59 protein-coding genes and 2 pseudogenes (2 of these 61 running past the window's edge) are annotated in these 55,177 nt (G+C 65.5%); 33 read left to right on the top strand and 28 right to left on the bottom strand.

Translation table 11 applies throughout. The features are described from left to right. The 3 genes from merA to NG696_RS09310 all read left to right on the top strand — a co-directional run. Positions 1-1,223, top strand: the 3' portion of a protein-coding gene (gene merA / locus NG696_RS09320) for a mercury(II) reductase (RefSeq protein WP_252575255.1). It extends 220 nt beyond the left edge of the window; only the last 1,223 of its 1,443 coding nucleotides appear in the window; its start codon lies beyond the left edge, outside the window; the stop codon is at positions 1,221-1,223. A 187-nt stretch (positions 1,224-1,410) separates the two neighbouring features. Next, positions 1,411-2,109, top strand: a complete 699-nt coding sequence (locus NG696_RS09315; protein WP_308291958.1) for a helix-turn-helix transcriptional regulator — start codon at positions 1,411-1,413, stop codon at positions 2,107-2,109. Between the two features lie 308 nt (positions 2,110-2,417). Continuing rightward, a complete protein-coding gene (locus tag NG696_RS09310) occupies positions 2,418-2,978 on the top strand; it encodes a Pr6Pr family membrane protein (protein WP_252575254.1) in 561 nt (186 codons plus the stop codon). 29 nt (positions 2,979-3,007) lie between these two features. On the opposite strand, the gene nboR is transcribed toward NG696_RS09310, so the two are convergent. From nboR to NG696_RS09260, 10 genes are all read right to left on the bottom strand, one after another. Next, a complete protein-coding gene (gene nboR / locus NG696_RS09305) occupies positions 3,008-3,616 on the bottom strand; it encodes a nicotine blue oxidoreductase (protein WP_252575253.1) in 609 nt (202 codons plus the stop codon). A gap of 83 nt (positions 3,617-3,699) precedes the next feature. Continuing rightward, the gene (gene aceE, locus NG696_RS09300; RefSeq protein ID WP_252575279.1) at positions 3,700-6,465 is read right to left on the bottom strand and encodes a pyruvate dehydrogenase (acetyl-transferring), homodimeric type; all 2,766 of its coding nucleotides are present in this window, start codon (positions 6,463-6,465) and stop codon (positions 3,700-3,702) included. 211 nt (positions 6,466-6,676) lie between these two features. Further along, a complete protein-coding gene (locus NG696_RS09295) occupies positions 6,677-7,408 on the bottom strand; it encodes a maleate cis-trans isomerase family protein (protein ID WP_252575252.1) in 732 nt (243 codons plus the stop codon). 7 nt (positions 7,409-7,415) lie between these two features. Next, the gene (locus NG696_RS09290; RefSeq protein ID WP_252575251.1) at positions 7,416-8,858 is read right to left on the bottom strand and encodes an amidohydrolase family protein; all 1,443 of its coding nucleotides are present in this window, start codon (positions 8,856-8,858) and stop codon (positions 7,416-7,418) included. 10 nt (positions 8,859-8,868) lie between these two features. Then, positions 8,869-9,675 (bottom strand): aspartate/glutamate racemase family protein, encoded by an 807-nt coding sequence (locus tag NG696_RS09285; RefSeq protein ID WP_252570525.1) that lies wholly within the window; start codon positions 9,673-9,675, stop codon positions 8,869-8,871. Beyond that, the gene (locus tag NG696_RS09280) at positions 9,672-10,355 is read right to left on the bottom strand and encodes a GntR family transcriptional regulator (protein ID WP_104060664.1); all 684 of its coding nucleotides are present in this window, start codon (positions 10,353-10,355) and stop codon (positions 9,672-9,674) included. The genes NG696_RS09285 and NG696_RS09280 overlap by 4 nt, the downstream gene beginning before the upstream one ends. Before the next feature lie 103 nt (positions 10,356-10,458). Continuing rightward, the gene (locus tag NG696_RS09275; RefSeq protein WP_252575250.1) at positions 10,459-11,799 is read right to left on the bottom strand and encodes an MFS transporter; all 1,341 of its coding nucleotides are present in this window, start codon (positions 11,797-11,799) and stop codon (positions 10,459-10,461) included. 394 nt (positions 11,800-12,193) lie between these two features. Continuing rightward, entirely contained in the window at positions 12,194-12,535 is a 342-nt protein-coding gene (uraH, locus tag NG696_RS09270; protein WP_252575249.1) for a hydroxyisourate hydrolase, read from the bottom strand. After that, entirely contained in the window at positions 12,532-13,029 is a 498-nt protein-coding gene (uraD, locus tag NG696_RS09265) for a 2-oxo-4-hydroxy-4-carboxy-5-ureidoimidazoline decarboxylase (protein ID WP_252575248.1), read from the bottom strand. Before uraD ends, uraH begins: the two co-directional genes overlap by 4 nt. A 379-nt stretch (positions 13,030-13,408) precedes the next feature. Then, positions 13,409-13,693, bottom strand: a complete 285-nt coding sequence (locus NG696_RS09260; protein ID WP_252570517.1) for a DUF427 domain-containing protein — start codon at positions 13,691-13,693, stop codon at positions 13,409-13,411. 142 nt (positions 13,694-13,835) lie between these two features. Here NG696_RS09260 and NG696_RS09255 point away from each other — a divergent pair, with 142 nt between their 5' ends. From NG696_RS09255 to NG696_RS09215, 9 genes and pseudogenes are all read left to right on the top strand, one after another. Next, the gene (locus tag NG696_RS09255) at positions 13,836-14,609 is read left to right on the top strand and encodes an oxygenase MpaB family protein (RefSeq protein ID WP_252570516.1); all 774 of its coding nucleotides are present in this window, start codon (positions 13,836-13,838) and stop codon (positions 14,607-14,609) included. Between the two features lie 159 nt (positions 14,610-14,768). Next, complete coding sequence (locus NG696_RS09250; protein WP_252575247.1) at positions 14,769-15,299, top strand: FtsX-like permease family protein; 531 nt, start codon at positions 14,769-14,771, stop codon at positions 15,297-15,299. Further along, entirely contained in the window at positions 15,241-16,356 is a 1,116-nt protein-coding gene (locus NG696_RS20955; protein WP_252575246.1) for an ABC transporter permease, read from the top strand. Before NG696_RS09250 ends, NG696_RS20955 begins: the two co-directional genes overlap by 59 nt. 193 nt (positions 16,357-16,549) lie before the next feature. Beyond that, positions 16,550-17,596: a metallophosphoesterase family protein gene (locus NG696_RS09240; RefSeq protein ID WP_252570510.1), complete on the top strand. Its 1,047-nt coding sequence runs from the start codon at positions 16,550-16,552 to the stop codon at positions 17,594-17,596. A gap of 153 nt (positions 17,597-17,749) precedes the next feature. After that, positions 17,750-18,118, top strand: coding sequence for an LLM class flavin-dependent oxidoreductase (locus NG696_RS09235; protein ID WP_308291959.1), 369 nt, complete (start codon positions 17,750-17,752; stop codon positions 18,116-18,118). 138 nt (positions 18,119-18,256) lie between these two features. Beyond that, on the top strand, positions 18,257-18,523 hold the full coding sequence (locus NG696_RS09230; RefSeq protein ID WP_252570508.1) for a hypothetical protein: 267 nt from the start codon (positions 18,257-18,259) through the stop codon (positions 18,521-18,523). Positions 18,524-18,726: 203 nt separating this feature from the next. Next, positions 18,727-18,906 (top strand): hypothetical protein, encoded by a 180-nt coding sequence (locus NG696_RS09225; protein ID WP_252570505.1) that lies wholly within the window; start codon positions 18,727-18,729, stop codon positions 18,904-18,906. A 64-nt stretch (positions 18,907-18,970) separates the two neighbouring features. After that, complete coding sequence (locus NG696_RS09220; protein ID WP_252575245.1) at positions 18,971-19,360, top strand: hypothetical protein; 390 nt, start codon at positions 18,971-18,973, stop codon at positions 19,358-19,360. A 71-nt stretch (positions 19,361-19,431) separates the two neighbouring features. Further along, positions 19,432-20,113 (top strand): annotated as a pseudogene (locus tag NG696_RS09215) (DNA alkylation repair protein). 84 nt (positions 20,114-20,197) lie between these two features. On the opposite strand, the gene NG696_RS09210 reads toward NG696_RS09215, so the two are convergent. Continuing rightward, entirely contained in the window at positions 20,198-20,395 is a 198-nt protein-coding gene (locus tag NG696_RS09210) for a hypothetical protein (protein ID WP_141141656.1), read from the bottom strand. A gap of 185 nt (positions 20,396-20,580) precedes the next feature. Next, complete coding sequence (locus NG696_RS09205) at positions 20,581-21,123, bottom strand: TspO/MBR family protein (protein ID WP_252570499.1); 543 nt, start codon at positions 21,121-21,123, stop codon at positions 20,581-20,583. A gap of 183 nt (positions 21,124-21,306) precedes the next feature. Between NG696_RS09205 and NG696_RS09200 the strand changes: the two genes are divergently transcribed. From NG696_RS09200 to NG696_RS09190, 3 genes are read left to right on the top strand one after another with little or no spacing between them, the layout of a single operon-like run. Further along, entirely contained in the window at positions 21,307-21,639 is a 333-nt protein-coding gene (locus NG696_RS09200) for an ArsR/SmtB family transcription factor (protein ID WP_252575244.1), read from the top strand. Positions 21,640-21,651: 12 nt separating this feature from the next. Further along, positions 21,652-22,149: an SRPBCC family protein gene (locus tag NG696_RS09195; RefSeq protein WP_252570495.1), complete on the top strand. Its 498-nt coding sequence runs from the start codon at positions 21,652-21,654 to the stop codon at positions 22,147-22,149. A 15-nt stretch (positions 22,150-22,164) separates the two neighbouring features. Continuing rightward, a complete protein-coding gene (locus NG696_RS09190) occupies positions 22,165-22,353 on the top strand; it encodes a hypothetical protein (RefSeq protein ID WP_252575243.1) in 189 nt (62 codons plus the stop codon). A gap of 103 nt (positions 22,354-22,456) precedes the next feature. Here NG696_RS09190 and NG696_RS09185 read toward each other — a convergent pair whose 3' ends face one another. Both NG696_RS09185 and NG696_RS09180 read right to left on the bottom strand, forming a co-directional pair. Beyond that, positions 22,457-23,749: an MFS transporter gene (locus tag NG696_RS09185; protein ID WP_252570491.1), complete on the bottom strand. Its 1,293-nt coding sequence runs from the start codon at positions 23,747-23,749 to the stop codon at positions 22,457-22,459. 24 nt (positions 23,750-23,773) lie between these two features. Next, the gene (locus NG696_RS09180) at positions 23,774-24,994 is read right to left on the bottom strand and encodes a M20 metallopeptidase family protein (RefSeq protein WP_252575242.1); all 1,221 of its coding nucleotides are present in this window, start codon (positions 24,992-24,994) and stop codon (positions 23,774-23,776) included. A 145-nt stretch (positions 24,995-25,139) separates the two neighbouring features. On the opposite strand from NG696_RS09180, the gene NG696_RS09175 reads away from it, so the two are divergent. After that, positions 25,140-26,177 carry an Lrp/AsnC family transcriptional regulator gene (locus tag NG696_RS09175; protein ID WP_252570487.1) on the top strand — a complete coding sequence of 346 codons (1,038 nt, stop codon included), beginning with the start codon at positions 25,140-25,142 and terminating at the stop codon, positions 26,175-26,177. A gap of 97 nt (positions 26,178-26,274) precedes the next feature. Beyond that, positions 26,275-26,868, top strand: coding sequence for a DnaJ family domain-containing protein (locus NG696_RS09170; protein WP_104060595.1), 594 nt, complete (start codon positions 26,275-26,277; stop codon positions 26,866-26,868). A gap of 69 nt (positions 26,869-26,937) precedes the next feature. On the opposite strand, the gene NG696_RS09165 is transcribed toward NG696_RS09170, so the two are convergent. Continuing rightward, the gene (locus tag NG696_RS09165) at positions 26,938-29,271 is read right to left on the bottom strand and encodes a transglycosylase domain-containing protein (RefSeq protein ID WP_252575241.1); all 2,334 of its coding nucleotides are present in this window, start codon (positions 29,269-29,271) and stop codon (positions 26,938-26,940) included. Between the two features lie 232 nt (positions 29,272-29,503). Here NG696_RS09165 and NG696_RS09160 point away from each other — a divergent pair, with 232 nt between their 5' ends. Then, the gene (locus tag NG696_RS09160; protein WP_252570478.1) at positions 29,504-30,145 is read left to right on the top strand and encodes a PadR family transcriptional regulator; all 642 of its coding nucleotides are present in this window, start codon (positions 29,504-29,506) and stop codon (positions 30,143-30,145) included. Between the two features lie 11 nt (positions 30,146-30,156). Here NG696_RS09160 and NG696_RS09155 read toward each other — a convergent pair whose 3' ends face one another. Both NG696_RS09155 and NG696_RS09150 read right to left on the bottom strand, forming a co-directional pair. Next, positions 30,157-31,458 (bottom strand): ammonium transporter, encoded by a 1,302-nt coding sequence (locus tag NG696_RS09155; protein ID WP_252570476.1) that lies wholly within the window; start codon positions 31,456-31,458, stop codon positions 30,157-30,159. A 359-nt stretch (positions 31,459-31,817) separates the two neighbouring features. After that, positions 31,818-32,612, bottom strand: a complete 795-nt coding sequence (locus NG696_RS09150; protein WP_252570475.1) for a carbon-nitrogen hydrolase family protein — start codon at positions 32,610-32,612, stop codon at positions 31,818-31,820. A 32-nt stretch (positions 32,613-32,644) separates the two neighbouring features. Between NG696_RS09150 and NG696_RS09145 the strand changes: the two genes are divergently transcribed. Beyond that, positions 32,645-33,301 (top strand): GntR family transcriptional regulator, encoded by a 657-nt coding sequence (locus NG696_RS09145; RefSeq protein ID WP_252570473.1) that lies wholly within the window; start codon positions 32,645-32,647, stop codon positions 33,299-33,301. Positions 33,302-33,351: 50 nt separating this feature from the next. On the opposite strand, the gene NG696_RS09140 is transcribed toward NG696_RS09145, so the two are convergent. Beyond that, positions 33,352-34,743 carry an MFS transporter gene (locus NG696_RS09140; RefSeq protein ID WP_252570471.1) on the bottom strand — a complete coding sequence of 464 codons (1,392 nt, stop codon included), beginning with the start codon at positions 34,741-34,743 and terminating at the stop codon, positions 33,352-33,354. Between the two features lie 150 nt (positions 34,744-34,893). On the opposite strand from NG696_RS09140, the gene NG696_RS09135 reads away from it, so the two are divergent. Continuing rightward, positions 34,894-35,580 (top strand): DUF2848 domain-containing protein, encoded by a 687-nt coding sequence (locus NG696_RS09135; RefSeq protein WP_252570469.1) that lies wholly within the window; start codon positions 34,894-34,896, stop codon positions 35,578-35,580. Between the two features lie 54 nt (positions 35,581-35,634). After that, entirely contained in the window at positions 35,635-36,033 is a 399-nt protein-coding gene (locus NG696_RS09130; RefSeq protein ID WP_252570467.1) for a DUF3592 domain-containing protein, read from the top strand. Positions 36,034-36,095: 62 nt separating this feature from the next. Here the strand turns inward: NG696_RS09130 and NG696_RS09125 are convergent, their stop codons facing one another. Beyond that, positions 36,096-36,434 (bottom strand): YnfA family protein, encoded by a 339-nt coding sequence (locus NG696_RS09125; RefSeq protein WP_252570602.1) that lies wholly within the window; start codon positions 36,432-36,434, stop codon positions 36,096-36,098. Between the two features lie 75 nt (positions 36,435-36,509). Here NG696_RS09125 and NG696_RS09120 point away from each other — a divergent pair, with 75 nt between their 5' ends. The 4 genes from NG696_RS09120 (at position 36,510) to NG696_RS09105 (ending at position 40,359) form a co-directional block, all read left to right on the top strand. Then, positions 36,510-37,544, top strand: a complete 1,035-nt coding sequence (locus NG696_RS09120) for an LLM class flavin-dependent oxidoreductase (protein ID WP_252575240.1) — start codon at positions 36,510-36,512, stop codon at positions 37,542-37,544. Between the two features lie 102 nt (positions 37,545-37,646). Next, positions 37,647-37,850 carry a hypothetical protein gene (locus NG696_RS09115; protein WP_252575239.1) on the top strand — a complete coding sequence of 68 codons (204 nt, stop codon included), beginning with the start codon at positions 37,647-37,649 and terminating at the stop codon, positions 37,848-37,850. Positions 37,851-38,060: 210 nt separating this feature from the next. Then, positions 38,061-39,158 carry a ferredoxin reductase gene (locus tag NG696_RS09110; protein ID WP_252570462.1) on the top strand — a complete coding sequence of 366 codons (1,098 nt, stop codon included), beginning with the start codon at positions 38,061-38,063 and terminating at the stop codon, positions 39,156-39,158. Between the two features lie 13 nt (positions 39,159-39,171). Beyond that, the gene (locus NG696_RS09105) at positions 39,172-40,359 is read left to right on the top strand and encodes a fatty acid desaturase family protein (RefSeq protein ID WP_252570460.1); all 1,188 of its coding nucleotides are present in this window, start codon (positions 39,172-39,174) and stop codon (positions 40,357-40,359) included. Between the two features lie 62 nt (positions 40,360-40,421). Here the strand turns inward: NG696_RS09105 and NG696_RS09100 are convergent, their stop codons facing one another. The 4 genes and pseudogenes from NG696_RS09100 to NG696_RS09085 all read right to left on the bottom strand — a co-directional run. Beyond that, positions 40,422-41,267 (bottom strand): alpha/beta fold hydrolase, encoded by an 846-nt coding sequence (locus NG696_RS09100; RefSeq protein WP_252570458.1) that lies wholly within the window; start codon positions 41,265-41,267, stop codon positions 40,422-40,424. Positions 41,268-41,373: 106 nt separating this feature from the next. Then, positions 41,374-41,571: a hypothetical protein gene (locus NG696_RS09095; protein WP_252570456.1), complete on the bottom strand. Its 198-nt coding sequence runs from the start codon at positions 41,569-41,571 to the stop codon at positions 41,374-41,376. Positions 41,572-41,781: 210 nt separating this feature from the next. Further along, a complete protein-coding gene (locus tag NG696_RS09090; protein WP_252575237.1) occupies positions 41,782-42,813 on the bottom strand; it encodes a carbohydrate-binding domain-containing protein in 1,032 nt (343 codons plus the stop codon). 34 nt (positions 42,814-42,847) lie between these two features. Continuing rightward, positions 42,848-42,967, bottom strand: a pseudogene (locus NG696_RS09085) (molecular chaperone); the annotation flags it as partial. Between the two features lie 72 nt (positions 42,968-43,039). On the opposite strand from NG696_RS09085, the gene NG696_RS09080 reads away from it, so the two are divergent. Beyond that, entirely contained in the window at positions 43,040-43,792 is a 753-nt protein-coding gene (locus NG696_RS09080; RefSeq protein WP_252570452.1) for a lytic transglycosylase domain-containing protein, read from the top strand. An 8-nt stretch (positions 43,793-43,800) separates the two neighbouring features. Here the strand turns inward: NG696_RS09080 and NG696_RS09075 are convergent, their stop codons facing one another. The 3 genes from NG696_RS09075 to NG696_RS09065 all read right to left on the bottom strand — a co-directional run bounded on the left by NG696_RS09075 (position 43,801) and on the right by NG696_RS09065 (position 46,406). Then, positions 43,801-44,904: a bifunctional glycosyltransferase family 2/GtrA family protein gene (locus tag NG696_RS09075; protein ID WP_252575236.1), complete on the bottom strand. Its 1,104-nt coding sequence runs from the start codon at positions 44,902-44,904 to the stop codon at positions 43,801-43,803. A gap of 217 nt (positions 44,905-45,121) precedes the next feature. Continuing rightward, positions 45,122-45,529, bottom strand: coding sequence for a response regulator transcription factor (locus NG696_RS09070; protein WP_252570446.1), 408 nt, complete (start codon positions 45,527-45,529; stop codon positions 45,122-45,124). 133 nt (positions 45,530-45,662) lie between these two features. Further along, positions 45,663-46,406, bottom strand: coding sequence for an ANTAR domain-containing protein (locus NG696_RS09065; protein WP_252575278.1), 744 nt, complete (start codon positions 46,404-46,406; stop codon positions 45,663-45,665). A gap of 539 nt (positions 46,407-46,945) precedes the next feature. Here NG696_RS09065 and NG696_RS09060 point away from each other — a divergent pair. The 7 genes from NG696_RS09060 (at position 46,946) to NG696_RS09030 (ending at position 53,758) form a co-directional block, all read left to right on the top strand. Continuing rightward, positions 46,946-47,404, top strand: a complete 459-nt coding sequence (locus NG696_RS09060; protein WP_252575234.1) for a hypothetical protein — start codon at positions 46,946-46,948, stop codon at positions 47,402-47,404. Positions 47,405-47,492: 88 nt separating this feature from the next. Then, positions 47,493-48,335, top strand: coding sequence for a hypothetical protein (locus tag NG696_RS09055; protein ID WP_252575232.1), 843 nt, complete (start codon positions 47,493-47,495; stop codon positions 48,333-48,335). 1 nt (position 48,336) lies between these two features. Further along, positions 48,337-48,843 carry a hypothetical protein gene (locus NG696_RS09050; RefSeq protein WP_252575230.1) on the top strand — a complete coding sequence of 169 codons (507 nt, stop codon included), beginning with the start codon at positions 48,337-48,339 and terminating at the stop codon, positions 48,841-48,843. After that, the gene (locus NG696_RS09045) at positions 48,840-50,120 is read left to right on the top strand and encodes an Ig-like domain-containing protein (RefSeq protein WP_252575228.1); all 1,281 of its coding nucleotides are present in this window, start codon (positions 48,840-48,842) and stop codon (positions 50,118-50,120) included. The genes NG696_RS09050 and NG696_RS09045 overlap by 4 nt, the downstream gene beginning before the upstream one ends. Before the next feature lie 143 nt (positions 50,121-50,263). Beyond that, positions 50,264-50,854: an adenylate kinase gene (locus NG696_RS09040; RefSeq protein ID WP_252575223.1), complete on the top strand. Its 591-nt coding sequence runs from the start codon at positions 50,264-50,266 to the stop codon at positions 50,852-50,854. Further along, positions 50,851-51,723, top strand: a complete 873-nt coding sequence (locus NG696_RS09035; protein WP_252570435.1) for an NAD-dependent epimerase/dehydratase family protein — start codon at positions 50,851-50,853, stop codon at positions 51,721-51,723. The genes NG696_RS09040 and NG696_RS09035 overlap by 4 nt, the downstream gene beginning before the upstream one ends. A 190-nt stretch (positions 51,724-51,913) precedes the next feature. Then, a complete protein-coding gene (locus NG696_RS09030; RefSeq protein ID WP_252570433.1) occupies positions 51,914-53,758 on the top strand; it encodes a S8 family serine peptidase in 1,845 nt (614 codons plus the stop codon). On the opposite strand, the gene NG696_RS09025 is transcribed toward NG696_RS09030, so the two are convergent. After that, positions 53,755-54,318: a FadR/GntR family transcriptional regulator gene (locus tag NG696_RS09025; protein ID WP_252575221.1), complete on the bottom strand. Its 564-nt coding sequence runs from the start codon at positions 54,316-54,318 to the stop codon at positions 53,755-53,757. The genes NG696_RS09030 and NG696_RS09025 overlap by 4 nt on opposite strands. After that, positions 54,315-55,177 carry the 3' portion of an alcohol dehydrogenase catalytic domain-containing protein gene (locus NG696_RS09020; protein ID WP_252575218.1) on the bottom strand. The gene runs 100 nt beyond the window's last position, so the window shows 863 of its 963 coding nt (coding positions 101-963); its start codon lies beyond the right edge, outside the window; the stop codon is at positions 54,315-54,317. Before NG696_RS09020 ends, NG696_RS09025 begins: the two co-directional genes overlap by 4 nt.

The following is a 55,177-nucleotide window of genomic DNA, read 5'->3' as shown; positions in this document are numbered from 1 at the left end:
CCGGCATCAGCACCTCCGTCGCCCCGGTCGACATGGCCGGGCTGATCGGCGGGAAGCGTTCCCTGGTGGAGACGATGCGTTCGGATAAGTACGTGGACCTGATCGCTGAGTACGGCTGGGAGCTGCGCCAGGGCGATGCCGTGTTCGCCGGCACCCAGAACGATCCGGTCCTGGAAATCACCGGACAGGACGGCGCTCCGGAATCGGTCCGGGCCGCGCACTATCTGGTGGCCACCGGCTCCGCCCCGTGGGCGCCACCGATCGAGGGTCTGGCGGACACGGAATACCTGACCTCAACCACGGCGATGGAACTCGAGGAGGTCCCTGACTCCCTGCTGGTCATCGGCGGCGGCTACGTGGCCCTGGAACAGGCCCAGCTCTTCGCCCGGCTCGGGTCCAAGGTCACCATGCTGGTCCGCTCCCGCCTGGCCTCCGCGGAGGAACCCGAGGCCTCCCACGCCCTGATGGGCGTCTTCGCCGACGAGGGTATCCGCGTGGTCCGCCGGACGGCCGTGTCTTCCGTGCGCACGGACCCGGCCACCGGCGGGATCATCGCGACGGCGGCCGTCTCCGGAGGGCAGGAGGAATTCCGGGCCACCAGGGTGCTGGTCGCCACCGGACGCCGGCCGGTCACCGAGGGCTTGAACCTGGGTGCGGTCGGCGTCAAGACCGGGGACGGCGGCGAGATCCTGGTCAACGGCCAGCTTGCCAGCTCCAACGACCGGATCTGGGCCGCCGGGGACGTGACCGGGCACCGCGAATTCGTCTACGTCGCAGCCGCCCACGGCTCCCTGATGGTGGAGAACGCGTTCAACAACGCCGGCCGCGAGGTGGACTACCGGCACCTGCCCCGGGTCACCTTCACCAGCCCGGCCCTGGCCGCGGTCGGGATGACGGACAAGGAAGCCAACGAGGCCGGCATCCGGTGCGAATGCAGGGTCCTGCCCCTGGAGTACGTGCCCCGGGCCCTGGTGAACCGGGACACCCGTGGCTTCATCAAGATGGTCGCCGACGCCGACACCGGACGGATCGTGGGAATCACCGCCGTCGCCAAGGACGGCGGAGACCTCGCGGCGGCCGGTGTTTATATCCTGGAAGCCGGGATGACAGTGGACCAGGTCGCGAACCTGTGGAGCCCCTACCTGACGATGGCCGAAGGGATCAAGATCGCCGCCCAGTCCTACACCACGGATGTCTCCAAACTCTCCTGCTGCGCCTCCTGACCGCCCTGCCCCTCCACGCGGATGAAGACCTCGGAGCACGACTTCATCGACCGTCAGACCTCACAGGAAACCGGCATCGTCCCCGCACCCTCGCTGCCCCTGCCTGGACGAGCAGTGCAGACGACTTCTGACATTCCGTGCAGACGTCTTCTGAAACTGACATCATGAATTTGCCTGGGTCTGAGCAGTGAAGCGAGCAGAACGGCTCCATGCTCTATCAGAGATGTTGCGCCGCAGCGGCGCGCGGGGGGTCTCCGCCGAACGGTTGGCGAGAGAGTTCGAGGTGTCCGTGCGCACAATCAAGAGAGACCTCGATGCGCTGGAGAACAGCGGTGCGCCTCTATGGTCGCGCCCAGGTCCGGGCGGTGGCTACGGATTGGCTATCGGCGCGTCCCTGCCACCCGTCAGCCTGTTTCCGGCGCAGGCTGTGGCGCTCATGGCGGCTGTGTCCGCTGCGTCTGATGCCCCCTACGCTGATCTGGCAGCAGCCGGTATCCAGAAGATCCTGGACGTCCTCGATCCCAGAACCCGAGCAAGAGCTGACGAGCTGGCCCGCCGTGTGTGGGTCAACGCGCTTCCCTCGTCCTCGCGCGCGATTAAGTCGGCACTGGAGGAGGCGATGGCCGAGCAGCGAGTAATCCGTATTCGCTACACATCGAGAGACGGGACCACGACCACCCGTGACGTCGAGCCCGTGCTGTTCGCCTCCACGAACGGCCAGTGGTACTTAATTGGATGGTGCCGAATGCGCGACGCAATGCGATGGTTTATCGTGTCGCGCATCGAGCAGGCCACCGTAACTAAGGCGGCCTGCAGCGGCCACACCATCCACGAGGTCGGAGAACCCCCAGCGAACGCCAGACCGGTACACGGTCGTGGCGAGTGAGCCACTCAATCAACGTCAGTCAGTACAGCTAGAGAACACCAACGTGGGCCATCTGTTCCCACCGGCTCGCTTTACCCACACCATACTGCCGGCCTTTCCAGCCAACAGGGACCCTGTTACGGAAGGATTCTCAGTACGCGAAGTAGGCCACGTGGCCGAGGCGCTCGAGCTGCCGATCACGTAGCGCCCATTCAACTGCGGAGTGTCGAACCGCGTCTGAGCTGGGGATTCGGCAAGGATTGGGGCTATGACCAAGAGAACTGTGCTTATCGGGGGACGCTTTTTTTGGCCTTTTGACGCTGGTGGCGGTGGGAACACAGCTGACAGTTCATTTGGGCATGGGCTACGACGTCTGGAACTTCTTCAGCTACTTCACTAATCTGTCCAACATCTTCGCTGCGTTGGTGCTTCTCATCAGCGGCTACAGGGTGCTGATCCGCAAACGCCCCAGCGAAATCGACGACGTCACGCGCGGCACGGCAACCATCGCCATGGCCGTGGTGGGACTCGTGTTCGGTGCACTGCTCGCCGGGGAAGATCTCGGCTCGCTGCTGCCGTGGGTCAACTTCGTGGTGCATTACCTGATCCCGGTGGTCATGGTGGTGGACTGGCTCTTCCAACCGCCGCGGGCCACGCTCACGGTCAAGCACATCTGGTACTGGCTGCTCTACCCCGTCGGCTACCTGGTCTACAGCCTGGTCCGCGGGGCCTTAGTGAAGTGGTACGCGTACTGGTTCGTCGACCCCGCACGGGCAGGTGGCTGGGGCGGGGTGGCGGTGTTTGCCCTCGCCATTTCCGTCGGCTTCCTAGTAGTGAGCCTGGCGATGCTGTGGCTCGGCAACAAGCTCAAGCGGCAGGTGGATTACTGAGCCCTGATCCACAGATCCGTGGTTGGTCCTCAATCGAGGAGGTGCAGCTGTTCGGGGGTGTCGAGGTCTTCGCCGCCGGAGAGGTCACTGCAATCGATGAGGTCTATCAGTTCGGGATGGGCCTGGAGGAAATAGCGGGCCCCGGCGTCGCCCGTTGCCGTTTCCGCGGCCTCAGCGCGGAGGGTGGAATCCAGAAGCAGCGGATGTCCCCGCCGGAGTTTTCCTTCGGGGCCACGGTAGGCGGCGGCCGTCACCCGGCCTGGTCGGTGGGATGCCAGCAACCGGGCGACGGTCTCGGTGGTCAGGCCGGGCTGGTCCACCAGCGCAATGAGCACATGGTCCTCCGGGGCTGCTGCGGCGACTCCCGCCCGGAACGAACTGCCCATTCCACTGGCCCAGTCCGGGTTGTCGATGACCCGGTGCCGGCTGAGATCGGTGGCGGCGCGGACCGTTCCCGCGTCCGCGCCGAGCACCGTCACCACCTCCCGGCAGCCGCCGTCGAGCAGCACGTCGGCCAGGACTTCAACGAGCGTACGGCCCTGGAACCGGAGCAATGCCTTGGGACCGAGCCCCAGCCGCGTCCCGGCACCGGCGGCAAGCAGCACCGCCGTCGTGCGTTGTTCGTCCAGGTCAGCCATCGCCCCAGCCTATCCAGCCACGTGACAGTTGACGGCAATGTTCCAGGGGAACACTGCCGTCAACTGTTGTATGGATGAGCGGGTCAGGCGTCGCCTCCGGTGCCGCCGGTGGTCCCAGCGTTGACGTCCAGCAGCTTGTAGCGGTCCAGCGCGTAGGCGGGCACGCCGCCGTCCACCTCGCCGCGTGAGGCCAGCAGCTGCAGGGTCTTCACCACAATCGAGTGGGTGTCGTTCTTGAAGAAGCGGCGGGCTGCTGCGCGGGTGTCGGAGAAGCCGAAGCCGTCTGCTCCGAGCGAGGCGAACTGGTGCGGGAGGAACTGGCGGATCTGGTCCGGGACGGCCTTCATGTAGTCGGTCACCGCAACCACGGGCCCCTGCGCATCGGCGAGCTGCTGCGTGACGAACGGTACGCGGGCGGGCTGGCCCGGGTTCAGGAAGGCCTCTTCCTCGGCGGCGAGCCCGTCGCGGCGCAGTTCGTTCCAGGACGTGACGGACCAGACGTCGGCGGAGACGCCCCAGTCCTCGGCGAGGATCCGCTGGGCATCCAAAGCCCACGGGACGGAGACGCCAGAGGCCAGGATCTGGCTCTTGGGCCCTTCCATGCCCGACGCCGACACCCGGTAGATGCCTTTCAGCACACCGTTGACGTCGAGGTTCTCAGGTTCGGCCGGCTGGGAGATCGGCTCGTTGTACACCGTGATGTAGTACATCAGGTTTTTATCGGATGCAGGTCCGGTTCCTTCGCCGCTTGCGGCCGGACCGTACATGCGCTCGATGCCGTCCCGGATGATGTGGCCCATCTCGTACCCGTACGCGGGGTCGTAAGTGAGGACGGCCGGGTTGGTCGAGGCCAGGATCGGGGAGTGGCCGTCGGCGTGCTGGAGGCCTTCGCCGGTCAGGGTGGTGCGCCCGGCGGTGGCGCCGATGATGAAGCCGCGGGTCATCTGGTCCGCGGCGGCCCAGAAGGCGTCGCCGGTGCGCTGGAAGCCGAACATGGAGTAGAACACGTAGACCGGGATCAGCGGTACGCCGTGGGTGGTGTAGGCGGTGCCGGCGGCGGTGAACGCCGCGACCGCGCCTGCTTCGTTGATGCCGGGGTGGATCAGCTGGCCCTGGGCCGATTCCTTGTAGGCCAGGACCAGGTCCCGGTCCACGGAGAGATAGGCCTGGCCGTCCGGGTTGTAGATCTTGGCCGTGGGGAAGAACGCATCCATGCCGAAGGTTCGGGACTCATCCGGAACGATGGGGACAATGCGGTGCCCGAACTTCTTATCCCTGAGCAGGTCCTTGAGCAGGCGCACGAAGGTCATGGTGGTGGCCGCCTGCTGCTTCCCGGAACCGCGCTTGGCAACCTCGTAGGTCTTGGCGTCCGGCAGCTCCACCGGCGAGTGGTCCGGCCGGCGTTCGGGGACGAAACCGCCCAGGGCGCGGCGGCGTTCCATAAGGTACTGGATCTCGGGGGAGTCCATGCCGGGGTGGTAGTACGGGGGCCGGTAGAGGTCCGCGTCGAGCTGTTCGTCCGTGATGGGGATCCGGAGGTGGTCGCGGAACTTCTTCAGGTTATCGAGGGTGAGCTTTTTCATCTGGTGGGTCGCGTTGCGGCCCTCGAAATGGGGTCCGAGTCCGTAGCCCTTGACCGTTTTGGCCAGGATCACGGTGGGCTTGCCCTTGAACTCGGTGGCAGCCTTATAGGCGGCGTAGACCTTGTGGTAGTCGTGGCCGCCGCGCTTGAGGTTCCAGATCTCGTCATCGGAGAGGTCCGCGACCATGTCCTTGGTCTGCGGGGTCTTACCGAAGAAGTGCTCGCGGACGAACCCGCCGGACTCTGCCTTGTAGGTCTGGTAGTCACCGTCCGGGGTCTCGTTCATGATCTTCACGAGCGAGCCGTCGGCGTCCTTGGTGAGCAGGTCATCCCACTCCCGGCCCCAGACGACCTTGATGACGTTCCAGCCCGCGCCGCGGAAGAACGCTTCGAGTTCCTGCATGATCTTGCCGTTGCCGCGGACGGGACCGTCCAGGCGCTGGAGATTGCAATTGATGACGAAGTTCAGGTTGTCGAGCTTGTCGTTCGCGGCGAGCTGGAGCAGGCCGCGGGACTCGGGCTCGTCCATTTCGCCGTCGCCCAGGAATGCCCAGACCTGCTGGTCCGAGGTGTCCTTGAGGCCGCGGTTGTGCAGGTACCGGTTGGACTGGGCCTGGTAGATCGCGTTCATCGGACCGATGCCCATCGAGACCGTGGGGAACTCCCAGAACTTCGGCATCAGGCGCGGGTGGGGGTAGGAGGAGAGGGCGTGGCCTTCCTTGGACTTTTCCTGCCGGAATCCGTCCAGGTCCTCCTCGGCGAGCCGGCCTTCCATGAACGCGCGGGCGTACATGCCGGGGGAGGCATGGCCCTGGAAGAAGACCTGGTCACCGCCGCCGGGGTGGTCCTTGCCGCGGAAGAAGTGGTTGAAGCCCACCTCGTACAGGGTGGCGGCACCGGCGTAGGTGGAGATGTGCCCGCCTACGCCAATATCGGCGCGCTGCGCCCGGTGGACCATGATGGCGGCGTTCCAGCGCATGTACGCCCGGTACTTTTGTTCGATCTCTTCGTCCCCCGGGAACGCCGTTTCCTGGTCCACCGGGATGGTGTTCACGTAGTCCGTGGTGGTCACCATCGGCACGCCCACGCTCTGCGCGCCGGCGCGCTGGAGCAGGCTCCGCATGATGTATTGGGCACGCTCGGTGCCCTGTTCCTGAATCAGGGCATCCAGGGACTCCAGCCATTCGGCGGTCTCTTCCGGATCACGATCAGGCAGCTGGTTTGTCAACCCGCTGAGGATATGGGAGGTCTCTTCTCCTGCAGCCACGTCCAGCCTCTTTTCATCGTTGAATAGTTGGCTCAAGTTTTCATTGTGTGAGAAAACTTTATTGCATCTCGAGATTATCTAGGCGACCATCCGCGCGTCAAGGCGAGCGGACGGTCACATTTGGCTGCTAACGGAGCCACCAGCAACGCGGGGTCAGATACGGCCCATTAAGACGCCTAGAATCGGCTGTATCTGACCCCGCGTTGCTTTTTCAGGAAGAGGTAAGGAGCCTGCCCCAGCGCGGGTCCAGCAGCGGTGCGCCCGCCATCTTGAGGCAATGCCACAGCGTGACGGCCACGGAGTCCAGGACCGGTACACCGGTTCGCTCCTCCACTTCGGCCGTGATGTTGGCACCGTACAGGTTGGTGCACAGGTAGATCAGAGCATCCGGATTCGAGGCTGCGAGTTCCAGCGAGCCCGGCAGCATCTCGGCATCGGTCACCGAGGCGAAGGACTCGTTGTCGCTCAGGTCCAGGTGCCGGTGGTCGATGGTCTTGACGCCAGCCTGCGCGTAGGACTCGATCACGGCCTCGTTGACGTCCCCGGTGTATGGAGTGAACAGCCCGATGCGTTCGGTGCCGAAGGACTTGAACGCCTCCATGTACGCCAGGGTGGACGTGGTGGCCGGGATGCCCGTGGCGTCCGTGATTCCCTGCACGAGCCGGCGGTCATGGTCGGCGCCGAGCCAGGATCCGGAGGTTCCGTTCCAGGCGATGACGTCCACGTCCGACGTTGCGAGCAGTTCCGCGGCGGCGTGCATCCCGGCGGCGTCGAACTGCTTGTCCGAGGAATCATCCAGCGCGATGCGGGTGACATTGATGCGGGTGAAGTGCAGCGTGACGTCGCGGCGGTCACCCAGGATGCGGTAGCTCTGCGGCTCCAGGCACGTGTTGGAGGAGGGCACGATCATGCCGATGCGGATGGGGCGGTTGGCGGAAGGCATGGGGCTCCTAGGCAGAAATCGTGACGGTGGCGGGCGCTGCAGGGGTCAGCGGGGACAGGGCATCGCGGTGTTCGGTGAAGCCGTTGCGGGCCACGAAGCGGCCCACGGGGCCGGGATCCTGGAACCCGGCGTCGTCCACCACCACGCGTCCGGCGGAGACGACGACGGCCGGCCAGCCGTGCAGGGTCTTCCCCTCGAAGGGCGAGAAGTCAGTGCCCATGTGCAGTGCACCGCCGTTGACGACGCGCTCCGTAGCGGGATCGAAGACGATCAGATCGGCGTCGAACCCTTCCACGATGGCGCCCTTGCGCGGCAGGGCATTGATCCGGGCAGGACCCGCGGAGAAGACCTCCACGAAGTCCTCCACAGAGCCGCCGGCCGAGGAAAGCGCCGTGAAGGTCACCGGCATGCGGGTCTCGACGCCGGGCAGGCCGTGCGGCATGAAGCGGACGTCGTCCGTGCGCTCGCGTTTCTGCGAGAGGTCGTAGCAGGAGTGGTCCGAGGCTACGGTGTGGATGGCCCCGGCTGCGAGGCGTTCCTTGAGGGCGGCCACGGTTTCGGCGATGCGCATGGGCGGGCAGCAGGCGTACCACTCAGGGAACGTGCTGCTGTAGACGGTGTCATCCAGGCTCAGGTAGTGCGGGCATGTTTCGGAGTAGGCTTCCTGGCCGCGGCTGCGGGCATCGGAGACCAGGTCCACGGCTCCGGGAGTCGACTGGTGCACGAAGTAGACCGGCGCCCCGGTGTATTCGGCCATGGCGAGGGTTTCCTTGACGGAGATTTCCTCGGCCAGCTCGGGGCGGGTCCGGTGCAGGTGCTCGATGGCGATGCGTCCGTCCGCGGCGTGCTGCTCAGTGCAGTCGGCAATGATGGGGTCGTGCTCGGCATGAATGTATGTGAGGCCGTCCAGGCGGACCATTTCGCGCATAACCTTGAGGATGGTGTCGCCGTCGGCCATGGTGGAGCCGCGGTTGGTGGTGTACATCTTCACGGAGCGCACACCCTCCGCGGCGAGCTGCTCCAGCTGCCACGGCACGGTCTCGTCCCAGCTGACCACGGAGCCGTGCAGTGCCACGTCGCAGCGCGATTCGGCGGCCAGGCGCTTCTTGTTCAGGACGGCGTCCAAGGGGGTTTCCTGGGCGTCGCGCGGTATGCCGAAATCGATGATGGTGGTGGTGCCGCCCCACAGCGCTGCCGTGGAAGTGGTGCGGTAGTCGTCCAGGGTGCGGAAGCGGCCGGTCACCTGGGCCACGTGGCAGTGGCCATCCACGCCGCCGGGAATCACCAGCTGGCCGCTTGCGTCCACGGTGCGTGTTGCTGCGGGCACGGGTTCGGAGGCGTCGAGCAGCTGCACGATGCGGCCGTCCCGGACCACAATATGGGCCTGTTGGCGGCCAAAGCTGTTGACCACGGTGCCGTGGGCGACGACGAGATCTGGGGTGTGGGACATCGTTGTCCTCCTACTTCTGGGTGGCGGGCCGGGCGGCCGAGATAACGGCGGCGTTCGACTGGGCGGCGGCGTTCTGCGCGTCGGATAGGGCGGCGTCGAGGTTTTCGGACAGTCCGCTGCGGCGCTTGACGGGCGGCGGAGCAAAGGCGCCCTGCCGGTGGAAGCCGGACTGCAGGGCAACCACGGCTTCGGTCATCCGGATGCCGGCGGAGATGCCGTCCACCACGGGAACGGGGATCTGTCCCTCAAGTTCGCGGGCGAGCCCGGCGAGCGGGGCACCTGCCAGGATCACGACGTCGGCCCCGTCCTCCGCGACAGCCTGCCGGCTGAGTGCCAGGAGCGTGTCCTTGAAGTCGGCCTGGACGGAGCCGATCGAGTTGAGGCTCTGGTTGATGGAACGAATCGAGGCCAGGCGGCCGCCGAGCCCGAAGTGCTCCACGCAGTCCCGGTACCAGGCGGTGATGCGGTCCGAGATGGCGATGATGGAGAAGCGCTGGCCCTGGAGGGCGGCTGCGCAGAGGGCGGCCTCGGTGATGCCGATGACCGGCACATCCACCAGTTCCTTGAGGGCCGGCATGCCGGGATCGCCGAACGCCGCCACCACGACGCCATCCACCTGGCCGTGATACTCGGCGATGATTTCGGCGACGGCGCCGGCGGCGATGAGGGATTCGAAGCGGGTTTCGATGTACTCGACGCCGTGCCCGGCAGTCCGCACGAGCAGCTCGGTGTCCGGCCCGGCCGAACGCACGGCCTCGGCTTCGATCAGCGCCGTGACGTCGGCACTGGTGTTGGGGTTGATGACCAGGAGTTTCATGGTTTTTTCCGATGCAGCTTGGGCTCGGCGGCGGTGGAGTCTTCGGGGAACTGCTCGCGGTACTTGCCGATGTGCGACGCCGATTGGGCGGCGGCGCGTTCCGGGTCGCCGCTGGCGATGGCGGCGTACAGGTCACGGTGTTCCTGGATCAGTTCCGGGAGGTCGCTGACGTGGCGGAAGAGCCAGTGCATGCGGCCCTGAAGGGGTTCCAGCGCTGAGCGGAGAAAGTCGTTGTTGGCGATGCGGGTGATGGCGTCGTGGAATTCGCTGTTGGCGCGGTGGGCTTCCAGGATGGATCCCTTGGCGAGGCAGCGGTCGGCCTCGTCCAGCAGGCCCTGGAGTTGTTCGAGGTCCTGGGCCGTGGCGCGGGCCGCGGCCAGCCGGCAGGCGAGGACCTCAAGGGACTGGCGGACGTCAAAGAGGTCTTCCACATCCTTGGCGCTCAGTCCGCTGACCTCCATGCCGCGGGAAGCACGGTCCCGGATCAGGCCTTCCTGGCGGAGCATCCGGAGGGCCTCGCGGACGGGAAGGCGCGAGACGTTGAATTCGGCGGCGAGGTCCCGCTCCACCAGCCGGGTGCCGGGCGCATAGTGGCCTTCGAAAATCCTCGTACGGAGCGTGTCACGCACGGTCTCCCGGAGGGGGCGGTCCGTGTTGTTCGTGTCTTCTGCGATAAGCAATTCTGGCTCCATTCGTGGTTCTTTCAGGCAGTGCGCCCGGCGTTCCCGGCCGGTGTCCGACCTTTCGGCGGTACAGGCCGTCGGGCCGGCCCGGTCAGGCGAGTTAGACCGGGAGGCGCTTGTTGTAGTTCAGTGTCAGCACGGAGACGCCCATGATGACCGCGGATCCTACAAAGTACAGCAGTGCCCAGGTGTAGGAGCCCGTGGCCCCGACAATCAGGCCTACCACAATCGGGGTGACGAAGCCCGCGATGTTGCCGCTGAAGTTCATGGCGCCGCCCAGGACGCCGGCATTGGTCCGGCCGCCCAGGATGGAGGGGATGCTCCAGAAGAGGCCCACCCAGCGGAGGAAGAACATGACCACGGACAGCAGGACTACCGCCGTCGTCGGATCCGCCACGATGGTGACGCCTACCAGGCCGCCGATGACCACAATGCTGGAGATGCCCAGCAGGGTACGCATGACCAAGTTGGCCGAGGCGCCGGAGTTGCGCCACTTGTCGGCGATGTGGCCGCCCAGGATTTCACCGACGAAGCCGGCTCCGAAGATCACGAAGGTGGACCAGCCGATGGTCTTCAGGTCGAAGCCCTTGGCCTGGGCGAGGTAGAGCGGGCCCCAGGTGAGCAGGCCGTAGAACACACCGTTGAAGCCCAGCCAGCCGAAGCACATGGCCCAGAAGGAACGGAACTTCAGGTACGGGAGCAGGGCGCGCTTGCCCGAGGCGCCTTCCTTCGCGGCTTCGGCATCTTCGGCGGCGTGCGAGGCCTCAATGTATTCGGCCTCGGCGGCGTTGACGCCGCGGTGCTGGCGCGGGTTGTCCCGGACGTACCACCAGACGGCCAGACCCATGAGGACCGTTGCGGCGCCGGCGATGATGAACGCCGTGCGCCAGCTGCCGGTTGACGCGATGAGCCCGGCGATCAGGATGCCGCCCAGACCGGCCCCGAGGGGGGCGCCGGCGTCCAGGATCGTGGCGCCGCGGCCGCGTTCCGACTTGTGCATCCAGATGGCGTTGAGCTTGCCGCCGGCCGGCATCACGCCGGCTTCGGTGACGCCGATGCCGAGCCGGGCGATGAACATGCTCAGGAAGCCGCCGGCCAGGCCGGATGCGGCGGTTGCCGCACCCCAGCCCACGCAGGAAGCCGTCATGACCTTGCGCGGACCGAACTTGTCGATCAGCCAGCCGACCGGGATCTGCATGAGCGCGTAGGTCCAGAAGAAGGCCGAGAGCAGGAGGCCCACGAGCTCGGGGGCGAGATTGAATTCCTTCTGGATGATGGGGAGGGCCACCGAGATGGAGCCCCTGTCGATGTAGTTGACGGCGACGAGGACCAGCAGGAGCAGGAACATTTTCCAGCGGACGTTGGTGCGACGTTGCACGCCGCCCTTGCCGGTTTTGTCGTCGGGGAGCGGTACAGCGGTTTCAGTATTTTGAAGAGACACAACTTCTCCTTTGCAGAGAGGAAGATTGCAGACGGGAAGAAAGGCTGGGTGTTCGCGGGGCAGGAGGCCGGCTGGTGGGGCGTCCTGGAGCCTAAATCCGGAGAAGCCGGGCTATGAACTGTGGCCTGGGATCCGGATCGCGATCTTTTGGGATCCCAATTTGGGATCCCAAAATTCAGAATAGAAGTGACCTGTACCACTGTCAAGGAATTTGTTCCGTTATGGCCCACCCGGGCCAAATCACCGATTGTGACCGCTGCCGGCGTTCCGGCTGGCGGCGTGGTTGCGGCCGACGTGGAGACGTTGAGGAGCCGGGCAATGGGCGCGCGAAAAGGCCCGCGGCGTCGCCGCGGACCCTTTCTGTCATGGCAGTTTCCGGCAGGGGCCGGGGGGCTCAGCTGCCCCGGTACGTGGAGTAGGCGAACGGGCTCAGCAGGAGCGGCACGTGGTAGTGGGCCTCCGATTCCACCACGCCAAACGTGAGGGTCACCTCGGGGAAGAACGTTTCGGTGCCGGTGGCGGCGAAGTATTTGCCCGTGTCGAAGGCCAGGCGGTAGGTCCCCGAAGGCAGCCGTTCCGGTCCCAGCTGTTTGATGCGTCCGTCCGCATCGGTGGCGCCCCCGGCGATCCGAACCCACCGCTCGCCGTCGAGCACGTGGAGGGTTACCGGGACCTCGGCCGCGGGTTTTCCGGAGCCTGTATCGAGTACATGGGTGGTGACGTGGGAGGTGCTCATCTGCCCATCAGTCCTTCGAGTCGGAGCACTGCGATTTCCCGCAACTGCTGGCCAATGATTGATTGTTCTGCTTCGGGGGTGTGGGCGAGCCTGGTGTTGAGGGCGGCCAGGATCTCCTCGCGGCTGCGGCCGGCGGCGCGGATCAGGAACACCTGCCCGAACTTCTCCTCGTAGGCCCGGTTGCCTTCCGCCAGGGCCTCGGCCACGGCAGCGTCGGCCACGCCCAGTCCGGCCTGTTCCGACTGGGACAGCTTCGCTTCCGCGCTGTCTCCGTGCGCCCGCTCGCCGATCCGCGGATGGTGGGCGAGGGCCGCTTCGATCTCCGCCGGAGTGAAGGGGTTGGCTGCGCTGCGGCCCGCCGCCAGGAGCGCGTCGAGGCTGGAATACGGCCGCGCGTCGGCGAGTTCGTCGATCCAGCGTTGGATGTCCAGGCAGGGGCGCAGGAAATCGGCAGCCTCCGGGCGGCCGGCCGTGTTGAACTGTTCAAGGTGCATAAAACAGATCCTCGTGTTTTGATGCTGGCATCCACGGTGTAGGGCTATGCGGATACTTTATTCCGCATCATGGAACTGTTATTTCAGCATATGCAAAAGTCAACCGCACCCACCGGCGGGTGTCAACTGTCGGGACGCTGCCTGGGTCACGCCCAAACAGAAGCGGACGACGGCGGGCGCTGGCGGCTTGCCCAGTGCCTCATCGATTGCCCACTGCGGAATGCGCCCGCTGGACGAACGGCGGATGCGGGGAAACTCCCTGTCGCCAGAATCTGATTCCAACAGTCCCCCTCGTGCTGCCATGCCACCTCCTTTGATGGTCTGCCCAGCATAGTGGCGGTCCCGTTGATCCGTACGAAATTACTCGTGAAGTTCGGGGCTACTCCTCGATAGTCACGCCGCGCCAGAAGGCGATCCGGTTCTCGATGGGCTTCGCCCGAGTCTTGGGTTCGCGGTAGAACCAGGCGGCATCGACGTTCAGCTTCCCGTCCACTTCCAGGGTGTGGTAGCCGGCCTGGCCCTTCCACGGGCAGACGGAGTACATGTCGCTGTCCTTGAGGTAGCCCGCATTGACGGCGTCGCGGGGGAAGTAGTGGTTGCCTTCCACTACCACCGTGTCCGCGGACTCGGCAATGACTTTTCCGTTCCAGATAGCCCTGACCATGTGGTTCCGTTCTCTAGGGGCCGCCTGCTGTGCGGACGGCGGGTCGCAGGTATGTCAACGGCCCGTGCGGTGTGCTTTGTTCCCGAGCACCTTCGGGAATGCTGCCTCCGGGCGCGGTGGTCTTCTCCGGTATCGTGGGTCCATGGTGCGGAACCTGGCCGACATCGGCGCTGAAGGTGTATTGCTCGCAGGGGCGGGCCGCGCCATCCTGCTGCAGATCGCGAACCCCGCGGTGGGCCATGGCGTCGCCGAGCACAGTGACTTTATTGCCCGTCCCCTGGACCGCTTCCGGGCTACCGTCACCTACGTCTACGCGGTCGTTTACGGAACAGAGGCCCAGGTCGCGGCCGTTCGCCGCAGCGTCAACCGGGCCCACTCCACGGTCCGCCGCAAGCCCGAATCCGGCTCCCACGGGTACAGCGCGTTCGATGCCCAGGCGCAATTATGGGTGGTGGCCACCCTGTACGACACAGCCATCACCGTCTACGAGAAAATCTACGGCCCGCTGGACGACGAGGCAGCCGACCTAATGTACAGCGACTACGCAAGAATCGGCACCGTCCTGCAACTGCCGGCGAACCTGTGGCCGGCCGACCGCGCAGCCTTCAGGACGTACTGGGACACGTCCCTTCTGACACTGGAGCTGGACGCCGTCACCGCCGGCGTCGGCCGCGACCTCCTGTACCCGCCGGCCGGGCCGCTCTGGCTGCGGATGAGCATGCCCCTGATCCGGTTCATCACCGCCGGGCTGCTGCCGGACCACTTGCGCGCCGGCTTCGGGCTGCCGTGGAGCGACCGCCACAGCCGCCTGTTCGACCGCACCACCCGGTGGTCCGCCCTGGTGTATCCACGGCTGCCGCGGCCGGTCCGGCACTGCGTCAAGAACTACTGCCTCGGCCGGCTCCGCACGGCTTAACGCAACCGGACGACGGCGGGAGGTCCTTGCCGTCGTCCGTCACGTAACCCGCTTGTATCCGGGGATGTCTCCGACAACGGGGTCGCGGCGGCTAAGGAAAGGATCGGGGCGGCCCTGGCTCCAGGGGCCCAGTCAACTGAGCCCCTGAGCTGGCAGGACATGCGCAGCGGTTCCAACTGGTCTGTCGCGGCGTTCGGAGGTATCGTCTACGGCTTCGCGATCGTAATCCTGATCGCCGTCGCCCTGACCATTGCCAGCGTGATCACGGGCACCGTACTCGCGGGCTACCGCGACTTCGGCGTGGCGAAGGCCCTGGGCTGCACACCCTGGCAGGTCATGGGTCTCCTTGTGGCCCAGGTTGGCGTGCCGGCAGGAATCGGGGCCCTGCTCGGGCTGCCGTTGGGAATCCTGGGCGGTGCATACTTCCTGGGCGAATCGGCGATTCAGCTGGGCCTGCCGGCGCCTTCGGCGCTCAACCCGCCGACTGATCCTGCTCGTGGCTGCCGGATTCATGCTGCTGGTGGTGGCTGCCGCGGCCATGCCCGGCCTGCGGGCGGCTCGATTGAGTGCGGCGACCGCCATCAGCCGTGGCCGCTCGCCGGGCCTTGGGAAACTGTCCCGGCGGAGCTCAGTGATCGTCCGGATGGGCCTGCCCAGGCACTTCGGGCTCGGCGCCGCTGCCGTGGTTGACCGTCCGGTGCGGGCACTGCTCACGGTCGGTGCGGTCGCAGCGTGCATGGCTGCACTGACGTTCGCGGCCACGTTTGGCCCCACCATGGATGGATTCATCAAGGACCGGGGCACCTGGGGCGGGGCGCAGGACGTCACCGTGTTCAAAGCACCCGGCGGCTCACCTGATCAAGTGCAGTCACTTCTTTCCCAACGTCCGGAGATCGCCTTCTCTGTAAAGACCTCCGGAGCCCGTTACGTCATGCCTGGCCAAGCCAAGGCACTCGCTGTCATGGGCGTGCATGGTGACGCCGAGGCCATGGGATTCCGTGCCGCCAAGGGCCGCTGGTTCGCCGCACCGGGGGAGGCCGTCATGAACGCCTTCACCGCCAAGGAGCTCGGTATAAAGCTGGGCGACACCGTGAGGGGAACTGTCAGCGGCACGGAGATGAGGCTTACGGTGGTGGGCCTGATGAACGATATCGACGTCCGCGGGTTCCGCGTCGACTGGAGTACCCTGGCCGCCGCGACACCCCACATGCAGCCTGATACGCATCTCCTCCGGCTGAAGGAAAGCGTGAGCCATCAGGAGTTCGTGGATTCACTCAACGCCCGGGCAGGCGATTTGATGCTGGCGACCTTCCTCGGTTACGAAGCAGACATGACTCCGATCGACCGCACCATTGGCGGTTTGTCGGCGGTGATCGTCCTGTTGGCCGTAGTGGGAACGTTCAACACGACGCTGCTGGCCATGCGGGAACGGCTGCGCGATACCGCTATCCTCAAGACGCTTGGCATGACCGGGGCACAGATCACCGGCATGGTCTTCACCTTCGCAGGAATACTGACCGTTGCGGCCACAGCCGTGGGGATACCACTGGGCCTGTGGATGCAGGAGAAAGTCATCAACGACGGCATCGGAGTAGTCTCCGGGTTCGTCGTGGACGTCGGGATTCTCGACGTCAGGAGCGTTGTCCTGATCGTGGCCGGAGCTCTCGCCGTGACGTTTCTCGGCGCGCTCGTCCCGGCCCGCAGGGCGCGCCGCTTGCCGGTGGCAGCGGTGCTGCGCTCCGAGTAGCGAATCGGAAGGTTAGCGGACGACGGCGGGACCTCCCGCCGTCGTCCGTTTTGCTTGGCCGGCCACTCGCTGTTCATTGCGCCGAAACCGCAGGGCTGCTGCACGTTATTCCGCGCCGGGAAGTCTTTTCACGCACCCGCCTGCGCGCTTCGCGGGCGGAATCAACGCAGAAACCCCGAGTTAGGACTTCCCCATGCGCCTGAACAGTTTCACCACCGCCGCCGCGGTGGCCCTCATCGCAGCCAGTGTTGGCACCGGGATCCAGCCCGCTACTGCCGCCGACGACGCGGCCGCCAGCCAGCAGGCGTTCAGCTTCGGTGTCATTGGCGACATCCCCTACGGTGCTGCCGAAATCGCGAAGTTTCCGGCGCGCATCCAGGACATCAATGCCGACAGCGCGCTGAAGTTTGTCACCCACGTCGGTGACATCAAGAACGGCTCTTCAGTCTGTTCGGACGAGTATTTCCAGGAGATCCGCGCCGAGTTCGACACCTTCGAGCACCCGCTGATTTTCACGCCGGGCGACAACGAATGGGTGGACTGCCACCGGACCAACAATGGCGCCTACAACCCGCTGGAGCGCCTGGACAAGCTGCGTGAGATCTTCTTCAACGAACCCGGCAAGACCCTGGGTGCCACGATGCCCGTCAAGACCCAGGAGAAGCTGGGCCTGCCCGAAGACGTCCGCTTCACCCAGAACCGCGTGGCCTTCTCCGTGGTCAACGTCCAGGGCAGCAACAACTCGCTCCAGCCGTGGACCGGCCTCGGCGAAACTACTGCCACCCCAGAGCAGCTGGCTGAAGTGGAGCACCGGACGCAGGCCGTCCTGGCCCAGCTGCGCGAGACCTTCAGCGACGCCACCCGCCGCAACGACCGGGCGGTGGTCCTCATGACCCAGGCTGACATGTTCGATCCCGCCCTGCTCGCGGCCGCCCGGGCCAACCCGGAAGCAGTGTCCGGCTTCCGGGAAATCGTCGCGACCATCGTCGAGGAAACCAACCGCTTTGACGGGCCGGTCTATCTCCTCAACGGTGACAGCCACGTCTACGCCGAGAACCAGCCCCTGGCTGAGGGCTCACCATGGCTGGCGGTTTACGGCCAGGCTCCCGCCGACGACCTGCAGCGCATCACCGTCGACGGCTCCAACAACGCCACCAACTATGTCAGGTTCACCGTGGCCGGAAACGGCGCCAAGGGCGCTGACATCCTGTCCTGGGAAAAGGTCTCCTTCAGCGGCTAGCAGCAAAGGTGGGCGGACGGCGGCGGCACGTTCCGCCGTCGTCCTCCCACCGCCGGAATGAATCCAGAAGGTTGAATGTTCAACCAAGCCTGGACTTTGGCATCGTCACCTTCGGAGAGCTTTCCCGCAACATCAGCACTGTGAGCCGCTGTCATCTCAGCAGCGGCCCAAGGAGATCATCGAGCCCGCCAGCCGGCCGACCAGGCGGGCCTGAAATTCCTGGGGCTGGGTGAGCACCACCGGCGCGACTTCGCACTGTCCGCCCCCGAAATCGTGATGGCGGCCATCGCCCGGGAAGCCACCAACTTCAGGCTCAGCACTGCCAGCACGGTACTGTCAACGCAGGACCCCGTGAGGCTCTTCGAGCAGATCGCCACGCTTGGCCTGATCAGCGACGGCCGCGCCGAAATCATTGCCGGCCGCGGGGCGTTCATCGAGTCCTACCCGCTGTTCGGCCACAACACGGACGACTACGCCATGCCGGCCGTCAATCGTGAGATCGGCACCGCTGCCCCCGCGTAGAATTCGGGTCTGGCCTGACTTCGCCGCCGGCCCTACAATCGGGAAATGGACGCAGCCGGCCCAGTCACCACCGGATACGCCCTCGGGGGGGGGAAACCATAACTATGTCCCCAATGGTGCCGGCAAAGGATGCGCACAATGACAGATATCCAAGGGCTCATTAATTCCCTCGCGCCGGAAGTCCTGGCAGCACTTCGCGAGCGCGGCCCGGACCAACACCTGGACCGGGACACACTCGATGCTTTTGACCGGGCCGCCGGCGGCCCTGGGGAAGGCCGCGGCTACTACATTGTCCGGGGCAGCCTGACGCCCTTGGAACGCCGCCACTATTTCCTCCGCGACGACGTCGCCGCGGCCATCTTTGCGCCCTCGTCACTGGAGGCAGCGAAAGGCGCGGACGCCTGACCGCCCGGGGGCTCCTGAGCGCATTAACCACAAAACAAAAGCGGCCGACGACGGGAACTTCCCGTCGTCGGCCTTCCTCTCCTGCGGCGCCCGGTAGAGCCGCGTTGAAGTTGTTCGGTAGCTTGCCGGCGTGCCCTCAAGGCGGTCATCGATCGCACGTGAGGGCGCACCATCTTTCGGCAGCCCGGTAACGAATCCCTGTCATGAACTATTACAGCCAAGCGGCGCAGGAACGGGTTCGGGACGCCGCATACGACGCAGTCGAGAAAGTCCTCAACAGCATGTTCGAACCGTTGAACCGGCAGGCCCTCACGGCGCGCTGGAACCAAGCCTGCGAAGCCATGGCGAAGCACCTGGAAGCGCGGGACGCCGGCGAGGAGTAGGACCCACACCTTCGGTCTCAAATAAGATTGACGGACGATCGAGATCGAAGGGTTTGAGCTGTCCATGAAGGTCACCACCACAACGCTCCAGATGCTCCAGCCGCCCGCCTGGGCGGCGCGCCCGTTGCCCGATGAGGCATCTCTGGACCGGGCCGTGGGGGTCACTCCCGAGTTCGCCCGCTTCCTCTATGGCCTGGTCGGCGGGCCGTGGCACTGGACGGATCGGCTCGAGTGGACACGGCAGCAGTGGGCCGAGGAACTTGCGGTACCGGGGACGGAATTCTGGGTCCACACTTGCACGCTGGACGGTCCCGCGGCCCTGGCAAACTACCAGTCCCGTGGCTTTGAGCCCTGCGGGACCGAGGACGCGGACACGGAAGTGGCGGAAGAGCCGCTCGGTTCCTGGGTGGCCACGGCGGTCGATAATGGCCGCATAACTGACGCGGACCACTGACGGTCGCATCTGCTGCAAACCCGCCGGCAGCCGTAGGCTGGAACCGACAAGAGGGTGACCGAAAGGGTGACATGTCGGAAACGATAACGGCCGGGCTGCTGGGCGAAGTGATGGCCGAGCTGGCCGTGCTTGAGGACCCGAAGATGCGCGAGGCGAACGAGAAGCGCGGCGACGACCACGGCGTGAACCTGTCCAAGCTGCGCGCGGTCGCGAAGCGGCTGAAGACGCAGCAGGAACTCGCGCGCGAGCTCTGGTCCACGAACGACACTCCGGCCAGGTTGGTTGCGCTGCTGATCTGCCGGCCGAAGGCCTTCGAACGCGACGAACTGGACTCCATGCTCCGCGAGGCGCGCGCCCCCAAAGTGCACGACTGGCTCGTGAATTACGTCGTGAAGAAGAGCCCGCACGCGGAGGACCTGCGCGTGGCCTGGATGGCTGACCCGGATCCGGTGGTCGCCAGCGCCGGTTGGGCCCTGACCAGCGAACGGGTGGCGAAAAAGCCCGCAGGGTTCGACCTCCCGGGGCTGCTGGACTATCGAGGCCCAGATGAAGGACGCCCCGGACCGGCTGCAGTGGGCGATGAACCACACGCTGGCCTTCATCGGGATCGAGCACGCCGAGCACCGGGCCCGGACGCTCGATATCGGCGAACGGCTCGAGGTCCTCAAGGACTACCCGACGCCCCCGAACTGCACGTCACCGTTCGCGCCGATCTGGATCAACGAGATGGTGAGCCGCCAAGCCACGGCGTAAGGCTGTCGGCCCGGAACCAAAACGAAAGCGGACGACGCCGGGAACCTCCCGCCGTCGTCCGCTTCAGTTTTAGCCGTGAACCGATCAGACGGTGGCGAGCTGGCGTTCCTGGCCACGGACGCTGACCGTGAATGTGTTGGGGCCGCTGCACTGGACCGCAATGCGGCATTTGGTGGTGTTCGCCTTGACCGAGAGGTCGTGCACAACGCTCTCCAGGGTGTGCTCAATCGCAGACCGGTCCCAGATTTTCAGCGTGATGGAGTCAGTGTTTTCAAACGTCATTGTCAGTACTTTCGCTCATGCAGTTAACGGCTCCACGTCGTCCTTGAGGGGGCCGCATCCTCGTCGGTGAGGATTGCTGATCTTGGTAGTGCGGGAACGGGGTCCCGATCTCATGGTTCATGCTTGCCGCCGAGATTTGCAACAGAAATGGCCAAAGTGTGAGCGATTACACGCTCACAGTGGCCTTAGTTACTGACGGCGGCGTAAAGGTTCAGGGACGCCGAAAACACCAGCCACGAGACGTTCGGCAGCATCAGCAGGCCGGCCGTTGGGCTGATGGGTCCGAAGCGCAGAACTGTCAGGGCTGCTGTGAGGATGAGGGCGGCGAGGACGGCCAGAGCCAGCCAGAGCGCCGCGGTCCCCAGCGCGGGATACAGCCCGAAGAACGTTATGGGCCAGAGCAGGTTCAAGGCCAGTTGTAGCCAGTAGAGCCTGAGTGCGCGGCGGCGCGGGTAGCGCCGCTGCCGCCACACCAGCCAGGCCGCCACGGCCATTGCCGCGTAGAGGACCAGCCAGACTGACGTGAACATCAGCCCGGGAGGCGTCCAGGGGGCCTTGTCCGCCAGGGCGTACCAGCCGCCGGCAGCCGTTCGGATCGGGAGGGAACCCACGAACGACACGGCCCAGGAAAGCGCGAGGAAGCCGATCAGGGCGGCAACCTGCCGCCGTCGGGACGGCCCGTCCGGGACTGCCGGACCTTGCGTTTCGGTGGGGACGGTGTCAGGCACTGACCCACTGTGGACAATGGCGGGTATCCGCGTCAAACCGGGAGGCGGCGGAGGTCTCCGTCAGGGCCCCTTCGAGATGGCATTTCGCGGCAATGTTGACCGGCGGAACTGCCGTGAAATGCCATCTCGCGGACCGCATTCAAGCCTTGACACCCTGCCGCCCCGAGAGTATCGTACAACCAAATGGTTGTAGATCAGCTCAGAGACGCGGACATGGACCGCCTGTTCCAGGCGCTCTCGGACGCCACCCGGCGGGACATTGTCCGGCGGGTGACGGCGGGCGAGTATTCCGTCTCCGGCCTCGCCGCCCTCTACGCCATGAGCTTCGCCGCCGTCCAGAAGCATGTGGCGGTGTTGGAGCGGGCTTCCCTGGTAACAAAGGAGAAACGCGGTAGGGAGCAGATCGTGCGGGGTAACCACGAAGGACTGCAGAAGGCCCGCCGGCTGCTCGATGAGTATGAGAGGATCTGGCGGCAGCGTGCCGGGCGGATCGCAGACATTCTGGCTGAAGGATAGGAAGGTTTTGCAATGCCTGTTATCAGTTCCACCAAGAATCTCGAAGCGCTCAGCTTCACCCTAGTGGCCGAGTTCGATGCCGGCGTCGAGCAGGTCTGGCAGATCTGGGAAGACCCCCGGCAGCTCGAGCGCTGGTGGGGTCCGCCCACCTGGCCGGCCACGTTTGAGGCGTTCGACTTCCAGCCCGGCGGGAAGGCCGGCTACTACATGACGGGCCCCGAGGGGGAGAAGGCCAGCGGCTGGTGGCGCTTCACCGCCATCGAGGCTCCGCGCAAGCTCGAGTTCGACGACGGCTTCGCCGATGACGACGGCGCCCCGAAGGAGGCCATGGGAATCACGCATGCCGCCGTTGACCTCGAAGACCTCGGCGGCCGCACCCGGATGACCGTTCTATCCACCTTCGAGTCCGAAGAGCAGATGGAACAGATGGTCCAGATGGGTATGGAAGAGGGCATGCGGGAGGCTGCTGGCCAGATCGACGCACTGCTCGCGGAACACGCCCGCGCCTGAGTGACGCTGTTCGGTGTGGACAAGGACGACGCCGGCGTTGCCGGTGGCAGCCAGATGGCCGCGCTGTCCGCCGGCTACTCGGCGGTCTTCCTGTGGGCCGCCGGCGTAGCCATCCTGATCGCGCCGCTGGCACTTCTCCATATCACCATCACCAAGGAGACGTTCAGCGGCGGCGACGAGAACCAGCCCATCCACCTGGGCTGACCCACTCGTTTAGCGCGAAGGGACACTTGGGGCCCCAGGATCCGGGCCTCAAGTGTCCTTTCGCGCGTGGTGGTGGCCGCTCCTACGTAGGCGGCGTTGCAGGTTAGTGCGTCAGGTCCTTGCCCTTCGTTTCCGGGATGGTGAACACAACCGCGATGCTGACGGCCAGCAGAAGTACCGCATAGACGTTGAAGAGGTTGGCTTGCCCAATCGAGCCGAGCCAGGCCTGCAGGTACGGTGCCGTTCCACCGAAGGCTGCAACCGCGATGGAATAGGGGACGCCCACACCAACGGTGCGGATTTTGGTGGGGAACAGCTCGGCGTACACGGCCGGTACGATCGCGGCCGCTCCTGCGATGAAGAACAGCATGACGGACATGGTGACCGTGAGCTGCCACGGGGAGTCCTTCAGCAGCCAGGTCATGGGGAAATGGAACAGCGCGGCGCCGGCGGCGCTCATGATCATGACGGGCTTGCGTCCAATGCGGTCCGACAGCTTGCCCCAGAACGGAAGTGCGGCGATGAACAGTACATTGGCTATAACGCTGGCCCAAAGGGTCTCTCCGCGGTCCATCTTCAGCACAGACGCGGCGTAGCTGGGCGTCACGATACCCCAGATGTAGTAAGCCACGGTCAGGCCGACGGTCAGTCCGATAACCTGCAGGGCCTGCTTGCGGTGCCGGTAGATCTGCGGCCACATCGGCTCGTGCTTTTCCTTGGGCGATTCTGCCTCGAAGACCGCGGTTTCCTTCAGTCGCGCCCTCATGATCAGGGCGTACAGGCCCATGATGCCGCCGATGATGAACGGGATCCGCCAGCCCCAGGCGCCCATGTCAGCCTTGCTCAGGACGTTGGACAAGGTGGCGCCAAGGATGGTTCCGGCCAGGATACCGACGGTGCCGGAGGTGTAGATGAGCGTTGCCCAGAAGCCGCGCTTTTCCTTCGGTGCCATTTCGGAGAGGTATGTCTGCGACGACGGCAGCTCGCCGCCGTGGGCAAGGCCTTGGATCAGCCGGGCCACCAGCAGCATGACTGAGGCAAAGGCCCCGACGGCTTCGAAGGTCGGTGCGATACCGATCAGCAGGCTGCCCAGAGCAGCGAGCCCGACGGCGAACGTCATGGACGTCTTGCGGCCGATCCGGTCACCGATCCAGCCGAACACGAAGCCGCCGAATGGGCGGGCGACAAAGCCGACGGCGAAGATCGCCAGCGTGGCGAGGAAGGCCGACGTCGGATCCTCCTTGCTGAACAGGGCGCTCGCGATAAAAGGCGCGAAGGTTGCGTAGATGGCCCAGTCATACCACTCGACGGCGTTGCCGATGCCGGTGCCGACGAGGGTGCGCAGGTGGGACTTGTGAACCTGGACGTCTGCTGGGACGCCTGCAGTTGTGGTCATTGTGTACTCCAGGATTTGAGGGTTTTAGTGGGCCGAAGCCAAGGCTGCGATGCGGGAGACGGCCAACTCGGTGTAAAGAGCAGTTCCGTCGGACAGGACGCCGTCGTCAAAGGCGGCGTATGGGGAGTGGTTGAAAGCGGTGGTGGTGTGGTCGGCGCCGGGGGCGACGGCGCTGAGCCCGATAAACGTCCCGGGTACTTCCGCCAGCACCCTCGAAAAATCCTCGGATCCACTGAGCGGGGTGGCCCAGCGGGTGAGGCGCGAGTGTCCAAAGAGGTTTTCGATGGTCTTCTCCGCGGTGCGCGTTTCGTCGTCGTCGTTGACGGTGAGGGGGTACTCGTGACGGTAGTCGACGTCCACCTCGAGGCCGTGGGCAGCGGCGATGCCCTTCAGCAGCGTGGGAACCGCGGCCATCATCCGTTCCCGGGCAGACTCCGAGAAAGTCCGGATGGTGGCCTCGATGCTGGCTGATTCCGGAATGATGTTGCGCTTCGTGCCTGCCTGGAGGACGCCCACCGTCAGGACAACCGGATCGAACACGTTGAACTGGCGGGTGATCATGACCTGCAAGGCGGTCACCATTTCGGCGGCCGCAGTGACCGGATCCTTGGCCGCGTGCGGGGCAGAACCGTGGCCGCCCGCGCCCAGCACCGTAACGGTGAGGGCATCCGAAGCGCTCAGCATCACACCGGACTTGGTGCAGAACCGGCCATGGGGCTCCAGCGCCGAAAACACGTGCATCCCGTAGGCGGCATCAACCCGGCGTCCGGCCGCGTCCAGTACGCCCTCGCGGATCATGTGGGATGCCCCGTCCCAGCCTTCTTCGCCTGGCTGGAACATCAGCACCACGTCGCCCGCCAGCTGGTCCCGGCGCTCGGCCAAAAGGGTGGCGGCTCCGGCCAGCATGGCCGTGTGAAGGTCGTGCCCGCAGGCGTGCATGGCGCCGTCGATCTTGGACGCGAACTGGACGCCGGTGCGTTCCTGGACGGGGAGGCCGTCCATGTCGGCCCGCAGGAGGACCGCTGGTTTCGTTGCCGATGCGTGCGGCGCGGTGCCGCGCAAGACGGCCGTGACCGACGTCGTGCTTTTGCCCAGGGTGATTTCGAACGGCAGGCCGTCGAGCGCCTTGAGGACTTTTTCCTGGGTCCGGGGGAGGTCCAGGCCGATCTCCGGTTCCTGATGCAGCTCGTGACGCAGCCGGCCAAGGTCGGCCTGCAGATCCTTCGCATCGGTGATGATCGACATCTACTCTCCTAAATTTCTGAACGTTTGGTCAGCGACCTGATCCCATTGTGTGGTGATGTGGTTCACAGGCTGGGAAATAGCTGAAAAAAATCAAAAGTATGATGGATACGGCAGGATTCATTCACCAGAGATAGAAGCGTGCGAAGTGGTACTCAGCGAGGAAGACCTTGCCCTGATCAACGTGCTGCAGGTCGCGCCGCGGATCAGCTGGTCGGATGCAGCCGATGTGCTGGGAGTGCACGCCACAACGCTGGCTGCGCGCTGGGACAGGCTGAGATTGTCGGGGGCGGCCTGGACGACGGCCCACCTGATCGGCGATCCCAAAAAGATGTGCCTGGCACTGGTGAGCGTGGATTGTGAAATGCAGTTGCGCGCGGAGGTGACCGCGGCGCTCGCCGCCATCCCTGAGGTGGTCACAGTGGAGGAGGCGGCAAGCAACAGGGACCTCATGCTGACGGTCATAGCGCCCACCTTGGCCCGGTTCACGGATCATGTCCTTCCGCGGTTCAAGGAGATCCGCGGGTTGGTGAAGTACCGGACCTCGCTGGGTACCCGTCTGCACTCCGCTGGCCATGCGTGGCGGCTCAATACCTTGGACAAGGCGAAGCAGAATGCGCTTTCGGCCGTTGCCAGTCCTGAAGTCACCGGTTCGGCAGCCTCGAGACCCGGGGCGCCACTGCCGCCCAGCCACCTGGATCTGATCCCGTTCCTGGCGCGGGACGCGCGAGCGAGCGCAGCGGACATCGCGCGCAGCCTGGGCCGGAGCCCGGCGACGGTCCAGCGGCAGCTCAACAGGGTGGTATCCAGCGGGCTGCTGTCCTTCCGTTGTGAAATTGCCCAGAATCTCTCCGGCTACCCGGTGAGCTGTCAGTGGTTCGCCAGCGTGCCGCCGGGCCAGCACGAGGCCGCGGCCGCTGAACTCCGCAGCCTCCGCACTGTCCGGTTCAGCGCGTCCACCACCGGAGGCACAAATTTTGTGATCCTCATGTGGCTGAATTCGCTGGCCGATGTGATGAACGCCGAATTGGCCCTCCAGCAACGCATTCCGCAGATCGAGCTCGTGGAGAGCGTCGTGATCCTGAGCAGCGCCAAGCGGATGGGCTGGATGCTGAACCCGGATTCGACGGCGAGCGGCGCCGTCGTGGTCTCAACCGCGGAGCTGCCGTCCGTAGGGTTCCCCTGAGCTTCCAAGCGGCTGCCATTGGCACCGTTGAAATCAGATGCGGACGCTTGAATACTGGAAAAAAGACTCGATTCAGGCACGAAGGCGGTGGCATTTTATGAGCGGCGGGGCGGGGTATTTCAAGCGCCGGCTGGAACGTGCCGTGGAGCTGCGTTCCTACCGCGGAGCGGGGATCAACGCTGAAGAAGAGGCGGAACTCGAGGCCGCCGAAGCGCAGGAACGGGACACACGCAAGAAGGTGGACGATGCCCAGCGGGCGGAGTATCTGATCCGGGACGCCATGGCACAGGGCAAATTCGACAACCTCAAATACGCCGGCAAGCCCATCCCCGGGCTCGGGGAGGCCTACGATCCCGATTGGTGGGTCAAGGGCCTGATCCAGCGTGAGAATATCAGCGGACTGGGGCCCAAAGCCATCCTGCTCCGCACCGAAGACGCCGAACTGGACGGCCGGCTTGATGCGCAGTTCACCGAAAAGCAGGTCAGGGACATCCTGGCCGATTTCAATGCCCGGGTGGTCGACGCCCGCCGCCAGCTCCAGGGCGGCCCGCCCGTCATCACCAAAACGCGCGACGTCGAAACGGAAGTAGCGCGCTGGCGTGAACGCCGCGCCGCCCGCGCACAGGACGCCCTACCCGAACCTGAGCCGCAGCGCTCCTGGTGGCAGCGGCTCTGGCGCGGCACCACTTAGCTGAGTGGACGAGGGGCAACGGACGACGGCGGCGCCTCCCGCCGTCGTCGGCTGTCAGGGTCTTCGCTCCTAGCGTCTTGCGCCCGGGAGGCCGTTCTGAGGCGGAAAGCCCGGAATCTCGGGCGTTGGCGGCAGGACAGGAGCGGGAGCAGGAGCAGGAGGTGGCTCTGGCGCGGGAGCCGGCGCCGGAGCGGGTGCGGGCGCCGGGGCGGGTGCAGGCCTCGGCGCGGCCGGTGCAGGAGTCGGTTTCGGCGGGGCAATCATGGATGCCGGCGGGGCCGGGAACGGGTTAGCCGGGTAGAGCGGGGCGGCCTGGAGCATGTAGTTGACCCATTGCGGCCCGGCGATCATGTAGCCGTCAAGGCGCGGGTAGAACTGGCCGTTGATGGTGACGTTCTGGCCGGGGCGGTTCTGGCCCTCCAATGCGTCGCCAAAGAAGGACGCTGTGGCCAGTCCTGAGGTGTAGCCCAACACCCAGGTGGAGCCGTTGTTGTTGGAAGTGCCGGTCTTGGCAGCAACCGGCATAAGGGTGTGGATCTTGGGGTTGATCCACACGCCGGAGCCGACCTTCAGCACGTCCTGGAGCACCGCGTTGACGCCTCGGGCAACCTCCGGTTTGACGGCGTCGCGGCACTCGCTGGTCTGGCCCGGGAGTTTCCCGCCCGACATATCCGTCACCTCAAGCACGGCGATAGGGGAGCAGTACCGGCCGTCGTTGGCGAAGGTGGCGAAAGCATTGGCCAGGTGGACCGGGGCAACGCCGATGGCGCCGAGAAGATTGCCCAGCTGATGCATGTTGATCTGGGCGCCATCCAGTCCGCTGTGCAGCCCCATGGCGTCCACCATCTTCTGGATGCCGCAGAAATCGAGCTGGGTGGCCGAAGCGAAGGTGGCCGTGTTGATCGAGTTGTACAGCCCGTAGTTCACGGGCATGGGGCGGTAGTAGCCCTCATCAGAATTCTGGAGATCGTCGGCGGCGCCGAGCTCAGGGTTGTTCTGTGCCGTGCTGTAGGCGCCCAGCACCTTTCCGCAGCTGGAGCGCCACGGGAAGCCGAGCGGATACACCCGGCGGGAGGCGTCCACCATCCCTGTCAGTGGCTTGCCCTCGTTCAGCCACTCGGCGAACGTGAAGGGCTTCATGGTGGAGCCGGGCTGAAAACCGCCCGCTCCGTTGAGGTCATTGCCTTGCGGATCACGGGAGTCCACGTTGAAGTTCAGTTGGGTATCGAATTTACCCTCGGCCGGCAGGAACACCGTGTTCTGTGCCATTGCCAGAATTTTCCCGGTGCCCGGCTGGACCGACACCAGGGACGCGCCCCAGCGGTCAGGATTCGCCCCGGCGGTGGCGTCCACCTGTGCCTGGGCCGCCGCCTGGAGCCGGCTGTCCAGCGTGGTGACGATGGTGAGCCCGCCGCGGTACAGCTTCCACTCGCGCTCGATCAGTGTGGTCCCGTGGGCCGGGTTGTTCAGGATCAGATGCGAAATGTAGTCGCAGAAGTACGGCGCCATCTGGGCGTGGGCGCAGCCCTGCTTCCCGGGACTGAGCTTGAGCTCGATCGGCGTAGCCGCGGCGGCGTCGTGGTCCGCCTGGCTGAGCTTGCCCGTGGCCAGCATCTCGGCAAGAACCTGGTTCCGGCGGCTTGTGGCCTGCTCCGGGTTAACCGCGGGGTTGTAGTAGCTGGGGCTGTTGACCAGCCCGGCCAGGAGGGCCGCCTGCGGCAGTGTGAGGTCCGTCGCCGTGGTGCTGAAGAAATACCGCGCCGCCGCCTCGATTCCGTATGCTTCGCGGTTAAAGAACACGATGTTCAGGTAGCCCTCGAGGATCTGGTCCTTGCTGAACTTCTTCTCCAGCGCGATGGCCAGCTTCATCTCGCGGAGCTTGTCCCCGATGCTCTTCTGGCCGCTGAGGATAACCTCGTCTGTTTTGTCCTGGGACACGAAGGACTCGTTGATGACGTTGGTGACGTACTGCTGGGTAATCGTGGAGGCGCCCTGCCTGCCCTCACTCGTCAGGTTGAAGATTGCGGCCCGGAGGATCCCTTGCGGGTCGATGCCCGGGTGCTCATAAAACCGGCTGTCCTCGATGGCCACGATGGCGTCCCGGACATAGGGGGATATCTGGTCCAGGGGGATCCTGATCCGGTTCTCGGCGTAGAACGTGGCGATGGGCTGGCCGTCGGAGGTGAGGACTTTGGTGGATTGCGACGGCGGCGCGACGATCAGTTCCGTGGGGAGATTTTCAAAGTAGCTGATGGAGGTGCTGACTCCGTAACCGACAGTCGCAACAGCGGGGACCACAAGGCTTGCGGCCAGGACGCCGCACATGGCGCTCGCCGCAAAGAATCCGATGACCCTGCCCAGGGTGGAGGCCAACCGGTGCCTGCGTTTCTTTTGCTGCGCCATTGTTCAGCCCTCAAGCTCGCGACGTGTGAACAGGATACGCCGCTCCACCTGCAGCATCCAGATGTTGGACCAACTGATGCCAAGCCGGTATCTTCCGTCCCTAAGTCCGTTCCGGGCCTTGTCGCGCGATACATACCGATATATCGTTAAGTGTCGGTGAGTGGTTGACCGATAACCATTCAACAGAGGCCAAAAAGCATTCAAAAAGACAGGGACAAGGGACGGTGCCACCATGAAAGGCATTCACGACGACAAGTTTTTGGAACCGCTGTTCGGGCGGGGACAGTTTGGGCGTGGACGGTTTGAGCGCGGCAGGGGCCGCCGCGGACCGCACGGGCACCGCGGGGGAGGGTTTGGCCCGGGGTTTGGCCCACGGGGCGGATTTGGTCCCGGTTTTGGACCTGGCGGAGGGTTCGGTCCCGGCTTTGGGCCCGGTCCCCGGCGGGCAAGCAGGGGGGACGTCCGGTGGGCCATCCTGTCGCTGCTAGCCGAGGCCCCGTCCAACGGTTATGGCCTGATCAAGACCATCGCGGAGAAAACATCCGGCGCATGGCGGCCCAGCCCCGGGTCGATCTACCCCACACTCCAGCAGTTGGTGGACGAGGACCTCATTGCGCCCCTCAGCGAGGGCCGGCGGACCGACTTCACCCTCACCGACGCCGGCAAGGCCTACGTGGCCGAGCATGCGGAGGAGCTGGAGAACGCGTGGAACAGCGATGCGGAAGGATCCGGACCCGCCTTCCACCAGAGTGTGGGCAAGCTGATGGGGGTCATTCATCAGTTCCGCGCTGCCGCTACGGAAGATCAGCGCAATGCTGCGGTGGAAAAGCTCGACGAAACCCGCCGCGCGCTCTACCGGATCCTGGCCGACTGAGCCCGCCCAGGTCAGGCGAACGTGTCTTCCTTGGCGGGAGCGGCAGCAGGTGCCGTGACGCCGCGGCCCAGCGGGTTGAAGTGGCTACCCAGCCCGCCGAAGGCGTAGGCGGTCTCGGCATGCTCGGAGAGATCCACCCCCGCCATCTCAGCCTCGTGGCTCACCCGGAACCCGATGGTCCTGTTGATGGCCCAGCCGATCACTAGGGTCACACCGCCGGAGAGAACTACGGTGACTACTACCGCCACGGCCTGTGCCGTCAGTTGCTGGAGACCGCCGCCGTAGAAGAGGCCCCCGCCCTGGCCGTCCACGGGCAGAGCGACGAAGCCCAGGGCGAGTGTGCCGATGAGCCCGGCGCCGAGGTGGACCCCCACCACGTCCAGGGAGTCGTCCAGCCCGAACCGGTACTTCAGGTCAACAAACACGCAGCAGGCTGCACCGGCCACCAGGCCCAGGCCGATGGCCGCCACTGGGCTGATGTTGGCGCAGGACGGTGTGATGGCCACCAGGCCGGCAACAACACCGGAGGCTGCGCCCAGGGACGTGGGGTGGCCGTGGCGGATCTTCTCCGCCAGCAGCCAGCTGAGCATGGCCGCGGCAGGAGTGACCAGGGTGTTGATCCAGATCAGGCCGGCCTGCTCCGCGGTGGTGGCGGCGCCGCCGTTGAACCCGAACCAGCCGAACCACAGGATGGCCGCACCCAGCATGATGAAGGGGACATTGTGCGGGCGGTGGCTGGGATCCTTGGCGAAGCCGTGACGCTGGCCAACCATCAGGGCCAGTACCAGGGCGGCCGTACCGGAGCTGATTTCCACCACTGCACCGCCGGCGAAGTCGATGACCTGGCCGAAGGTCTCGGTGATGGCTCCGCCGGCGCTCATGAGCCCGCCGCCCCAGATCATGTAGGCCAAGGGGCAATAAACCAGCGTGACCCACAGCGGCACGAACACTGCCCAGGCGCTAAACTTGGCGCGGTCCGCGATGGCTCCGCTGATGAGGGCCACCGTGATGATGGCGAAGGTGGCGCTGAAGCCTGCTTTGATGAGGTCAGGGGAGCCCATGAGGTTCTGCAGCCCGAAGTTGGCGAAAGGGTTGCCAAAGATGCCCAGGATTCCCTCGCCGGTGGTCATCGAGTATCCCCATAGGACCCACACAACTCCCACGATGCCGGCGGAGATGAAGCTCATCATGATCATGTTCAGCGCTGCCTTGGCGCGCGTCATGCCGCCATAGAAGAGACCAAGTCCAGGTGTCATAAGCAGCACCATTGCCGCCGCGATCATCATCCAGACGTGTTGCGCAGTGATCTCCACCGGTGGGTCCCTTCCATTGATCCTGAATACGGGGACTCTTCCTACGTGGCCCGCGCAATCCCCCCGATCAATATTTGTCGCCGCGTGTTTCCGTTTGCGCTTCGCTAAGTTGCGGACACGTTACGGCCCGGCGGCTTACGTGAAGATCGCGTGACCGTGATGTTTCCGGCGTGTAAACGGGACCTATTGAACGGCGCCGCGGCAGGAAGCCCGGCGCCCGTGATGCCAGCGACGGCGGGCGCCGGTGCGCGCACGTGGTGAGAAACCGCCGTCGGACGCTGAAAACGGCAAAGTTTCCTGAGCATGAACGGCGGCTCACCGCCGCGGCGGCCAGCCCTCGCGGGGCCGGCCCCGCAGAGTCAGAAGGTCCGGGCGTTGACCAGCACGGGCAGTTGGCCGCGGACCTCGGCAATGACGGCCGGGTCAATGTCGACGACGGCGAGTTCCGGGTCGCCGCCGAGGGCCACTAGGGCAGCACCCAGGGGCGAGATGACGGCGCTGTGGCCAACGCCGGTGGGAGCCTTGCCGGCGGAGGCGATGCCGACGCTTGCCGGATCGCCCTGTCCGCAGGCCACCACGAAGGTGGTGCTGTCCAGCGCGCGGGCCCGGACCAGGAGGTCCCACTGGTCAGCTTTACCCTCGCCGGCACCCCACGAGGCGCAGACAATGTTGACTTCGGCACCGGCTTTGGCGTTGGCCGTGAACAGTGCCGGGAACCGTACGTCGTAGCAGGTGGCCAGGCCGAAGGTGGTGCCGTTCACCTCGAAGGTCACGGGGGCTGTTCCGGCGTCCACGGTGTCGGACTCGGCGAAACCAAACGCATCAAAGAGGTGGATCTTGTCGTAGGACGTCTCGACGCCAGGGCCGGTGACCAGCAGGGTGTTCCGCACGCGGCCGCCATCGCCCGGGGTGAACATGCCCGCCACGACCGTGATGTCCAGTTCATGGGCAATGCTGCGGACGGCGGCGGCCCATGGCCCGTCCAGCGGCTCGGCAATGTCCACAAGGCTGTTGCCGAAGGCGCGCATCGCGGCTTCCGGGAACACCACGAGCTCCGCTCCGGCGGCTTTGGCCCGCGTGGCGTAGTCTCGGATGAGCTCCAGGTTTGCGGCCAGATCGGCTCCTGTGATGATTTGGGCCACTGCTAAACGCATGAAATTACTCCAGTCTGTTGTATACATAATGTATGCGAAAAAGTTCGGGGACTGCGGCGTCCGGCCGCGAGAAGGCGTACGCGTACCTGCGTGAAAACATCCTCATCGACCCGGATGTGCAGGGGAAATTCCTGAACGAGCAGGAGCTGGCCGCCGAGATCGGTGTGTCGCGCACTCCGGTGCGTGAGGCTCTCCTGCTCCTGGTCTCGGACGGGCTCGTGGAGCTGATTCCACAGCGCGGGGCCTATGTTCCGCCCGTGACGGGCCGCGAAATGTCGGAACTGATGGAACTCCGGGGTGTATTGGAAAGCCATGCCGCCCGCCTGGTTATCGAACGGAACCGCGTTCCTGCGAAAACGATGCAGGACACCCTGGACCAGCAGGCCCAGCTTCCCGAGCAGCTGAATGCCGAGGCTGCGCAGGAGTTCATCCGGCTGGACACCCTCTTCCATCAGCTTCTGATCGACGCCGCCGGCAATGAGCTCATCTCCCGAACGTACAGTAAGCTCCATGTCCGGCAGATCCTGGTGGGCGTCTCGGCCTTATTCCGCACCGGAGACCGGCGCGGACAGGTGTGCGCCGAACACCAGGAAATCCTCGATGCCCTGGTGTCCGGCGACGCCGCACGGGCGCAGGAGGCCATTGACCATCACCTGGCTGTCACCCGGGATATTCTGCTCCGCACCTAAGCGCCGCCCTGTTAGTTGGATTCGTTTGTTGGCATCGCCAGCTGGCTTCGTCAGTTGCCTTTGCCGGTGGCCGTCTGCTGGCGCTCTGCCGCGGAACCTTCGAGCAGTAGGCGGTAGTCCTCGTCCTCCACGGTGTTCGAGTCGCGGCCAAGCGCCAGACCCACGGCGGTGACGCCTGCGGCCACGGCCACGTAGATGGCCACCGGAATCCAGGTGCCGAACTGAGCCAGCAGCAATGTGAACATCAGCGGGGCGATGGCGCCGCCGATCACACCGGCGAAGGTGTAGGCCAGGGAGCTGCCCGTGGACCGGAGCCTCGGTGAGAACTGCTCCACAATGAAGGCAGCCTGCGGGCCGTACATAAACGAGTGCGCCATGAGGCCCAGCACAATGCCGACGCTGAGCATCGGCTCGTTGTCGGCGCCCAGGACGCCAAAGAAGATGAACGTCCATGCGGCGCCCACCACAGCTGCGGTCCCGTAGACCAGGCGGCGGTTGAAGCGGTCGGACACGGCGCCAGCCAGCGGGATCATAAAGAGCTGGAACGCGGAGCCGATCAGGACTGCCGTGAGCACCTGGCTGCGTTCGTAGCCGAGTGTCTGGATGCCGTAGGTGAGGGTGAAAACGGTGAACAGGGCGTAGAGCACGTCCGGGCCCACCCGGCACAGCGTGGCCGCAATGAGGGGCCGGAGCTCCGTGCTGAAGACCTCGCGGACAGGGGCGTGGGGCTGTTCGCCGTGGGCCTCGATGGCCTTGAAGATGGGGGTGTCTTCCAGCTTCAGGCGGATCCAGAGGCCGAAACCGACCAGCACGGCCGAGACCAGGAACGCGATGCGCCAGCCGAAGCCGATGAACTGTTCCTCGGTCAGGGCGAGGGTCAGGACAGCCAGGGCGCCGTTGGCCATAAGGTTGCCGGCGGGCGGGCCCACCTGGGCTGCAGAAGCCCAGAAGCCGCGCCGGTGGGGGTCGCCGTATTCGCTGGAGAGCAGAACGGCGCCGCCCCATTCGCCGCCGACTCCCACGCCCTGGGCGAAGCGCAGCAGCACCAGGATGATCGGGGCGCTGATGCCAATGCTGTCGTAACCGGGGAGCACCCCGATCAGGACAGTGGCCACGCCGATGATCATCAGGGTGGTCACCAGCACCTTCTTGCGGCCGATCCGGTCACCCAGACGGCCGAAGATGATGCCACCGACAGGCCGGGACACGTAGCCCACCGCATACGTGGAGAAGGCCAGGATGGTGCCCGTCAGGGGATCGGATGACGGGAAGAACACGAGGGGAAATACGACGGCGGCCGCGGCCGAGTAGACGGCGAAGTCATACCACTCGAGGGCGGTGCCGGTGAGGCTGGCGGCGAAGGCCTTGTACAGGCCCTTGGGGTGAATCGGCTTGTCCGGACGCGGCGCTGCGCCGGAAGCCGGAATTGGGACGTTAGCCATGGGTGTTGTCCTCCACGAGATGTTTACGGGTGACGCCTGTCACGCTGGCGTTAAATGTATACATTACGCATACTGGATGTACATTGGCCACCGTTTCCGGTTTCCGGTTTGTAAATTTCTCCAGCAGGACACGCAAAGGATGGACAGAACATGACGACTCTGAGCTTCGAACTTCCCGACGGCAGCACCCGGACAGTCCAGGTCAGGCACCTCCTGAACGCCGGTTATGCAGGGCGGGAACAGGAGGAAGTGCAGGCCCACATTGCCGAGCTGGCAGAACTGGGCGTTCCCGGCCCCGCCACCACCCCGGCGCTCTACCCGGTCTCGCCGTACCTGGCGCAGCAGGTTTCCGAAGTCCACGTGCAGCATGCCCGGACCTCCGGGGAAGCCGAATGGGCGCTGGTCATCACGGACGACGGCGTGCTGCTGACGGTCGCGTGCGACCACACGGACCGAGAGCTCGAGGTCCATGGAGTGGCCTGGAGCAAGAATGCCAGCCCCGACGTCCTGGGCCGCAAGGCGTGGCGGCTGGACGACGTGCGCGACCACCTGGACCAGATCACGCTGAAGGGCTGGGTGGGGCGGGGTGATACTCCGGACACGCTGATCCAGGACAGCTCGCTGGAAGCCCTGCTGACCCCGGACTATTGGCTGGAGGTGTTGACCGAGCGCGGCCTGAATGAGCCGGGGACGGTCCTCATTTCCGGCACGGTGGCCATGACCAGCGGGGTGAACCAGTTTGCCCGCAGCTGGAAAGTGGAGATGACAGACCCCATGACAGGATCCACCGTGGATGCCCAGTACGTGGTGGAGCAGATGGCCGCGCCCATCGGCTGATTCCGCCGGGCAGGGGCACACTGGGGTGCGCAAACTCCCGGTAGCATCATTGCTATGCCCACTGCGCTTGAAATGGCAGGTCCCATCCTGGAAATGATGACCTGGCTGTGCCTTCCGCCGGGGCTTGCCCTGCTTTTCTACTCGGGCATCCTTCGGCGGTTTGTGCACCCTTGGACCGTTGCGGAAGCGGTGGTCTACGCGGACGCTACCGGAACGGGCTTCCGCTGGTTTGACCGCAAGTACCAGGTCCACCACGCCCCGATGTCACCCCACGACATCAAGGACCTGGCCGTGGGCGACACCCTGCCGATCTACTACCACCCGAAGCGCCCCACGCAGTGGCAGACCGCAGCGCCCGAAGCGGTGGGGCGGACCGCCGTCGTTCTTGGCCGTGTGCTCACCGGGATCGGTGCGGTGGCGCTTATCGCGGGCTTCCTGCTGCCGATGTTCTGACGTTCAGCGGCTGAATCAGCAGCGGCTGAGTCAGCGTACGACGGCGGCCCCACCGGAGCGGGTCAGCCCGCGTTTCGTGGGGCAAACATGATCACAGCCACCCCGACCAGGCAGATGACGGAGCCCGCAATGTCCCACCGGTCCGGGCGGAAGCCGTCGAAAATCATTCCCCACGCCAGCGACCCAGCCACAAATACTCCGCCGTAGGCGGCCAGGATCCGGCCGAAATGGGCATCGGGCTGGAGGGTGGCCACGAAACCGTAGAGGCCCAGGGCAATCACACCCAGCCCTGCCCACCACCAGTCCTTGCCCTCGCGGACTGACTGCCACACGAGCCACGCGCCGCCGATCTCGGCAGCAGCGGCCAGGACGAACAGCACAGTCGTTTTGGCGATCGCCACGGTTTCAGCAGGAATATTCACAGGCTCATCATGCCAGCCGGGAATGCGGCCGGCCGCCGGGAGGTTGGGCCAGACATGCAACGCATCGGATTCCTGTCCTTCGGCCACTGGGGCCCCGGCCAGGGCTCCCGCACCAGAACCGCAGGCGATGCCCTGCTGCAGGGCATTGAGCTGGCGGTGGCGGCCGAGGAGCTCGGAATCGACGGCGCCTTCTTCCGCGTGCACCACTTCGCCCGTCAGCAGGCGTCGCCCTTCCCGCTGCTGGCAGCGATCGCGGCCCGGACCAGCCGGATAGAGATGGGCACGGGCGTGATCGACATGCGGTACGAAAATCCGCTGTACATGGCCGAGGAAGCCGCCGCCACGGATCTGATCAGCGGCGGCAGGCTGCAGCTGGGCATCAGCCGTGGTTCACCCGAGCCCGCCCGGAACGGGGCCGCTGCCTTCGGCCACCAACCGGCCGAAGGGGAGACCGACGCGGACATGGCCCACCGGCACACAGCCCAGTTTCGGTGCGCCATCAGCGGCGCCGGCGTGGCCGAGGCAGACCCGCGCTACGCCGGTGGAGCCATCGGCCTGTTGCCGGTCCAGCCGCAGTCGTCGGGCCTCACAGAGCGGATCTGGTGGGGCGCCGGAAGCCGCAACACCGCCGTGTGGGCGGCCGGCCTGGGCATGAACCTGATGAGCTCCACCCTGCTCACCGAGGACACCGGTGTCCCCTTCGACCAGCTGCAGGCGGAGCAAATCCAACTCTTCCGGGAGGCCTGGGCCGCGGCAGGACACAGCCACCAGCCGCGAGTCTCTGTCAGCCGGAGCATCCTGCCGATCGTGGACGAGGAAGACAGCAGGTATTTTGCGGGCAGCGCGCTGCGGGACAGCCGGGACCAGGTGGGCGTCATCGACGGCCTGACGGCACGCTTTGGCAAGACCTATGCGGGCGCTCCGGATGTCCTGGCCGAACAGTTGGCGGCCGACGCCGCGGTCCAGGCCGCGGACACACTGCTGGTGACAGTGCCCAACCAGCTGGGCGTTGACTTCAATGCCAAAATGCTGGGGAACATCGCCCAGCACATAGCGCCCGCCGTCGGCTGGACCCCGGCCCGTTCCTGATCCGGAGCCGATTCCGCTGGGTGATCCGCCCGGAAGGGAATATCCTGAGAAGGTGCGGGCCATTGAGGCCCGGTTATTCCTCACGGCCTAGAGAGGCTCACCATGTCCGAAAAACTACACCTGACACCGGAAGACGAGTTCCCGGATGATCTTTCCAGCATCCCGGACCGGGAGCTGCAGGTTCTGGACAGCCAGGTGCAGCGGCAACTGGACTATGAGTACGTGGCCGAGGGCGAACCGAACCCGGAGACGGAGTTCAGGCACCTGGACCTGGACGAGGAATTCCAGGAACGCGACGACCGCTGACAACCGTCCCCCGCCGTCGGCCTGGCTCATTCCGGTGATCGGCAGTGGATATTAGTCAGCATCCTTACTAATATTGCTCAGGGAACCATCCGCAAGCCACAGCCGTTAGGCTTGTAGCGGGCTTTGGGGGCTAAGGCCCGTACATTACTGCGTGACTGCGGAACGGTCAGGAGAGAGACATATGGCTCGCGCCGCTTTAGGTTTGACTGCATGATCCGGCTACGTCAGCTGGCACAGGCGGCTTCCGTACTGACAACGCCATTGGCACCGGAAGATATTCTGGCGCTCTTTAACCCTGTCTTCTCCGCGCGCCAGCTGCGTGGAGTGGTGACCCGTGTGGTCCAGGAAACGGCGCAGTCGGCCACCATCTTTTTCCGTCCCGGCCGCGGCTGGCATTCGCACCTGGCCGGCCAGTGGGCGCGTATCGGCGTTGAGCTGGACGGGGTCCGCCACTGGCGCTCCTATTCGCTGAGTGCTCCCGCCGGCAAGGACCCCGCCATCACCGTCACCGACGTCGGCGCCGTTTCCGGAACCCTGGTCCGGACCACCAAACCCGGTGACGTCCTGTTCCTGGCACCGCCGCAAGGCGACTTCGTCCTGCCCGAGCACCCCAGGCCGCTCCTGATGGTCACCGCGGGCAGCGGCATCACTCCGGTGATGTCCATGATCCGCACCCTTGTTCCCCGCCGCCCGGATGCCGACGTCGTCCTGGTGCACTCCGCCCGCACGCCCGGCGACAGCCTCTTCCGCGAGGAACTCGCCGAACTGGCTGACCAGTTCCCCAACTTCCGGCTGGCCCACTGGTACACCGGCGAACAGGGCCGGATGGACCTGACCAACACGGCCGAGCTCGATGAGATCTGCCCGGACTGGAAGGAACGGGCCGCTTACGCGTGCGGCCCGGACAGTTTCCTGGACGACGCCGAGGCCCTGTGGAAGCAGGCGTCCCTCACCGCCGGCGCGCCCGGGTCTGATGTTGCGCTCCCCGGCGATCCCGGCAACCTGATGATTGAACGGTTCAACACCACCTTCGCCGGGGGTGTAGGGCACGACGGCGGCCTGGTCACCTTTGAGGCGTCGGACCGGGAAGTTGACGCCGACGGCGATACTCCGCTGCTCGACGTCGGCGAAGACGCCGGGGTGCTGATGCCCAGCGGCTGCCGGATGGGAATCTGCCACAGTTGCCTGACTCCGCTCCTGGCCGGACAGGTGCGTGACCTTCGCACCAACGAGGTCCACGGCGAACCCGGCCAACTAATCCAAACGTGTGTCTCGGCAGCCGCCGGACCCGTCAACCTCGAACTCTGAGGAGCAATACCGCATGTCAGTAGTTTCAGAAAGCAAGAAAGTTTCCGAAGGCAAGACCGCCCCCACCGGAGCGGCAAAGACGCGACCTGGAGCGCTGGCCGAGTCCGGCAGCCCCTTGGTCCGCCCTCCTGCCGCAGCGCACCTTAGCGACGAACAGGTAGCTGAGCTGGGCCGCGAACTCGACGCGATCCGCGACGAAATCCTGGCCAAGCGCGGCGCCTCCGACGCCGCCTACATCCGACGCATGATCAAGATCCAGCGCGGGCTGGAGATCTCCGGCCGCGCGGCACTGCTGGTCAGCAAGAACAAGGCCGCCTGGGTCACCGGCACCACACTGCTGAGCCTGGCCAAAATCCTGGAAAACATGGAGCTCGGCCACAACATCCTGCACGGGCAGTGGGACTGGATGCGGGACCCCGACATCCACTCCACCACCTGGGAATGGGACTTCGTTACCCCGGCGCGCTCCTGGCAGCACAGCCACAATGACCTTCACCACCGCTGGACCAACGTGGTGGGCAAGGACAACGACGTCGGATACAACCTCCTGCGGATGGACGAGAGCCAGCCGTGGAAGCCTCATAACCTGGGCAACCCGCTGTACAACGCCATCCTGGCTCCTGTCTTCGAATGGGGTATCGCCATCTACGACCTCGAGCTTGCTGAGTACCAGGCAGGCAAGAAGTCCAAGGAAGCGCTGCACAAGGACCTCAAAGCACTGGGCCGCAAGGTGGTCACCCAGTTCACCAAGGACTACGCCGCTACTCCCGCAGTCGCCATGCTCACCGGTTCCGGCAAGCAGGCCCTCTACGGCACCCTGACCGCCAACGCCGTCCGCAACGTGTGGGCGCACGCCGTGATCTTCTGCGGCCACTTCCCGGAAGGCGCGGACACCTTCACCGAGGAAATGGTGGAAGGCGAAACCCGCGGCGACTGGTACGTCCGCCAGATGATCGGCTCCGCCAACATCTCCGGTTCCAGGTTCATGCACCTGATGACCGGCAACCTGTCGCACCAGATCGAGCACCACCTCTTCCCGGACCTGCCTTCCAACCGGTACGCCGAGGTTGCTCCGCGGGTCCGCGAGATCTGCCAGCGCTACGGCCTGAAGTACACCACGGGGCCGCTGCTGAAGCAGGTGGGATCGTCCTGGGCGAAGGTCTTCAAGCTGGCGCTGCCGGGCAAGGCTGCCAGGGCTTGAGCTGACTAAGCCTTAAGAGTGGAAGGGCCAGGCGAAATGCCTGGCCCTTCCACTCTTTTTTGCTATCCGGTCTGCTTCTTCAGGAAGGCGAGCAGGGCTTCGTTGACTTCCGCGGCGTGCGTCCACAGCAGGCCGTGCGGGGCGCCGTCGATCTCCACATACTCCGCCGACGGCAGGGCTTTGGCGAACCGGCGTCCGGTGACGTCGATGGGGAGGATGTTGTCCTCGGTGCCGTGGACAATCAGCGCGGGGACACCGATCCGGGGGATGTCGCCGCGGAAGTCGGTCAGCCATGTGGGCTGCGCGGCGACTGATGCGGTGGCGCCGGCTCCTGCGGCGATTTTCCAGCTGGCGTCCAGGACTTCCTGGCTGAGGCGAGGCGTGCCCAGGAACGTGTCGGTGTTGTAGAAGTTCTTGAAAAATTCCGTGAAGAACGCGTACCGGTCCGCCGTGACCGCTTCGGTGAGTCCGTCGAAGACTTCCTGCGGGACGCCGTCGGGGTTGTCTTCCGTCTTCAGCAGGAACGGCTCCAAGGATCCGAGGAAGGCTGCGCGGGCCACCCGGGCGGAGCCATACGTGCTCAGGTAGCGGGCAACCTCGCCGGTACCCATGGAGAAGCCCACCAGTACGGTGTTGTTGAGTTCCAGCCTGTTCAGGATGGTATTGAGGTCGGCGGCGAAAGTGTCGTAGTCGTAGCCGCTGGTGGTCTTGGTGGACTTGCCGAAGCCGCGGCGGTCGTAGGTGATCACGCGGTAGCCGGCCTCCAGGAGGGCAGTGGTCTGCTTTTCCCAGGAGGATCCGTCCAGCGGGTAGCCATGGATCAGGACAACGGGCTGGCCGCTCCCGTGGTCTTCGTAGTAGAGCTCGATGTCGGTGCTGTTCTCGGTTCCAACGGTGACGAATGCCATCTCGGCGGTCCTTTCGAAGCTTCGGAATCAGTTTCGGGCGCAAGCAAAAGCCGGCGCCCGGCATTCCCTACTCTAGGGACCGCCCGCCGCGGCACCAAGGATGTGGCTACTGGGAGGGTTGGGGCAGTTCACACGCGATCTGCGGGTTGACGCCCAGATAGTTCAAGGGCCCGGCAACGATGGTCACGGCCACCGTTCCAGCTTGGGCACAGGACCCGGGAGCTCCGCCGAAGTAGCCGCGCTGCCAGGCGGCGATTCCTCCGATGACCAGCCAGATGACAATCAGTGCTCCGAGAAACTTCATGGTGTCCTCCCATGGCCGTAGCCGCCTGTGCGTTCAAGTATGCGCCGATTACCGGATTCCAGACACCTCCCCACCCCGGACGCTCTCTCACTTGATGCCACTTAATTCGCAACGCTCTCTCACTTTCTTAAAAAAAGTGAGAGAGCGTTTGTCAAAAACCTCCGTTAAGTGAGAGATCGTCTGAAGGGGAGGTGGGGTTCGGGGGTGGGATTAGGGGCGGGCGCCGAAGCCGCCGCCGCCCGGACCCTGTGCAGCGGTGTACTCGCCGGCCGTCACGGTGCCCACCTGACGGGCACCGTCCAGGGAACCATCGCCTACGCCGGCGCTGACCGTGGCCGTGCCGCCGGTGTAGACGGTGTACTCCTCGCCTTCAGTGATCGCGGACGAGGAGAACACCAGGGACGCCGTGGCCTTGGTGGTCACGAAGGCACTCACCACGTTGCCCGCGGAATCGGCGATCTGCACCACCGTGCCCGCCGGAACGGCCGAGCCGAGCGTGACCTGCACGCCGGACTGCGTCGAGGAGGAGGTGCCCGGGGTGACCACCATGCCCACGCTTCCGGCCGCAGCCACGGTGCCGCCGGTGACGGTCAGCTCGCCGTTGACGTCCAGGGCGCCGTTGCCGGAGTTCGTGGGGCCGTTGACCACCACGGTGCCGCCGGAGATGCTGGCGTTGCCGTTGGAGTCCAGCCCGTCGCCCTGCGCGTTGATGGTCAGCGAGCCCCCGGTGATTTCCACGCTGTAGTCGCCCACGGCCATCTCGCCGCCGCCCATCCCGCCACCGGAAGTGGACCTGGAGGCCCCGCCGGAGGCGTTCACGCCGTCGTCGTTCGCGGTGACGTTGGCCGTTCCGCCGGACATCACGATGTGCTGGGCCTCCAAGCCTTCTTCCGACTCTTCCACGGTGGTGACGCCGGCGGCGCTGAGGGTGACGGTGTCGCCGTCGACCGTTACGGCGGCTGACACGGCTGATGTCACGCTGCTGGCGCCGTCCGCCAGGGTCACGGCTACTTCGGCGGCCGCATCCCAGGTGAGGTCGTCGGCGTCGTAGTGGGTGTCGGCGGCGAGGGCGTCCAGGGAAACCGCGGCCTGCGCCGTGCCGGACGTCGTGGACGAGTTGGACGTGCTGCTGGTGGAGGTGGTCCCGGCGATGGACGTCCCCGTGGCGGTGCCGGCGGCCGAGCAGCCGGCCAGCCCAACGGCGAGGGCGGTGACGGACAGGGCGCTGCGGAATCGGTTCATTGTCTGTTCCTTCGAAGTTGGTGGGGGAGGCGGGTCAGGCGGCGGGGCGGAGGTTCATGGTGCGGCGGAGGGTGCGGTTCCAGCGGTTGGCCGGCAGGTCCGGGCAGAGCGCCGCCATGCCGGTGGCGAACTTGGAGATCCTGGAGGGCCGGATCTCGTGGCTGTTTCCCGGGCGTCATGCAGCCGCCGTTCCTCCTGGCGGACTTCGATCGATAGGATCAAACCCGTGCTCCGACTTAAACGCCTTGCGGTTTTCTGCGTGTTCGCGATCTGCATCATCACCGCGGTGGCATTCTGGGCACTCGGACAGTCCGATGCGGACGCCCGCCGGGCTCTTCCTCCTCCGCCACGGGCTGAGGCGAAACTCGAAACGCCCTCCACAGGCCTTACCACTGCCGTCAGTGTCACCCGGAACGCGGACGCTGAGTGGCTCATCCTGGCTGCCGCGCAAACCGGCATACCTGCCCGCGCGCTTCGGGCTTACGTGGGTGCGGCCAGCGCGGCCAATCATTCCGCTCCGGCGTGTGGGATCGGCTGGAATACGGTGGCGGCAGTCGGCTTCATCGAATCCGCCCACGGAGCTTACGGCGGCGGAAGCCTGACCCCCGCAGGGCAGGCGAGCGGACCAATTGTCGGTCCGAGCCTGGACGGCAACGGATTTGCCGCCATCGCTGATACAGACGCCGGCGTCCTGGATGGCGACGCTCGCTGGGACCGCGCCGTCGGACCCATGCAGTTCATTCCCTCCACCTGGGAGCTTGCGGGACGGGACGGGAACGGCGACGGAGAAGCTGATCCCTTCAACATCGACGATGCCGCTCTCAGCGCGGCCGGTTACTTATGCGCCCATGGCCGCGACCTGACCGCCGCGAACGGATGGACGGAGGCCATCTACTCCTACAACCAGTCCGATTCCTACGTGGACCAGGTGCGCGACCAAGCCACCTCCTACGCCGAGAAGACGGGCGCCACCGGATAAGACCTCGACTACTGGCGTAACGTCCCGGGGTGGTGGCCGCGGCTCAGGTCCAGAGACTGATTCTCATCCTCCCGTGCGGCGCTCCTGGCCGTGCGCCGGGAAAAGAGAAACCGCTGCTGCACCACGTAGCTGACGGCCAGCAGCGCGATTTCAGCGAGGATCTTGGCCGGCAAAGCGGCCACGGAGAGCGAATCCAGGGCCGAGATGAGGCCATAGTTGGCGGCCAGGAGAACAAGAACCAGGCCGAAATAGCGCAGGCCGGCAGCCGCCGCGGGCCTGTCCCGGCCGTGCTGGAACACCACCTCGCGGTTGACGAGGAAGTTCACCGCCGAGCTCACGGCCCGGGCTCCCACCACGGCGAGCAGCAGAGAGTCGGTAACCAGGGTCAGGAGGAGGAACACCACGGTATCCACGAGGAACGCCGTGAAGGAGGACACCAGGAACTTCAGGAGCGGCGCGTAGATGCGGACCGAGTCCGCCACTGGCCGGAAATGGGACCCCGAATTGTGGTCGAGATAGACCGTGGCGATGTCCACGGTGTTGATCGCAAATCCGGCCTGCTTGGCTTCCAGCAGGAGGTTCAGCTCGTATTCGTAGCGCTCGACACGGACGGACCGCAGCCACGGGAGCATGGCAGCCGGATAGCCGCGGAGGCCTGTCTGGGTATCGGAAATGCGCTCGCCGGTGGCCAGCGCGAACAACCGCCGGGTGGCGCTGTTGCCGAACTTGCTGCGGGCCGGGACGTTGCCGGTGAAGTTCCGGGTGCCCAGCACCAGGGCCGGCGAACCGGGCTGCACCGCTGCCGCCACGCGGAGGATGTCCACGATGGTGTGCTGGCCGTCGCTGTCAGCACACACCACGTTCCGGTCCGGCAGGTGGTCAGCGATGAACCCGAACCCGGTCTTCAGCGCGAAGCCCTTTCCCCGGTGGCGGGAATACCCGATGACGTGGCACCCGAGTGCCTTGACGCCGTCGAACACGTCCTTGTAGTCAGGCCCGCTGCCGTCGTCAACCACCACCACGGTGGCCCACGGGCCACAGCCCCGGCGACGACGGCGCGCCGGACGCGGCTGCCCTTGCGTGGTTTGCTCTTGAGAGGAGTCATGCCTCATTTGTAGGCAACCAAGCTATCGCTTCGATTTGCCGAGGATGTGCTGCGCCTGTGAATAGGGACGGACCTTCTCTACGGCCATGTGCCGCCAGACGCCTGGGCCGGCAGCGGAGTCGCCGGAGAGCGTCCCGCACGCCGGAACGCTCCGGCGAACGGGCAGCTCTCCAGCGAATTCGCGCCGGGGTGGGCAGGCGGCTGGTCAGGCGAGAAGGTGCCGCTTAAAGCTGCCGTTGCGGCGTGGGCTTCGGGCGAGCGGGGGCGTCCGCCGGGCAGAGCCGCAGCGCGAGCTCCTGCAGTTCTTTGGGGTGGAACGGCTTGGTCAGGTAGGCAGCAGCGCCGGAGGCCATTCCGGCAAGGATGTCGTCCTCCTCGGACCTGGCCGTGAGGAACAGCATGGGAGCGGTACTTAAGGCCCGGATTGCCCGGGCAACGACGTGCCCGTCCATGTCCGGCAGGCCAAGGTCAAGGGTGATCAGCGCAACCGATGGTTCAGCGGCCGCAGCAATACCTTCGGCGCCGTTGGCGACCGAACGTACGGAAAAGCCTGCGCGGGTCAGGACCACCGTGATCAGACCGCGGATGTCATCGTTGTCCTCGATGACAAGACAGATGCGTTTTGTTTCCATGAAAGCCCCTCAGCCAGCATTGCCACCAGTGTACGGGCTGGTGGGGTGGTAAACCGTCAAAGTGACGTATTCCGCAACCGTCCTCCGGTCGTCTCAGCGGTCACGTCGCTGGCCGCCGGCTCCGGGGCGAGGTTCAGCCGTCGTAGTGCGTCTGGGCCGGCCCCTGGCCCAGCGCATTCACCACGGCCGCGGCGACGATATGCAGCTTGGAATTACGGGTGCTGGACGCCGCTTTGAGGAGCTCGAACGCGTCCTGCTGGCTGCACCGGTTCTGGGCCATGATGATGCCCACCGCCATGTCGATCACCGTGCGTGATTCGAGGGTGGCACGCAGATGCGCCGCAGTCTCGCTGTAATGCGCGAAACGCACCGCAAGCCGCAGGGCCAGGGAGGTCTGGCGGACGAAATCCTCCGCAGCCTTCAGGATGCGGCCTTCGAAGCGGTAGGTCCGGTGGGAGTAGAGGAGCAGGGTGGCTTTGGTTTCCCCCTCCAGCCGGAACGGGATGGCCAAGACTGACCGGATGCCTTGGTCCAGGACGGCTTCGGAGTATTCGGGCCAGCGCGCTTCGTCTTTCACGTCAGGAACATGGACCGTCACCTGCTCCAGCGAGGCAGCCATGCCCGGGCTTTGCTCGGACTGGTATTCAATCTGGCTGACAGCGCGGGCAGCGGCGCCGCTGCTGGCAATGGTGGCCGCCTTGCGCTGACGCAGGAGAGTGATGCCGCACAGCACTTCGTCACCGGGTTCGGAAAGGGTACGGGCCGACACCCGGGCAAGCTCATCCAGGAACTCCTCTACGTCGGAGCTGTTGAGGAGTTCTTCGTGCAGATGCTCGGCGATTGATGTAGCTGTTTTTGCTGTTGACTCGCTGGCCACGGTTCTTTGTGCCATTCGCTCAGGTCAAACGAACCGGCACCCCCCCCGCACAACCCCGCCGTAGTGGCAAAAGGGTGGCGACGGTCGCTGGATCGACGAACTGTCCAACGGCCTGCTGCTAAACCGATATCCAGAATTATATACAGGCCAGAGCCTTGGGAAGCGCCACAAGGCGGCCACGCCGGGGAGTACTCAAGTACTACCTGCTTACCGTGCGGGTGGCACCGCCCGAAGATCCGGCAGGGGCTCTGGGCTTGAAACTACAAGGAATGCGGCGGGTTCCCGAGCGCCCGCACGTAGAGTCCCTGCGCATCGGACACCTCACGCCACGTCGACGAAAACTGAGTACCCTGCCCCTCATCCAAGAGGGCGCGGCCGGGGAGATCCACAAAAGTCCAGTACTGCTACGCGTTGTTGGGACCACCATGGCCGGGAAGTATGGGCGTCATCGATCAGCCGGAAGCAAGGTCCCTTAGTGGTTCCCGATGGCTGTGCGTCTCAGCATCTGTCTTTACCCCCAGCCCAAAGGAGTCTCTCTCATGCGCAAAATGACCAAGAAGAACAAAGTCCTGGCAGCAGCCGGTGCCCTGGCACTGGTAGCCGGCAGCGGCGGCGCTGCCTACGCCTACTGGACCACCACAGGCGCCGGTTCCGGCCAAGCGACCAACTCGGCAGGTGGCGGCACCGTGGCCCTGCACGCGAACTTCACCGGCGGACTCACGCCCGGAGACTCCCGTGCGGTGACCTACACGGCGGACAATGCCGACCCGAACACCAGCACCCAGGTGGGGGTCCTGACCGCCAGTGTGAGCACCGACAAAGCCGGCTGCGATTCAGCCTGGTTCGATGTCACAGCGGACACCAGCAACACCACGGTCGCGAAGAACTCGACCGCGACAACTGTGGGCAGCGGAACCCTGACGTTCAATGACAGCTCAACGGTGGACCAGAGCGCTTGCAAGGGTGCCATCGTCACCATCACCGTGGGCAGCGTCTAACAAGCTTCGCCGGCGGGGAGGAGCAGAACCTCCCTGCCGGCGAATTCCACATCTCCCGCTACTGTCAGACCAGCCAGAAGGGCTAGACGTGCAGAACGAATCTGGGTACTTCCGCACAGCCATGCGAAGAACCACCACCGTAGCGAAGGTGCTGCTGGTGGGTCTTGTGGTGATGCTCGTTTCGGCGGGCACCATCTTCGCGGCCAGCCAGGGCGGGAGCCAGGGCAACAAATCAAAGGGCGTCACCATCCAGGTGAATCCCTCCAGCCGGACGGTTGACCGGGGCGACCCGGTCAACTATTCGGTGTCCCTGACCTCCACCAACGGGTTCAGCGGCAGCGTCACCCCCACTGTTTCGGGCCTGCCGGCCAGTACGACGGCGGCCTTCGCGTCGGCGTCGGTCACTCTCGCGTCGGGCAAGACAGCCACAGTCACACTGACGGTGGCGACGTCGGCCACCACTCCGGACGGCAAAGCGGACCTGACCATCGCCACGGCCGCCGGCGCAAGCCAGGCCGCCGCCGTTGTGGTCCAACTCCACGTTCAGTCATCCAACAAGACGTTCAGTATTTCGGGGAATCTCGGCACCCAGCTCACGCCCGGATCAACGCTTCCGCTGAACCTTTCGATTTCCAATCCCAACAACAAGACTCTGTCCCTGAGCAGTCTTTCGGTCGCTATTACAGCCATCAACCGGACGCCCGCTGCAGTGGCTGCGGGGCTTCCCTGCACGGCCGCGGACTACGTGGTAACCAACTACTCGGGCCCGTATCCGCTCAGCGTTCCGCCCGGAACACAGACTCTTGAGTTGCTCGTCGTTGATTGGCAGACGTGGCCTCGAATCTCCATGCTGGATACCACACTGAACCAGGACGGCTGCAAGGGCGCCACGCTCCAGTTCGCATACTCCGGCTCAGGGCAGGGAAGCTGACATGACACCGAAGCACAAGAAGGCTTCCCGACGGTTGGCTGCCAAGACTGCGGCAGCAACCGTCACCCTCTGCCTGGCCACTGGAGTCGGCGGCGCCTACGCGTACTGGGCCACGGTGGGTGCCGGATCGGGCGCCGCAACCAGCGGCACCATGGCAACCGTCACCGTAGACGCCCTCGTGGTGGGCGACGGCCCCCAGAACACCCTCGTCCCGGGCGGCACCGCCGATGTTGCCGTCCGGGCGCACAACCCCAACGGCCACGCCGTGCAGGTCTACGCCATCCGCGGCAACGGGGCCGCGACGGCGGACGCCAACCACCCTGGCTGCACCACCACGGGCGTGACTTTCGTTGAACCTGCCGCTCCGCTGGCCCCCACAGTGAGTATTCCGGCGAATTCTTCCGTGCTGATCACATTGCCGGGCGCCGCCGCCATGTCCACGGCATCGTTGTCAGGATGCCAGGGCGCCACGTTCAGTTTGCCCGTCACTTTGGAGGCACGGAAATGAGCCGCCCCATCCAGAATCTCCCACCTGGGCAGCAGCCGCGAGCGCGCCGGAAGGCCCGCATTGCCGGCGTCATGGCGGCGGCCCTCGTCATTTCCTGGGGCGCCCCGGCGGCCAACGCCTACTGGCAGACGCTGAGCAGCAACAACGGTGGCGCCAGGGCCGATTCAATCCTTGGGATCGCAGCGCCGACGGCGTCCGCTTCGGCAGGTGCCGCCTCCGTCAGTTGGGCGCAAGGCGCGACGGCGGCGGGCCGGCCGGTTGCCGGCTACACCGTTGCCCGCTACTCGTCGGCGACCGGGGGGACAAAAGTTGCCGCTGGCGGTGCCTGCGCGGGAACCATCGCGACGCTGACCTGCAGCGAAGCTGCCTTACCTACCGGAACCTGGTACTACACAGTCGCACCCGTACTGGGAGCCTGGGCGGGGCCGGAGTCTGCCCGCAGCGTGGGAGTCACTGCCGCGGACACCACGCCCCCCGACACGCCAAGCATTACGGCGCCGGCGATGATCACCAGTAACACCCCGGTGTCCTCCGTTCCGGTCAGCGGCACTGCTGAGGCAGGGTCATCGGTGACGATTACCGTCAAGGACGCGGGCGCCGTACACACTACTTCGCAGACAGTGGTTGCCAGCAGCTCAGGCGAGTGGTCGGCCACCTTCAACCTGGCCACATTCAACGATCCAACGATCTCCTATTCTGCGGTGGCCAAGGACGCAGCAGGCAACGTCAGTCTTGTTGCGGGGACGGCGACGTCGAACAAGGACACCACGGCGCCCGCCGTCTCTGCGATTACCCTCTTGAACGGCGGTTCCAATAACAACATCGACCCGGGCGACAGGGTGGTCCTCAAGTTCTCAGAGGCGCTGGATCCATCGACGATCTGCAGCAACTGGAGCCCGACAGGCGGCAGCCAGACTGTGAACGGTTCGGAACAGGTCACTGTCAACGTCAGCACTGACGAGATCCTGAGCGTCTCCATAACAAGCGCCGGGTGTGGAACTGCGAGAATTGGTTCCGTGGCGCTTGACGCAAACTATGTGGGCACTGCGGCTCTGAGTTTCCACGGCACAGGCATCAGTGGTTCCGCGGCTTCGTCGCTTGCCTGGAACGCCTCGACGTTTGAACTCACCATTACGCTCGGCAGCAGCCGTGGTGGCACGCCCAATTCGGAGACCAAACCAGGGAACCACCGCTACACTCCGGCCGCGGGGCTGAAAGACATTGTTGGTTACCCGCTACCAACAACAACCCTGACTGGTGCCAACTCCAAGTTCTAACCCCGCAAACCAACGCCAGCCTCCGGATCCCTTCCCGGAGGCTGGCGTTGTGCTGCGACTTATGGGCAGAATGAAGCACACACTGGCGCTGCCGACGGTGGACCCGAGACCAGCCGGCAAGGACGCCGCGGAGGGACAGGAACATGACCAGACTGCTCATCATCGGGCCGCCGGGCTCAGGAAAAGGCACCCAAGCGGTGCATATCGCCAAGCACTTCAGCATTCCGAACGTATCCACGGGCGAAATCTTCCGGACCAATGTCAGCCAGGAGACTCCGCTGGGCGTTGAGGCCGCCAAGTATCTCGACGACGGTGCTTTTGTGCCGGACCATCTCACCAACGCCCTGGTCAAGGACCGGCTCCTCGACGCCGATCTGCAGCCCGGTTTCCTGTTGGACGGGTATCCACGGACAGCTCCCCAGGTCATGGAACTGGACAACATGCTGGCCTCCCAAGGCCACCGCCTCGACGCCGTGGTGGAACTCCGTGCACCGGATTCCGAACTCGAGCAACGGATGCTGCAGCGGGCCAAGGAACAGGGCCGGGAGGACGACACCATCGAAGTATTCCGGCACCGGCTGGACCTTTACCACCGCGAAACCCACGAGGTCGTGGCGGTCTACGCCGGCCGGGGCATGGTGGTTTCGGTGGACGGCAGCGGTGACCCCGGCGCCATCACCACACGTGCCATTGCCGCCGTCGAAAAATTCCTAGCAGCAGGAGTATCCCCATGAGAATTGCAGTGACCGGCGGCAGCGGAAAACTGGGACGGCATGTGGTCCGCAGGCTGACCGACGACGGCCACCAGGTGCTGAACCTGGACCGGGCGGGGGAGCGGCACCGCGGGTTGGCAATCGTGGACCTGCGCAACTATGGCCAGGTCCTTGACGTGTTCCTCGGTCTCGACGACCGGCATGACGGCTTCGACGCAATCGTCCATCTGGGAGCCATTCCGGCGCCTGGCATCATCCCGGATGCCGCCACCTTCGAGAACAACATGCTCTCGACCTACAACGTCTTCCAGGCGGCGCGGCGGGCCGGCATCAAGAAGGTGGTTTACGCCTCCAGCGAGACGGTGCTGGGACTGCCGTTCGACGTCGACCCTCCCTACATCCCGGTGGATGAGGAATACCCGGCCCGGCCGGAGAGCACGTACTCACTCGTGAAGCATCTTGAGGAGCAGATGGCGATCCAGCTGACGCGCTGGGATCCGGAGCTCAGCATTGCGGGCCTGCGGTTCTCCAACGTCATGGATCCTGAGGACTACGAACGGTTCCCGTCGTTCGATTCGGACGCCAGTGCGCGGAAGTGGAACCTCTGGGGCTACATCGACGGGCGCGACGGCGCACAGGCTGTGGCGCGTGCGCTGGAAAACGGCCAGCCCGGGTTCCAGGCTTTCATCATCGCGAACGCGGACACTGTCATGACGCGTTCCAGCGCCAGCCTCGCCGCGGAGGTGTTCCCCAACGTCACCGTGACCAAGGAGTTGGGCGAACACGAGACTATGCTGTCCATCGACAAGGCCCGGCGCCTGTTGGGCTACGAGCCTGAACACACGTGGCGGACCTACCACTCCAACAGGACCACGCCCACGGAAGACTGAATCGCGGAAGGCTGAACCCGAAAGCAGGCCACTGAGGAGGGCGGTCCCTCAAGAATTCCGCAGGCGCCGAAGGGTTGGCGCAGGATCAGCTCAATTCCCGGCCGCGGCGCGTGGCGGGCTCCTAATCTGGTGATAGGCGGGGATTCTCTGCCGCCCGCAACAGTCCAGACCGCCACGCTAGGACCCCACCATGCGCACCTTCCGTTTTGTGCTGCCCGCTGCCGCCATGCTGATTTCTGCCGTGGCAATGACCGCCTCGGGCCTGCCCGCCGGGGCCGTTGAGCCGGCCCTTGCCCCCGCCGGCACCGACGCAAACGTCCGCTACCTGGTCCGCTACGCCGCGGAAACGGACGTCCCGGCCGAGGCGGCGCGCCTGAAGTCCCAGGGCATCGGCGTCGGCCGCTCCTTTACCCACGCCCTGCGCGGCGCCGTGGTTACGGCATCGCCGGCGCAAGCCGCGGCATTGTCCCGCTCGGCGGGCGTCGCCTCGGTGGAGGTGGACGCCCCCATCACACTCTCCGCAACGCAGCAGCCCGCGCCATGGGGGTTGGACCGCGTGGACCAGCGGGCCCTGCCGCTCTCCGGTTCCTACACCTGGACCGCCGCCGGCGCCGGTGTCAGCGCTTACGTGGTGGATACCGGCGTGCTCGCCTCGCACACAGAGTTTGCCGGCCGCGTGGCAGCAGGCTGGACAGCAGTGGCCGATGGCCGCGGATCCGGCGACTGCAACGGCCACGGCACCCATGTGGCCGGAACGGTGGCCGGAACCACCTACGGCGTGGCAAAGGCGGCGACGATCGTCCCCGTCAGGGTCCTGGACTGCTCCGGCTCCGGTTTCAACTCCGACGTTGTGGCCGGCCTGGACTGGATCGCCGGCAACCACGCCGCCGGAACGCCCGCCGTGGTGAACATGAGCCTGGGCGGGGCGGCCAGCGCGGCTGTGGATTCCGCGCTCCAGGGTGTCATCAACGACGGCGTCACGGCAGTGGTTGCCGCCGGCAACTCCGCCGCGGACGCCTGCGGGAGCTCGCCGGCGCGGCTCCCCGCAGCGGTCACCGTGGCGGCCAGCGATTCCGCCGACCGCCAGGCTTCCTTCTCCAACTTCGGTTCCTGCGTGGATCTGTATGCACCTGGCGTCGGCATTGTCTCCGCGTCGTACACCTCAAACACCGCAACCGCGTCCATGTCCGGCACATCCATGGCAGCGCCCCACACGGCAGGCGCCGCGGCGGTGCTGCTGTCCCAGAACCCGGCACTCACACCGGCCCAGATTGCTTCGGCGCTGACCTCGAACGCCACCGCCGGAGTCATCACGGGCACCGGGACCGGCACGCCGAACCGCCTGCTGTACGCGGCGGCACCCGCGCCCGCACCGGCACCGGCACCCGTGGCGCCTGCCCCCACAGTTACGGCCAAATCACCCGCAGCACTGTCGACGGCGGTACCCGTGGCCAGCAATGTGACGGCCACGTTCAGCAAGGCCGTCCAGGGTGTTGGCGCCGGAACATTTTCGCTCCGGAACGCCGCCGGCACCGCCATCCCGGCAACGGTCAGCTACAACGCGACAACGAAAACGGCCACCCTCGATCCGTCCGCCAACCTGGCCGTGGATGCCACCTACACGGCGACGCTGGTGGGCGGCGCCACCGCCATCCGCGACACCGAGGGCACGCCCTTGGCCAGCACGAGCTGGACGTTCACCACCGGCCCGGCGCCCACGGTTACAGGGTTCACGCCGGGCAGCAACTCCCTCCTGGTCAGGCGGAACAACAACCTGTCGGTGACCTTCAGTGAGCCGGTCCAGGGGGTCAGCACCGCCACGTTCACGGTGAAGAACGCGGCCACCGGGGCTGTGGTCCCGGCTGCCGTCTTCCGCAACGGAACCACAAATCAGTGGATCCTGGACCCGCAGAACAGCCTTGCGGCCAAGACGAAATACACGGTGACCGTCACCGGCGGCGGGACGTCCATCCGAGACCTCGCAGGCAATCAGCTGGCCACCAGGACATGGCAGTTCACCACGGGTTCTTTCTAGCTGTCGGTGGGGGAAAGGGAGGCCGACGGCGGCAATTGGGGGGGGGCGCCGTCGGCCTCTGTTGTGTGCCGCGGGGACGCATCCGGCGCCTCGCCCTGGTGGTGCTGGGACCAGATATGGCCCACTTCTTCGGCGAACTGTTCCACGATCCTGCTCATGGCGGCATGGGCGGCGCCGGCCTCGCCCCGCTGGATGGCGCTGGCCACGTCCACGTGCAGCTGCAGTGCTTCGTGATGAGGCAGATGGGGCATCAGGCCGTGCTCCGTCCGGCCGGTGAGGACCTCGGCCACAAGAGTCTGGAACTGGGCAAACATGGCGTTTCCTGATGCGTTGAGGACGGCGGCATGGAACTCCACGTCCAGCCGGAGGAATTCGTCGCTGTCGCCGCGCTGGCCGGCCGCCCACAGCCGCGCTGCCCGGGAGACCAGATCGCTGCCGGCATCCCAGGACGCCCGTTCGGCCGCGAGCCGGGCAGCCTGCGGTTCGATCGCGCCGCGGAGCTCGTTGAGGGCCTGAAGCTGCTCCAGGCGGCGGGACGAGGCCAGCCGCCAGCGGATCACTTGGGGATCGTAAAGGTTCCACGCCTCTTCGGGCTGCACCACGGTGCCGAACCGCCTGCGGGATGCCAGCATGCCTTTGGGGCGGGGCCGCCGGTGAGCGTGATGTTCGGGCCGAACATGGAGCCGAAACCAATCGGAGCGTCCTCGTACTGGGGCACGCCCACCCGGCTGATGACGCCGCCCGGGCGGATAACGCCGAGGGCCTGATCGTACGCCGGCCGGTACCCCACGCACTCAAGCACGGTGTGCGTTCCGTCGCCGCCGCTGAGCTCGCGCACCTTCTCGATGCCGGCCTCACCGCGCTCGGCGACGACGTCGGTGGCGCCGTATTCGATGCCAAGGTCAGTGCGGGCCTTGTGCCGGCCCATCAGGATGATCTGCTCGGCACCGAGTTGCTTGGCGGACAGCACCGCCATCAGCCCGACGGCGCCGTCACCGATGACCGTGACCGTGGTCCGGGCGTTGACGCCTGCCTTGATGGCGGCGTGGTAGCCGGTGCCGTAGACGTCCGAGAGGGTCAGCAGCGACGGCAGCAGCTCGCTGTCCTCACCCACCGGGGCCTTGACCAGCGTGCCGTCGGCGAACGGGACCCGGACGGCCTCGGCCTGGGCGCCGCCGATGCCGCCGGAGGCCCAGAACCCGCCGTGGCGGCAGGAGGTCTGCAGGCCTTCACGGCAGAAATCGCAGGTACCGTCGGACCAGGCGAACGGGGCGATGACGAAGTCCCCCTTCTTCAGGGTGGACACGTCCTTGCCCGTTTCCTCGACGGCGCCGATGAACTCGTGGCCCATGGGGCTGCCCTGCCTGGACGAGGGCATGCCGTGGTAGGGGTGCAGGTCGGAGCCGCAGATACAGGAAT

Source organism: Pseudarthrobacter cellobiosi (genome assembly GCF_023913755.1).
In the GTDB taxonomy this organism is placed as follows: Bacteria; Actinomycetota; Actinomycetes; order Actinomycetales; family Micrococcaceae; genus Arthrobacter; species Arthrobacter cellobiosi.
The sequence above is the reverse complement of the archived record's forward strand: the minus strand, read 5'-3'. Positions and strand labels throughout refer to the sequence as shown.

What these genes read in the sequence shown, in the direction of transcription:
- NG696_RS09225 (WP_252570505.1), top strand. Translation starts at nt 18,727, where the DNA reads ATGAACTATTACAGCCAAGCGGCGCAGGAACGGGTTCGGGACGCCGCA.
- NG696_RS09140 (WP_252570471.1), bottom strand. Translation starts at nt 34,743, where the DNA reads ATGGCTAACGTCCCAATTCCGGCTTCCGGCGCAGCGCCGCGTCCGGAC.
- NG696_RS09035 (WP_252570435.1), top strand. Translation starts at nt 50,851, where the DNA reads ATGAGAATTGCAGTGACCGGCGGCAGCGGAAAACTGGGACGGCATGTG.
- NG696_RS09295 (WP_252575252.1), bottom strand. Translation starts at nt 7,408, where the DNA reads ATGCCTTCCGCCAACCGCCCCATCCGCATCGGCATGATCGTGCCCTCC.
- NG696_RS09145 (WP_252570473.1), top strand. Translation starts at nt 32,645, where the DNA reads ATGCGAAAAAGTTCGGGGACTGCGGCGTCCGGCCGCGAGAAGGCGTAC.
- NG696_RS09115 (WP_252575239.1), top strand. Translation starts at nt 37,647, where the DNA reads ATGTCCGAAAAACTACACCTGACACCGGAAGACGAGTTCCCGGATGAT.
- NG696_RS09100 (WP_252570458.1), bottom strand. Translation starts at nt 41,267, where the DNA reads ATGGCATTCGTCACCGTTGGAACCGAGAACAGCACCGACATCGAGCTC.
- nboR (WP_252575253.1), bottom strand. Translation starts at nt 3,616, where the DNA reads ATGGCTGACCTGGACGAACAACGCACGACGGCGGTGCTGCTTGCCGCC.
- uraH (WP_252575249.1), bottom strand. Translation starts at nt 12,535, where the DNA reads ATGAGCACCTCCCACGTCACCACCCATGTACTCGATACAGGCTCCGGA.
- NG696_RS09200 (WP_252575244.1), top strand. Translation starts at nt 21,307, where the DNA reads ATGGTTGTAGATCAGCTCAGAGACGCGGACATGGACCGCCTGTTCCAG.
- NG696_RS09285 (WP_252570525.1), bottom strand. Translation starts at nt 9,675, where the DNA reads ATGAAACTCCTGGTCATCAACCCCAACACCAGTGCCGACGTCACGGCG.
- NG696_RS09185 (WP_252570491.1), bottom strand. Translation starts at nt 23,749, where the DNA reads ATGACCACAACTGCAGGCGTCCCAGCAGACGTCCAGGTTCACAAGTCC.
- NG696_RS09135 (WP_252570469.1), top strand. Translation starts at nt 34,894, where the DNA reads ATGACGACTCTGAGCTTCGAACTTCCCGACGGCAGCACCCGGACAGTC.
- NG696_RS09250 (WP_252575247.1), top strand. Translation starts at nt 14,769, where the DNA reads ATGCGCAGCGGTTCCAACTGGTCTGTCGCGGCGTTCGGAGGTATCGTC.
- NG696_RS09290 (WP_252575251.1), bottom strand. Translation starts at nt 8,858, where the DNA reads ATGTCCCACACCCCAGATCTCGTCGTCGCCCACGGCACCGTGGTCAAC.
- NG696_RS09045 (WP_252575228.1), top strand. Translation starts at nt 48,840, where the DNA reads ATGAGCCGCCCCATCCAGAATCTCCCACCTGGGCAGCAGCCGCGAGCG.
- NG696_RS09075 (WP_252575236.1), bottom strand. Translation starts at nt 44,904, where the DNA reads ATGAGGCATGACTCCTCTCAAGAGCAAACCACGCAAGGGCAGCCGCGT.
- NG696_RS09110 (WP_252570462.1), top strand. Translation starts at nt 38,061, where the DNA reads ATGATCCGGCTACGTCAGCTGGCACAGGCGGCTTCCGTACTGACAACG.
- NG696_RS09130 (WP_252570467.1), top strand. Translation starts at nt 35,635, where the DNA reads ATGCCCACTGCGCTTGAAATGGCAGGTCCCATCCTGGAAATGATGACC.
- NG696_RS09050 (WP_252575230.1), top strand. Translation starts at nt 48,337, where the DNA reads ATGACACCGAAGCACAAGAAGGCTTCCCGACGGTTGGCTGCCAAGACT.
- NG696_RS09195 (WP_252570495.1), top strand. Translation starts at nt 21,652, where the DNA reads ATGCCTGTTATCAGTTCCACCAAGAATCTCGAAGCGCTCAGCTTCACC.
- NG696_RS09070 (WP_252570446.1), bottom strand. Translation starts at nt 45,529, where the DNA reads ATGGAAACAAAACGCATCTGTCTTGTCATCGAGGACAACGATGACATC.
- NG696_RS09095 (WP_252570456.1), bottom strand. Translation starts at nt 41,571, where the DNA reads ATGAAGTTTCTCGGAGCACTGATTGTCATCTGGCTGGTCATCGGAGGA.
- NG696_RS09210 (WP_141141656.1), bottom strand. Translation starts at nt 20,395, where the DNA reads ATGACGTTTGAAAACACTGACTCCATCACGCTGAAAATCTGGGACCGG.
- NG696_RS09255 (WP_252570516.1), top strand. Translation starts at nt 13,836, where the DNA reads ATGGTGCGGAACCTGGCCGACATCGGCGCTGAAGGTGTATTGCTCGCA.
- NG696_RS09260 (WP_252570517.1), bottom strand. Translation starts at nt 13,693, where the DNA reads ATGGTCAGGGCTATCTGGAACGGAAAAGTCATTGCCGAGTCCGCGGAC.
- uraD (WP_252575248.1), bottom strand. Translation starts at nt 13,029, where the DNA reads ATGCACCTTGAACAGTTCAACACGGCCGGCCGCCCGGAGGCTGCCGAT.
- NG696_RS09240 (WP_252570510.1), top strand. Translation starts at nt 16,550, where the DNA reads ATGCGCCTGAACAGTTTCACCACCGCCGCCGCGGTGGCCCTCATCGCA.
- NG696_RS09165 (WP_252575241.1), bottom strand. Translation starts at nt 29,271, where the DNA reads ATGGCGCAGCAAAAGAAACGCAGGCACCGGTTGGCCTCCACCCTGGGC.
- NG696_RS09180 (WP_252575242.1), bottom strand. Translation starts at nt 24,994, where the DNA reads ATGTCGATCATCACCGATGCGAAGGATCTGCAGGCCGACCTTGGCCGG.
- NG696_RS09030 (WP_252570433.1), top strand. Translation starts at nt 51,914, where the DNA reads ATGCGCACCTTCCGTTTTGTGCTGCCCGCTGCCGCCATGCTGATTTCT.
- NG696_RS09230 (WP_252570508.1), top strand. Translation starts at nt 18,257, where the DNA reads ATGACAGATATCCAAGGGCTCATTAATTCCCTCGCGCCGGAAGTCCTG.
- NG696_RS09090 (WP_252575237.1), bottom strand. Translation starts at nt 42,813, where the DNA reads ATGAACCGATTCCGCAGCGCCCTGTCCGTCACCGCCCTCGCCGTTGGG.
- NG696_RS09160 (WP_252570478.1), top strand. Translation starts at nt 29,504, where the DNA reads ATGAAAGGCATTCACGACGACAAGTTTTTGGAACCGCTGTTCGGGCGG.
- NG696_RS09120 (WP_252575240.1), top strand. Translation starts at nt 36,510, where the DNA reads ATGCAACGCATCGGATTCCTGTCCTTCGGCCACTGGGGCCCCGGCCAG.
- NG696_RS09170 (WP_104060595.1), top strand. Translation starts at nt 26,275, where the DNA reads ATGAGCGGCGGGGCGGGGTATTTCAAGCGCCGGCTGGAACGTGCCGTG.
- NG696_RS09220 (WP_252575245.1), top strand. Translation starts at nt 18,971, where the DNA reads ATGAAGGTCACCACCACAACGCTCCAGATGCTCCAGCCGCCCGCCTGG.
- NG696_RS09040 (WP_252575223.1), top strand. Translation starts at nt 50,264, where the DNA reads ATGACCAGACTGCTCATCATCGGGCCGCCGGGCTCAGGAAAAGGCACC.
- NG696_RS09060 (WP_252575234.1), top strand. Translation starts at nt 46,946, where the DNA reads ATGCGCAAAATGACCAAGAAGAACAAAGTCCTGGCAGCAGCCGGTGCC.
- NG696_RS09150 (WP_252570475.1), bottom strand. Translation starts at nt 32,612, where the DNA reads ATGCGTTTAGCAGTGGCCCAAATCATCACAGGAGCCGATCTGGCCGCA.
- NG696_RS09105 (WP_252570460.1), top strand. Translation starts at nt 39,172, where the DNA reads ATGTCAGTAGTTTCAGAAAGCAAGAAAGTTTCCGAAGGCAAGACCGCC.